Annotated in this window: 58 protein-coding genes and 1 other RNA gene (2 of these 59 running past the window's edge); 48 read left to right on the top strand and 11 right to left on the bottom strand. The window is 35.2% G+C overall.

Annotated elements, in window-relative coordinates; genetic code table 11:
• Positions 1 to 576 carry the 5' portion of a Holliday junction resolvase RecU gene (gene recU / locus ACVWNY_RS06800; RefSeq protein ID WP_218325233.1) on the bottom strand. It extends 36 nt beyond the left edge of the window, so only the first 576 of its 612 coding nucleotides appear in the window; the start codon lies at positions 574 to 576; its stop codon lies beyond the left edge, outside the window.
• A 68-nt stretch (positions 577 to 644) separates the two neighbouring features.
• On the opposite strand from recU, the gene ACVWNY_RS06795 reads away from it, so the two are divergent.
• From ACVWNY_RS06795 to ACVWNY_RS06775, 5 genes are all read left to right on the top strand, one after another.
• Positions 645 to 1,202: an SLOG family protein gene (locus tag ACVWNY_RS06795; RefSeq protein WP_218325234.1), complete on the top strand. Its 558-nt coding sequence runs from the start codon at positions 645 to 647 to the stop codon at positions 1,200 to 1,202.
• Between the two features lie 70 nt (positions 1,203 to 1,272).
• Complete coding sequence (gpsB, locus tag ACVWNY_RS06790; protein ID WP_218325235.1) at positions 1,273 to 1,713, top strand: cell division regulator GpsB; 441 nt, start codon at positions 1,273 to 1,275, stop codon at positions 1,711 to 1,713.
• A gap of 18 nt (positions 1,714 to 1,731) precedes the next feature.
• Positions 1,732 to 2,101, top strand: an RNA gene (gene rnpB / locus ACVWNY_RS06785) — RNase P RNA component class B.
• Positions 2,102 to 2,186: 85 nt separating this feature from the next.
• Positions 2,187 to 3,347, top strand: coding sequence for a THUMP domain-containing class I SAM-dependent RNA methyltransferase (locus tag ACVWNY_RS06780; RefSeq protein WP_454071183.1), 1,161 nt, complete (start codon positions 2,187 to 2,189; stop codon positions 3,345 to 3,347).
• Positions 3,340 to 3,987, top strand: coding sequence for an HD domain-containing protein (locus tag ACVWNY_RS06775; RefSeq protein WP_454071182.1), 648 nt, complete (start codon positions 3,340 to 3,342; stop codon positions 3,985 to 3,987). The genes ACVWNY_RS06780 and ACVWNY_RS06775 overlap by 8 nt, the downstream gene beginning before the upstream one ends.
• A 12-nt stretch (positions 3,988 to 3,999) precedes the next feature.
• On the opposite strand, the gene ACVWNY_RS06770 is transcribed toward ACVWNY_RS06775, so the two are convergent.
• Positions 4,000 to 4,314 carry a hypothetical protein gene (locus ACVWNY_RS06770; RefSeq protein ID WP_438720008.1) on the bottom strand — a complete coding sequence of 105 codons (315 nt, stop codon included), beginning with the start codon at positions 4,312 to 4,314 and terminating at the stop codon, positions 4,000 to 4,002.
• Between the two features lie 74 nt (positions 4,315 to 4,388).
• Here ACVWNY_RS06770 and ACVWNY_RS06765 point away from each other — a divergent pair, with 74 nt between their 5' ends.
• Positions 4,389 to 5,564, top strand: coding sequence for a VanZ family protein (locus ACVWNY_RS06765; RefSeq protein ID WP_454071181.1), 1,176 nt, complete (start codon positions 4,389 to 4,391; stop codon positions 5,562 to 5,564).
• Complete coding sequence (locus ACVWNY_RS06760; RefSeq protein ID WP_218325240.1) at positions 5,551 to 6,900, top strand: DEAD/DEAH box helicase; 1,350 nt, start codon at positions 5,551 to 5,553, stop codon at positions 6,898 to 6,900. The genes ACVWNY_RS06765 and ACVWNY_RS06760 overlap by 14 nt, the downstream gene beginning before the upstream one ends.
• A gap of 18 nt (positions 6,901 to 6,918) precedes the next feature.
• On the opposite strand, the gene ACVWNY_RS06755 is transcribed toward ACVWNY_RS06760, so the two are convergent.
• Entirely contained in the window at positions 6,919 to 7,350 is a 432-nt protein-coding gene (locus ACVWNY_RS06755; protein WP_454071852.1) for a GNAT family N-acetyltransferase, read from the bottom strand.
• A 72-nt stretch (positions 7,351 to 7,422) separates the two neighbouring features.
• Here ACVWNY_RS06755 and ACVWNY_RS06750 point away from each other — a divergent pair, with 72 nt between their 5' ends.
• From ACVWNY_RS06750 to cls, 3 genes are all read left to right on the top strand, one after another.
• On the top strand, positions 7,423 to 8,475 hold the full coding sequence (locus ACVWNY_RS06750; RefSeq protein ID WP_218325241.1) for a DUF7278 family profilin-like fold-containing protein: 1,053 nt from the start codon (positions 7,423 to 7,425) through the stop codon (positions 8,473 to 8,475).
• A 271-nt stretch (positions 8,476 to 8,746) separates the two neighbouring features.
• Complete coding sequence (alaS, locus tag ACVWNY_RS06745; RefSeq protein WP_454071180.1) at positions 8,747 to 11,380, top strand: alanine--tRNA ligase; 2,634 nt, start codon at positions 8,747 to 8,749, stop codon at positions 11,378 to 11,380.
• Between the two features lie 95 nt (positions 11,381 to 11,475).
• Positions 11,476 to 12,939, top strand: a complete 1,464-nt coding sequence (gene cls, locus ACVWNY_RS06740) for a cardiolipin synthase (RefSeq protein ID WP_454071179.1) — start codon at positions 11,476 to 11,478, stop codon at positions 12,937 to 12,939.
• On the opposite strand, the gene ACVWNY_RS06735 is transcribed toward cls, so the two are convergent.
• Positions 12,925 to 13,329: a reverse transcriptase-like protein gene (locus tag ACVWNY_RS06735; RefSeq protein ID WP_218325244.1), complete on the bottom strand. Its 405-nt coding sequence runs from the start codon at positions 13,327 to 13,329 to the stop codon at positions 12,925 to 12,927. The genes cls and ACVWNY_RS06735 overlap by 15 nt on opposite strands.
• Positions 13,330 to 13,359: 30 nt before the next feature.
• On the opposite strand from ACVWNY_RS06735, the gene ACVWNY_RS06730 reads away from it, so the two are divergent.
• Positions 13,360 to 13,794, top strand: a complete 435-nt coding sequence (locus tag ACVWNY_RS06730; protein ID WP_218325245.1) for an EbsA family protein — start codon at positions 13,360 to 13,362, stop codon at positions 13,792 to 13,794.
• Here ACVWNY_RS06730 and ACVWNY_RS06725 read toward each other — a convergent pair.
• The gene (locus ACVWNY_RS06725; protein ID WP_218325246.1) at positions 13,781 to 13,990 is read right to left on the bottom strand and encodes a cold-shock protein; all 210 of its coding nucleotides are present in this window, start codon (positions 13,988 to 13,990) and stop codon (positions 13,781 to 13,783) included. The genes ACVWNY_RS06730 and ACVWNY_RS06725 overlap by 14 nt on opposite strands.
• Positions 13,991 to 14,144: 154 nt before the next feature.
• On the opposite strand from ACVWNY_RS06725, the gene ACVWNY_RS06720 reads away from it, so the two are divergent.
• The 20 genes from ACVWNY_RS06720 to ACVWNY_RS06625 all read left to right on the top strand — a co-directional run bounded on the left by ACVWNY_RS06720 (position 14,145) and on the right by ACVWNY_RS06625 (position 35,929).
• Complete coding sequence (locus tag ACVWNY_RS06720; RefSeq protein WP_454071178.1) at positions 14,145 to 15,818, top strand: formate--tetrahydrofolate ligase; 1,674 nt, start codon at positions 14,145 to 14,147, stop codon at positions 15,816 to 15,818.
• A 98-nt stretch (positions 15,819 to 15,916) separates the two neighbouring features.
• A complete protein-coding gene (aroD, locus tag ACVWNY_RS06715) occupies positions 15,917 to 16,663 on the top strand; it encodes a type I 3-dehydroquinate dehydratase (RefSeq protein WP_218325248.1) in 747 nt (248 codons plus the stop codon).
• 174 nt (positions 16,664 to 16,837) lie between these two features.
• Entirely contained in the window at positions 16,838 to 17,869 is a 1,032-nt protein-coding gene (gene argC, locus ACVWNY_RS06710) for an N-acetyl-gamma-glutamyl-phosphate reductase (protein WP_218325249.1), read from the top strand.
• 11 nt (positions 17,870 to 17,880) lie between these two features.
• Positions 17,881 to 19,074, top strand: coding sequence for a bifunctional glutamate N-acetyltransferase/amino-acid acetyltransferase ArgJ (gene argJ / locus ACVWNY_RS06705; RefSeq protein WP_218325250.1), 1,194 nt, complete (start codon positions 17,881 to 17,883; stop codon positions 19,072 to 19,074).
• Between the two features lie 35 nt (positions 19,075 to 19,109).
• Positions 19,110 to 19,859, top strand: coding sequence for an acetylglutamate kinase (gene argB / locus ACVWNY_RS06700; protein WP_218325251.1), 750 nt, complete (start codon positions 19,110 to 19,112; stop codon positions 19,857 to 19,859).
• Positions 19,856 to 21,007 carry an acetylornithine transaminase gene (gene argD, locus ACVWNY_RS06695; protein ID WP_218325252.1) on the top strand — a complete coding sequence of 384 codons (1,152 nt, stop codon included), beginning with the start codon at positions 19,856 to 19,858 and terminating at the stop codon, positions 21,005 to 21,007. Before argB ends, argD begins: the two co-directional genes overlap by 4 nt.
• Positions 21,008 to 21,105: 98 nt before the next feature.
• Positions 21,106 to 21,792 carry a CBS domain-containing protein gene (locus ACVWNY_RS06690; protein ID WP_218325253.1) on the top strand — a complete coding sequence of 229 codons (687 nt, stop codon included), beginning with the start codon at positions 21,106 to 21,108 and terminating at the stop codon, positions 21,790 to 21,792.
• Between the two features lie 14 nt (positions 21,793 to 21,806).
• Positions 21,807 to 22,271, top strand: a complete 465-nt coding sequence (lspA, locus tag ACVWNY_RS06685; protein ID WP_218325254.1) for a signal peptidase II — start codon at positions 21,807 to 21,809, stop codon at positions 22,269 to 22,271.
• Positions 22,261 to 23,169, top strand: coding sequence for an RluA family pseudouridine synthase (locus ACVWNY_RS06680; protein ID WP_454071851.1), 909 nt, complete (start codon positions 22,261 to 22,263; stop codon positions 23,167 to 23,169). The genes lspA and ACVWNY_RS06680 overlap by 11 nt, the downstream gene beginning before the upstream one ends.
• Before the next feature lie 208 nt (positions 23,170 to 23,377).
• Complete coding sequence (pyrR, locus tag ACVWNY_RS06675; RefSeq protein ID WP_218325256.1) at positions 23,378 to 23,917, top strand: bifunctional pyr operon transcriptional regulator/uracil phosphoribosyltransferase PyrR; 540 nt, start codon at positions 23,378 to 23,380, stop codon at positions 23,915 to 23,917.
• Between the two features lie 6 nt (positions 23,918 to 23,923).
• Positions 23,924 to 25,195 carry a solute carrier family 23 protein gene (locus ACVWNY_RS06670; RefSeq protein WP_218325257.1) on the top strand — a complete coding sequence of 424 codons (1,272 nt, stop codon included), beginning with the start codon at positions 23,924 to 23,926 and terminating at the stop codon, positions 25,193 to 25,195.
• Positions 25,196 to 25,210: 15 nt separating this feature from the next.
• Positions 25,211 to 26,137, top strand: coding sequence for an aspartate carbamoyltransferase catalytic subunit (locus tag ACVWNY_RS06665; RefSeq protein WP_218325258.1), 927 nt, complete (start codon positions 25,211 to 25,213; stop codon positions 26,135 to 26,137).
• A gap of 12 nt (positions 26,138 to 26,149) precedes the next feature.
• Positions 26,150 to 27,430, top strand: coding sequence for a dihydroorotase (gene pyrC / locus ACVWNY_RS06660; protein ID WP_218325259.1), 1,281 nt, complete (start codon positions 26,150 to 26,152; stop codon positions 27,428 to 27,430).
• A gap of 2 nt (positions 27,431 to 27,432) precedes the next feature.
• Positions 27,433 to 28,512, top strand: a complete 1,080-nt coding sequence (locus ACVWNY_RS06655; protein ID WP_218325260.1) for a carbamoyl phosphate synthase small subunit — start codon at positions 27,433 to 27,435, stop codon at positions 28,510 to 28,512.
• A complete protein-coding gene (gene carB, locus ACVWNY_RS06650) occupies positions 28,512 to 31,694 on the top strand; it encodes a carbamoyl-phosphate synthase large subunit (RefSeq protein ID WP_218325261.1) in 3,183 nt (1,060 codons plus the stop codon). Before ACVWNY_RS06655 ends, carB begins: the two co-directional genes overlap by 1 nt.
• Positions 31,695 to 31,767: 73 nt before the next feature.
• Entirely contained in the window at positions 31,768 to 32,538 is a 771-nt protein-coding gene (locus ACVWNY_RS06645; protein WP_218325262.1) for a dihydroorotate dehydrogenase electron transfer subunit, read from the top strand.
• Positions 32,538 to 33,461: a dihydroorotate dehydrogenase gene (locus tag ACVWNY_RS06640; protein WP_218325263.1), complete on the top strand. Its 924-nt coding sequence runs from the start codon at positions 32,538 to 32,540 to the stop codon at positions 33,459 to 33,461. The genes ACVWNY_RS06645 and ACVWNY_RS06640 overlap by 1 nt, the downstream gene beginning before the upstream one ends.
• Positions 33,462 to 34,178: an orotidine-5'-phosphate decarboxylase gene (pyrF, locus tag ACVWNY_RS06635; RefSeq protein WP_218325264.1), complete on the top strand. Its 717-nt coding sequence runs from the start codon at positions 33,462 to 33,464 to the stop codon at positions 34,176 to 34,178.
• Entirely contained in the window at positions 34,179 to 34,811 is a 633-nt protein-coding gene (gene pyrE, locus ACVWNY_RS06630) for an orotate phosphoribosyltransferase (protein ID WP_218325265.1), read from the top strand.
• A gap of 92 nt (positions 34,812 to 34,903) precedes the next feature.
• A complete protein-coding gene (locus ACVWNY_RS06625; RefSeq protein WP_218325266.1) occupies positions 34,904 to 35,929 on the top strand; it encodes an AI-2E family transporter in 1,026 nt (341 codons plus the stop codon).
• A gap of 17 nt (positions 35,930 to 35,946) precedes the next feature.
• On the opposite strand, the gene efbA is transcribed toward ACVWNY_RS06625, so the two are convergent.
• Positions 35,947 to 37,644 carry a fibronectin-binding protein EfbA gene (gene efbA, locus ACVWNY_RS06620; protein ID WP_454071177.1) on the bottom strand — a complete coding sequence of 566 codons (1,698 nt, stop codon included), beginning with the start codon at positions 37,642 to 37,644 and terminating at the stop codon, positions 35,947 to 35,949.
• A gap of 58 nt (positions 37,645 to 37,702) precedes the next feature.
• Entirely contained in the window at positions 37,703 to 39,334 is a 1,632-nt protein-coding gene (locus ACVWNY_RS06615; protein WP_218325268.1) for a phosphoenolpyruvate carboxykinase (ATP), read from the bottom strand.
• A 136-nt stretch (positions 39,335 to 39,470) separates the two neighbouring features.
• Here ACVWNY_RS06615 and ACVWNY_RS06610 point away from each other — a divergent pair, with 136 nt between their 5' ends.
• From ACVWNY_RS06610 to ACVWNY_RS06550, 13 genes are all read left to right on the top strand, one after another.
• Positions 39,471 to 40,028 (top strand): hypothetical protein, encoded by a 558-nt coding sequence (locus ACVWNY_RS06610; RefSeq protein ID WP_218325269.1) that lies wholly within the window; start codon positions 39,471 to 39,473, stop codon positions 40,026 to 40,028.
• Between the two features lie 348 nt (positions 40,029 to 40,376).
• On the top strand, positions 40,377 to 41,390 hold the full coding sequence (gene trpX, locus ACVWNY_RS06605) for a tryptophan ABC transporter substrate-binding protein (protein ID WP_218325270.1): 1,014 nt from the start codon (positions 40,377 to 40,379) through the stop codon (positions 41,388 to 41,390).
• A gap of 2 nt (positions 41,391 to 41,392) precedes the next feature.
• Positions 41,393 to 42,277 (top strand): ABC transporter permease, encoded by an 885-nt coding sequence (locus ACVWNY_RS06600; RefSeq protein WP_218325271.1) that lies wholly within the window; start codon positions 41,393 to 41,395, stop codon positions 42,275 to 42,277.
• A complete protein-coding gene (locus ACVWNY_RS06595; RefSeq protein ID WP_218325272.1) occupies positions 42,277 to 43,050 on the top strand; it encodes an ABC transporter ATP-binding protein in 774 nt (257 codons plus the stop codon). Before ACVWNY_RS06600 ends, ACVWNY_RS06595 begins: the two co-directional genes overlap by 1 nt.
• A gap of 348 nt (positions 43,051 to 43,398) precedes the next feature.
• Positions 43,399 to 44,562, top strand: coding sequence for a chorismate synthase (gene aroC, locus ACVWNY_RS06590; RefSeq protein ID WP_218325273.1), 1,164 nt, complete (start codon positions 43,399 to 43,401; stop codon positions 44,560 to 44,562).
• Between the two features lie 13 nt (positions 44,563 to 44,575).
• The gene (locus ACVWNY_RS06585) at positions 44,576 to 45,640 is read left to right on the top strand and encodes a prephenate dehydrogenase (RefSeq protein WP_218325274.1); all 1,065 of its coding nucleotides are present in this window, start codon (positions 44,576 to 44,578) and stop codon (positions 45,638 to 45,640) included.
• A 3-nt stretch (positions 45,641 to 45,643) separates the two neighbouring features.
• The gene (gene aroA, locus ACVWNY_RS06580; RefSeq protein WP_218325275.1) at positions 45,644 to 46,924 is read left to right on the top strand and encodes a 3-phosphoshikimate 1-carboxyvinyltransferase; all 1,281 of its coding nucleotides are present in this window, start codon (positions 45,644 to 45,646) and stop codon (positions 46,922 to 46,924) included.
• Positions 46,921 to 47,424: a shikimate kinase gene (locus tag ACVWNY_RS06575; protein ID WP_218325276.1), complete on the top strand. Its 504-nt coding sequence runs from the start codon at positions 46,921 to 46,923 to the stop codon at positions 47,422 to 47,424. Before aroA ends, ACVWNY_RS06575 begins: the two co-directional genes overlap by 4 nt.
• On the top strand, positions 47,424 to 48,266 hold the full coding sequence (gene pheA / locus ACVWNY_RS06570) for a prephenate dehydratase (protein WP_218325277.1): 843 nt from the start codon (positions 47,424 to 47,426) through the stop codon (positions 48,264 to 48,266). Before ACVWNY_RS06575 ends, pheA begins: the two co-directional genes overlap by 1 nt.
• A 97-nt stretch (positions 48,267 to 48,363) precedes the next feature.
• Positions 48,364 to 49,590, top strand: coding sequence for an LCP family protein (locus ACVWNY_RS06565; protein WP_218325278.1), 1,227 nt, complete (start codon positions 48,364 to 48,366; stop codon positions 49,588 to 49,590).
• A gap of 79 nt (positions 49,591 to 49,669) precedes the next feature.
• On the top strand, positions 49,670 to 50,518 hold the full coding sequence (locus tag ACVWNY_RS06560) for a DegV family protein (protein ID WP_218325279.1): 849 nt from the start codon (positions 49,670 to 49,672) through the stop codon (positions 50,516 to 50,518).
• Between the two features lie 100 nt (positions 50,519 to 50,618).
• Positions 50,619 to 51,098 (top strand): DUF6530 family protein, encoded by a 480-nt coding sequence (locus ACVWNY_RS06555; protein WP_218325280.1) that lies wholly within the window; start codon positions 50,619 to 50,621, stop codon positions 51,096 to 51,098.
• Between the two features lie 16 nt (positions 51,099 to 51,114).
• Positions 51,115 to 53,346: an AAA family ATPase gene (locus ACVWNY_RS06550; protein WP_454071176.1), complete on the top strand. Its 2,232-nt coding sequence runs from the start codon at positions 51,115 to 51,117 to the stop codon at positions 53,344 to 53,346.
• A gap of 50 nt (positions 53,347 to 53,396) precedes the next feature.
• Here ACVWNY_RS06550 and ACVWNY_RS06545 read toward each other — a convergent pair whose 3' ends face one another.
• The 3 genes from ACVWNY_RS06545 to ACVWNY_RS06535 are packed head-to-tail and all read right to left on the bottom strand — an operon-like array spanning position 53,397 to position 55,239.
• On the bottom strand, positions 53,397 to 53,936 hold the full coding sequence (locus tag ACVWNY_RS06545) for a TIGR01440 family protein (protein WP_218325282.1): 540 nt from the start codon (positions 53,934 to 53,936) through the stop codon (positions 53,397 to 53,399).
• A gap of 15 nt (positions 53,937 to 53,951) precedes the next feature.
• Positions 53,952 to 54,446, bottom strand: a complete 495-nt coding sequence (locus ACVWNY_RS06540) for an ECF transporter S component (RefSeq protein WP_218325283.1) — start codon at positions 54,444 to 54,446, stop codon at positions 53,952 to 53,954.
• Position 54,447: 1 nt separating this feature from the next.
• Positions 54,448 to 55,239 carry a bifunctional hydroxymethylpyrimidine kinase/phosphomethylpyrimidine kinase gene (locus ACVWNY_RS06535; protein WP_218325284.1) on the bottom strand — a complete coding sequence of 264 codons (792 nt, stop codon included), beginning with the start codon at positions 55,237 to 55,239 and terminating at the stop codon, positions 54,448 to 54,450.
• 159 nt (positions 55,240 to 55,398) lie between these two features.
• Here ACVWNY_RS06535 and ACVWNY_RS06530 point away from each other — a divergent pair, with 159 nt between their 5' ends.
• Both ACVWNY_RS06530 and ACVWNY_RS06525 read left to right on the top strand, forming a co-directional pair.
• Positions 55,399 to 56,025, top strand: a complete 627-nt coding sequence (locus ACVWNY_RS06530) for an NAD(P)H-binding protein (RefSeq protein WP_218325285.1) — start codon at positions 55,399 to 55,401, stop codon at positions 56,023 to 56,025.
• 117 nt (positions 56,026 to 56,142) lie between these two features.
• On the top strand, positions 56,143 to 56,691 hold the full coding sequence (locus ACVWNY_RS06525; protein WP_218325286.1) for a hypothetical protein: 549 nt from the start codon (positions 56,143 to 56,145) through the stop codon (positions 56,689 to 56,691).
• 81 nt (positions 56,692 to 56,772) lie between these two features.
• Here ACVWNY_RS06525 and ACVWNY_RS06520 read toward each other — a convergent pair whose 3' ends face one another.
• Positions 56,773 to 56,997: a hypothetical protein gene (locus tag ACVWNY_RS06520; RefSeq protein WP_218325287.1), complete on the bottom strand. Its 225-nt coding sequence runs from the start codon at positions 56,995 to 56,997 to the stop codon at positions 56,773 to 56,775.
• A 34-nt stretch (positions 56,998 to 57,031) separates the two neighbouring features.
• On the opposite strand from ACVWNY_RS06520, the gene ACVWNY_RS06515 reads away from it, so the two are divergent.
• Positions 57,032 to 57,592: a GNAT family N-acetyltransferase gene (locus ACVWNY_RS06515; RefSeq protein WP_218325288.1), complete on the top strand. Its 561-nt coding sequence runs from the start codon at positions 57,032 to 57,034 to the stop codon at positions 57,590 to 57,592.
• Positions 57,593 to 57,668: 76 nt separating this feature from the next.
• Positions 57,669 to 57,671, top strand: the 5' portion of a protein-coding gene (locus tag ACVWNY_RS06510; RefSeq protein WP_218325289.1) for a DUF3923 family protein. The gene runs 234 nt beyond the window's last position; 3 of the gene's 237 nt are visible here — the first part of the coding sequence; its start codon is at positions 57,669 to 57,671; its stop codon lies off the right edge, out of view.

Below are 57,671 nucleotides of genomic sequence, written 5' to 3'. Positions count from 1 at the left end.
ATCCAAATAAGGAATTCTAGGTGCAATCTTAGTTGGAACTTCAATCCCTTTTTTTTCGATGATTGATAGTGGAAGAGATTTTTTTCCATCTTTTTGTTGATGCCAATAATAAATTAAATCTTCGCTAGCAAAAAAGAAGCAGCGTTTTAGACTAGAAAACCACAAAAGGACAAAGCATATGCCATTTTGCTTAAGACATCTTTCCATATGAATAATCTGATGTTCATGAAAATTCTTAAAAGGAAAAGAAGTTTTGTTTTTGGTTTCCTTTGCTTCGAAATCCAAATAATGCCCGTTGTAAACACCATTATAATCGGTTGTTGAAGGTTGTCTGAAATAGGCCTCTTTAATGACGGCGGCACTTCTCTTAGGGTAATCAACCTTAACAATTTGTAAAGGGGTTGGCTTTTTATGGATAACAGCTATATCATAGTTTAAGTAATACTCATTACTCAAATTGATTGCTTCTTCAAAGCGCATTCCGCGGTTAGCAAAATTTGGTTTCTTTTTTTCATTTTTTTCAGAAGTAGTCTTATGATTACTGAAAAGTTGACCGTTGGGATAATGAAAAGGCATTCCCATCACACTCCTAGGCTACATTATAACAAATTTTTGTCTTTTGTACTGAAAGTAGAGGAAAATTTATGAATCAAATCATTAAAAAAATTTATATTACTGGATATCAAAGCTATGAATTAGGAATTTTTACTGAAAAAGACCCTAAAGTTGCAGTCATTAAGAATGTTTTAAAAAATCAAATTATTCAATTAATCGAGAATGGATTGGAGTGGATAATGATTTCTGGTGCTTTAGGCTGTGAACTATGGGCAGGACAAATTATAAATGATCTGAAGCAACAATACCCAGAAATAAAACTGGCTGTCATTTTTCCCTTTAAAGATTTTGGTTCTAATTGGAACGAAGCCAATCAGTTGTTATTGCAAACAGTTGTTGGTCAGGCCGACTTTGTAGATTCAGTCAGTCATAAACCATATGAGAATCCTAGTCAATTTAAGAATCATATAAATTTTTTATTACAACATACTGATGCAAGTTTAATTGTTTACGATCAAGAATATCCGGGTAAAACACGCTATTTTCTAAGGGATGTAGAAAATTTTCAAAAGAATAAAACCTATCAAATTTTTCCAATCACAATGGACGATCTTGAAAATTCAGTATATTTGGGGGATAGTGTTTGATTTACGAACGTTTATCAGCTAGAATATATTGGAGAACAAATGAAGTTAATGATATTAATGAGGTGGAAAAATGGCGAAATTAACGTACACTCCAAATGATATTTTGGAACAAGATTTCAAAACAAAAATGCGTGGTTACGACCCAATTGAAGTGGATGAATTTTTAGACAATATTATCAAGGATTACGAAGAGTACAATAAAGAAATTTTAGCTTTAAAAGAAGAAAACGACCGTTTAAAAGCGCGAGTTGAGCAATTGTCAAAAACACAGTCGACTGCTGGATCAGCTGCGACTGCTCCAACTACTCCGCAACCAAGAACAAAAGAAGCAGCTCCTAAGGGATCTGCTGTAACAAACTTTGACATTTTAAAACGCTTGTCAAATCTTGAAAGAGAAGTTTTCGGAAAAAAATTAGATCAACAAGCAAAGGTTACAGGTAATACGCGGACTGATTTAAGAAAAAACTACACTCAAGCAGATGATGACAATGAAAAAACGCGCCAATTTTAATTTAGTATAATAATTGCAATTTTTGGGTAATCGCGGTGTATTTTTAATATGCTGAGGAAAGTCCATGCTCGCACAGTCTGAGATGCCTGTAGTGTTCGTGCTTAGCGAAACCATAAGCTAAGGTACCAATTATTTTGGTAACGGCAGAAAAACAAGCTAAGGAGAAATCTATGCTTTAGTATTCTTGAAAGTGCCACAGTGACGAAGCATTTTGAGAAATCAAAATGGTGGAACGCGGTAAACCCCTCGAGCGAGCAACCCAAACGATGGTAGGGGCGCTTTTTCTAAGGAAATGAACGATGAAAGAGCCGAATAATTTCGGAGATAGATGATTACCACTGAACTTGTTTACCTGAAACAAGGAATGTACAAAACATGGCTTACAGAAAATTGCAAGATTCAGGAAACCTTCCAACTTTGCTTGTGAAGGTTTTTTTTACGAAAAGAATAAGATGGAATAAATAGGAGATATTATGACTAAACAATATAATTTAATTGCCACAGCAGCAGCGGGAATCGAAGCGCTAGTTGGTAAGGAATTGCGAAATTTAGGAATTGATTGCGAAGTAGAAAATGGTCGCGCTCGTTTCAGTGGAGATTTAGAGACCATTGCTACAACAAATCTATGGCTCAGAACGGCAGACCGGGTAAAAATTATCGCTGGAGAATTTGATGCTTATACTTTTGACGAATTATTTGAGCAAGTAAAGGCTATTCCATGGGAAGACTATTTACCTTACGATGCAGAATTTCCGGTGGCTGGGCGTAGTATCAAATCCAAATTATATAGCGTTCCAGATTGCCAAGCGATTACAAAAAAAGCCATTGTGGAACGCTTAAAAGAGGTCTATCATCGTCCTGCGCGAGTACCATTGCCAGAAACTGGCGCATTTTTTCAATTGGAAGTGGCTTTACTAAAAGATCACGTAGTGTTGACGATAGACACAACTGGACCGTCGTTGTTTAAACGCGGTTACCGTTTAGAAAAAGGTGGCGCGCCATTAAAAGAAAACATGGCAGCTGCTTTAATTGAATTAACTAATTGGCGTAAGGATCGTCCTTTCTATGATCCAGTTTGTGGTTCCGGAACGCTTTGTATTGAAGCGGCTTTAATTGGTCATAATATTGCTCCGGGCTTTAATCGTTCTTTTGCCTGTGAAAAATGGGATTGGGTCGACAGTGATATTTTTGAGAAAGTCCGTGCAAAAGCAGACGAGCAAGCGGATTATGAGATTGAATTAGATATTACTGGTTCTGATATTAATGGAAGAATGATTGAGATTGCTAAAGCAAATGCGGAAGAGATTGGTTTAGGAGATTCGATTATCTTCAAACAACAAGCAGTCAAAGATTTCAAAACTGATAAAGAATATGGGGTAATTGTTGCCAATCCGCCTTATGGTGAGAGGTTAGGTGAAGAAGCGAGTGTGCGCCAGCTTTATAAAGAAATGGGTGAGGTCTTTCGTCCTCTTGAAACATGGAGTAAGTATATTCTAACTAGCGACTTAACTTTTGAAGAGTTTTATGGTGCAAAAGCTACTAAGAAAAGAAAACTATACAATGGTGCGATCAGAACTGACTTGTTCCAATACTGGGGAAAACGTCCACCTCGTAAGGAAAAAAAAGATGAATAAAGAATTAACAGCTATAAAAGATTATAGCTTTCAAAAATTAAGTAATGAAAAAAGTGGACATGATTTTTTTCATAGTCAAAGAGTAGCTAAAATCGCTAAAAAACTAGCAGTTAAAGAATCAGCCAATCAAGAATTAGTTGTTGCGGCAGGTTATTTACATGATGTAATTGATGATAAGGTTGCTTTAGATCCGGTAGCTGAAAAGAAAGCAATTGAACAACTATTACACTCATTAGGTTGGAACAAGGAAAAAATTAATGAACTCTTTATGATTATTGAAAATATATCTTTTTCAAAAGAGCTGGAGTCAGGTAAAAGAACATTAACTTTAGAAGGTGAAATCGTCCAAGATGCTGACCGTATCGATGCTTTAGGTGCAATCGGTATTATGCGAACAGCATATTATGGAGGAGCTCATCAAAATATTCTTTATGATCCAGCAATAAAACCAAGAGATTTAACAAGTAAAAAAATGTATCGCGATGAAAATACGGTCATTAATCATTTTTACGAAAAATTATTAAAATTGCCAGCATTGATGAATACTGATGCCGGAAAAAAGGAAGCAAGGCGCAGAAAAGAGTTCATGGAGAATTTTTTAATGGAATTTTACCATGAATGGGAGAACGAAAAAGAATAACAGGCGAGCCTGTTATTCTTTTTTTCTGAATTGAGTAAATAAAAAGATGAGATTTATCAATGTTAAAATAAGTCCTAAGATGAAGGGAAGTAACAGTAAATTTGCAGAATAACCAAAATTATTTTGAAATTCACTGGTTGAGTTGGTGCTAATAATACTACGGCTGTAATGATAAACTTGATAACTAAAAGTTGCTAGAAAAACTGATATCAAAGTCAAAACAAAGCGACGATAATCAGCAAACTTTTCTTTTTTGATTAAAGTGAATATGATGTAACCAGCAAGTAAAAAAATGGGTACACCAAAAGCAAAATATGGATTTAACATGATGAGGCCTCCTTATGAATAGTTTTCCTCATTGTTTTTAAATAGTCAAGCAAAAATTTTAAGGATGTGTGATTATGTTCTCAGCTTATACCGGACCAATCAAAACTGCAATTTTACTTTTTCCTTTTTTAGCATTACTAGTTAGCGCACCAATTTTAATTTTCTATTATCGTAAATATGGCGAATTAGGTAAATTTCGTAGTTTAGTTATTTATTCTTTTGTCTTTTATCTATTGACAGCTTATTTTTTAGTCATATTACCTTTGCCGTCTGTTGAAACGGTAAGCCAAATGACTGGACCACGTATGCAACTGCATTTATTTCAATCAGAAATTGATTTTTTCCATCAAACGGTCTTTCGTATAAATGACACTAGCACGTATCTTCCTGCTATAAAACAAAGTGTATTCTTAGAGCCTATTTTTAATTTAGCTTTATTTTTTCCGTTAGGAGTCTATTGTCGTTATTATTTCAAATTTTCATGGAAAAAAACCATCTTGATAAGTTTTTGTTTGTCCTTATTTTTTGAGTTGACTCAGTTAAGTGGCTTGTATTTTATTTATCCTAGACCTTACCGTCTATTTGATGTAGATGATTTATTACACAACACACTTGGTGGTGGAATAGGCTACCTAATTGCACCATTGATTACATTTTTCTTACCAAGCCGTGAAGAGCTAGATTTAGAATCATTGGAGGATGGAAAAAAAGTTTCTTTAATTCGGCGAACGGTTGCTTTTTTGATTGATTGGTTTATTATAGGAATCATTTTTGATTTAGTCCCTATTCTAATCAATTTAATTGCACCAAATCCGCTAACGAATTATCTTGCATCGGACACTAATAGCTTTATCTTTACCCTAAAAGTAATTTTATATTTTATTTTGTTTACTTATTTCTGGCGGGGCAAGACATTTGGTAAAAAAATTGTTAAAATACAAGTTATGGAAGAAAATCGTTCCCGGATATCTTTATGGGGATTAATTAAGCGTTATGGATTATTTTATTTATTGATACGTTATGATTTGGATATTTTTAATTATTCAATCAATCAGTTGACTACGGCTGATAGTACCGGTTTAATTATCCATATCGGTTTAGCTTTCATCAGTTTATGCATTTTATTATTATTTGTCTTTAATCTTTTATATGCTTTTATTAGAGGAAAACATCGTTTATTCCATGAAAAAGCCAGTCGTACGTATACAATTAGCACAATCAGAGAAGAGGGAACAAATGGCGAACTTTAAAGCCTTTAACTTTCAGCCTTTTATTTTAGAAGCTTTAGCTGAAATTCATTTTAACGAACCAACTGTAGTACAAGAAAAATTAATTCCTTTAATTAAAAAAGGGAAAAACGTTGTAGGACAATCGCAAACGGGTTCTGGTAAAACCCACACTTTCTTATTGCCTTTATTTGATAAAATCAAACCAGATGTCGATCAAGTCCAAGTATTGATTACGGCACCTAGTCGTGAATTAGCCAATCAAATCTATCAAGCTGCAATTCAAATTGCCAAACATGCACCAACTGAAATTCGGGTAACTAATTTTGTTGGTGGAACTGATAAGAAAAGACAAATTGAAAAATTACAGCATCATCAACCACATGTTGTAATCGGCACTCCTGGAAGAATTTTAGATATGATGAATGAGCAAGCGTTAAAAGTTCATACGGCAGAATATTTTGTTGTTGATGAGGCAGATATGACTTTAGATATGGGATTTTTAAAAGAAGTCGATCAAATTGCAGGTCGTTTGCCTAAAAATCTTCAAATGCTCGTCTTTTCAGCAACTATTCCAGAAAGCTTGCGACCATTCTTATTAAAATACATGGAGAATCCAGTCATTGAAGAAATCAAAGCAAAAGCTGTAATTTCTGATACAGTCGATAATTGGTTGATTTCAACCAAAGGAAAAGATAAGAACAAAATTATCTATGATTTACTGACTGTTGGACATCCTTATTTAGCAATTGTTTTTGCCAACACCAAACAGCGTGTGGATGAAATTAGTGACTATTTGAAGAGTCAAGGACTAAAAATTGCAAAAATCCATGGTGATATTTCTCCTCGCGAACGGAAAAGAGTCATGCGTCAAGTTCAGAATATGGACTATCAATATGTAGTAGCAACTGATTTAGCTGCACGAGGAATTGATATTGAAGGGGTTTCTCACGTGATTAATGCAGAAATTCCTAATGACTTAACATTTTTCATTCATCGTGTTGGACGAACAGGACGTAATGGTTTGTCTGGTACCGCAATTACTTTATATGATCCAAGTGATGATTTGGCAATAACCGAACTTGAAAAAATGGGTGTTAGTTTTACACCAAAAGAAATTAAGAACGGTACAATCGTTGAGAGTTATGATCGAAATCGTCGACTTAAACGTGAAAAAAGTAAAGACGAACTAGATCCAACTTTAATCGGTTTAGTTAAAAAGAAAAAGAAAAAAATTAAACCTGGCTATAAGAAAAAAATTGATTGGGCGATTGCTGAATCGAACAAACAAAAACGACGTCAAGCAAAACGTCAAGAAATTAGAAACGTCAAAAAGAACAAAAAGAAATCGAATAATTAGTACTAGAGCTGTGAATCCTCACAGCTCTTTTTTCATAGTTACACATAAGATGCCATCTTCTTTATAGGGCTCTGAGATCACTTGATAACCTTGCTTTTGATAAAAATCAATTGCAGTCATTTCAGCAGATAGCTCAGACGAAATTAAATTATTCTTTTTACCTTCTGTTTCTAAACAAGTTAATAGCTGTTGACCTAGTCCTCTTAATCGATATTTTTTTGCCACACAAAGGCGATCAGGTTGTAAAATCTTACTAGTTTTTGTTTGAAATCTTGCTGTTGCAACAGGCAGCTCGTGATCAAAGAAGACCAGATATTTCCGATCGCTTGTATCCAAACCATCAAATTCAAGCGCTGCCGGTATCTTTTGCTCTAAAACAAAAACTTGATATCTTAAATAAAAACTAGCAGCTTGCACAGCTTTTTGATTTCCAAAAATAATCTCCATAATAATCATTTCTCCTAATAGTAATATGAGTTATAATGGAATTGTAGCATAGCAAAAAGGGAGGAACCATTTTTTATGAATCTCGTTGATCAGTTAGATTGGGCGTATTGGAAACGTCTAAATCCAAAAGAAAAAAGAACGTTGCTTAGTCAAGTTTTACTTTATTACGTGAATCCCCTCTTAAAAATTTCTGATATTGAATTAAAGGAATTCGAATTATATGGTATCAAATGTGAGACCTTTGAATTATTGATTGACGAAGAAAAATTTGTTTTTGTACCTGGGAATAAAGAAGCCATTTTAGGCTGGAATTTGGGTGCAAAAGGTTTGTCTTTACTTGAAACCGCTCAAGATAGTCCCAATATATCAATTCCAGAAGAAATTTTAAATCAATATAATTTGTTAGAAACAGAATCTTTAGCAAATTACATAAATGATAAAACAACTCGTTTACGGAAATCCGCTATTCCTGCAATGTTTGTACAACGTTATGCGTTACCAGCAGGAACTGAGTTTTTAGGCAGATTTGATGCTGTCACTGGAAGCTTTGAGGGCCGTGTCGATTTATTTGCTAAAATTGAAAAAGAAATAAAAGAAATTCTAACACCAAAATTGAATTCTCAAGAAAGTTTAATTTGGACCTTTCCGGAAAGCTTTTTAATGGAGGATAGTTGGTATATTGAGTTAGAACCAGAAAGTGATTTGTATCGTGTCTATACGCATACTACTCATAACTACACTAGTTTAAGAAAAGAGATTCGTAAGAAAAACTTTGACTTGTTAACTGAAGATCAATGGGAATATTGTAACGGTGCTGGTAGTCGAAGATTATTCCGCTGGGGAAATGACTTAAATATGTCAGATCCATATCGTGGTAAGGCTATCAAAAAAATGATTCAGGGATTAAATATGTTTGGCTTATCTTTTGATACTAAGATGACTCGTTTTGAGATTACTGAAGATCCGGGTGTCTTAAAGTTAACCGATCATCAAGAGAAGATTGGCATTCCAGCAGTTGAGTATTTACCGTTATCTTCTTATTATAGTAATAGTAAGATGCTTCATTCAGAAGTGATTCTATTTCCGCAAAAATATTTGTATCGCAAAGCGATTGTTTTGAAAGTCTAATTTGACTTTTCAGTAGAAATTTTCTATACTTCATTTTAGGATATGATTTAGTTATTTACTTCTAAAGAAAGTAAGACCTTGGCTGAGAGTCTTGCGCTGTAATAATTAAGTTGCTCCCTAAAACATTTGATTGAAAAATCAACGTGACTCAGCGTTAACGAGCTTAAGAGGTAATGATCAAAAACTATCATTGCAATCAAGGTGGTACCGCGAACTTTCGTCCTTGAATGCAGTGGTGGTTTTTTTATTTTTTTTAAAAGGAGAAAACAAGATGAAAAAATTAAGTAGTACAGAAGTAAGACAAATGTTTTTAGACTTCTTTAAATCAAAAGGACATATGATTGAGCCAAGTGCACCGCTAGTACCAGTTAACGATCCAACATTATTATGGATTAATTCCGGTGTTGCAACCTTGAAGAAATATTTTGATGGTTCAGTGACACCAGAAAATCCCCGGATTGCTAATGCACAAAAATCAATTCGAACGAATGATATTGAAAATGTAGGAAAAACTGCTCGCCACCATACCATGTTTGAAATGTTAGGGAACTTTTCAATCGGTGATTATTTCAAAGAAGATGCGATTGCTTGGGCTTGGGAATTTTTAACTTCACCTGATTGGATGGCTTTCGATCCTGAACTTTTATACGCAACTGTTTATCCAGAAGATAAAGAAGCTAAAAGAATCTGGTTAGAAGAAATTGGATTGCCGGAAGATCATGTTGTTGAAATTGCTGATAATTTTTGGGATTTAGGCGCGGGGCCAAGTGGACCGGATTCAGAAATTTTTTATGATCGCGGAGAAGCGTTTAATGATTTAACAGAAGATGATCCAGAAAATTATCCTGGTGGAGAAAATGAACGCTATTTAGAAATTTGGAATTTGGTATTTTCTGAATTTAATCATACTCCTCAAGGTACTTATGAACCATTACCCCATAAAAATATTGATACGGGAATGGGTCTTGAAAGAATGGTCTCAATTATTCAAGATGCACCAACCAACTTTGAAACAGATTTATTTTTACCAATCATTGCTAAAGTAGAAGAATTAAGCGGTAAAAAGTACGGTGTAGATAAACAGTTGGATATCTCTTTTAAAGTTATTGCTGATCATATTCGTTCTTTGGCTTTTGCGATTGGAGATGGCGCTCTACCTTCAAATGAAGGCCGTGGGTATGTATTGCGCCGTTTGTTAAGACGAGCAGTGATGCATGGACAAAAGTTAGGCATTCAATCTGCCTTTTTGTATCAACTAGTACCAGTTGTTGGTGAAATTATGGTGGGTTACTATCCTGAAGTGCAACAACAAAAAGAATTCATTGAAAAAGTAGTTAAAAATGAGGAAGAACGCTTCCACGAAACTATCAATGAAGGCTTAAGCATGTTAAATAATGTGTTAGCGGAACTAAAAGAAAATAATCAAACTATTTTAGATGGCCAAACAATTTTCAAATTATATGATACTTTTGGATTCCCAGTGGAGCTGACTGAAGAAGTTGCTGAAGATAATGGTTTAAAAGTTGATCATGCGGGCTTTGAAACTGAAATGCAAGCACAAAAAGAACGAGCAAGAGCAGCACGAACAACTGAAAAATCAATGGGTGTGCAAACTGCTTTATTAGGAGATATTAAAGTGGATAGTCAATTTGTTGGTTACGATCAACTAAATGTTGAAGGAAAATTAGAAGTGATTATCGCAACAGATGCTATTGTTTCTTCGATTGATACAGGAAGTGCGCAAATGATTTTTAATCAAACACCATTTTACGCTGAAATGGGTGGACAAGTAGCTGATCACGGAACAATTACTGATTCTGAAGGAAATTTGGTTGCCAATGTAACGGATGTTCAAAAGGCACCTAATGGTCAACCACTACACACAGTAGAAGTTGTCTCTCCGTTAGTAGAAGGAAATACTTATTTCTTAAACGTTAACCAAAAAATGCGAAATAAAATCATTAAAAATCATACTGCGACTCATTTACTTCATAAAGCTTTAAAAGAAGTCTTAGGTGATCATGCCAATCAAGCTGGATCATTAGTAGCACCAAAACATTTACGTTTTGATTTTAGCCATTTTGGTCAAGTTACCACTGATGAACTAAAAGAAATGGAAAAAATTGTTAATCAAAAAATTTGGGAAGCTATTCCTGTCGTGACAATCGAAACTGATATTGATTCAGCAAAAAATATGGGTGCAATGGCATTGTTTGGCGAAAAATATGGTCACGATGTCCGCGTAGTGAATATTGGTGACTGGTCAATTGAATTATGTGGTGGAACCCATGTGAGCAATACAGAAGATATTGGACTTTTCAAAATCGTTTCAGAATCGGGAATTGGTGCTGGTGTTCGCCGGATTGAAGCCTTGACCGGTCAAGAAGCTTACGAAGCATTCCGTCAAGAAGAAGAACAACTGATTTCTGTGGCTCAAATTGTAAAATCGCCTCAATTAAAAGAAGTTGTAAACAAAACAGAACAATTACAACAACAATTAAAAGAAATCCAAAAAGAAAATGAACAGCTGGCGACAAAATTAGCCAATCAACAAGCTGGTGATGTCTTCAAAGATGTCAAAGAAATTAATGGCACATCAGTGATTACAGCCAAAGTCAATGTGAAAGATATGAATCAACTGAGACAATTGGCCGACCAATGGAAGCAAAAAGAATTATCGGATGTTTTAGTTTTAGGAACAATTCAGGGAGAAAAAGTGAATTTGTTAGCTGCTATGACCCCAAGTGCAATTGAAAAAGGCTACAAGGCCGGAGATTTGATCAAGCTGATTGCACCAAAAGTTGGCGGAGGTGGAGGCGGCCGCCCGGATATGGCCCAAGCAGGCGGAAAAAATCCATCTGGCTTAGCAGAAGCATTGGCAGAAGTAACAAATTATTTAGCGTAAAAAAATGTAACAAGAAGGGGAGGTCTTTCTTGTTACTTTTTTCTTTTCTAGGTATAATTTTCTGAAGATAGATGAAAATCAGGAGAGTGAAAAAAGTGGGGTTATTAGAACAAGCAATTCTTATTTTATATATTGTCAACTGTATCATTGCAGCCATTACTATTTTTAGAAAGCCACGTAGTATTACAACTATTTTAGCTTGGTTGTTAACGTTATTCTTCTTACCAGTCGTGGGTTTTTTATTATACGCCTTTTGTGGCCGCGGACTGGATCGGACAGTAGCTAGAAGATTTAATTATGAAAAAGAAAATCAACCGCGAGAAATCTATCAAATGGTTCAGGTTGATAATTTAACAGTTCCAAATTACAATACACCGGATCAATTGTTACCGGCAGCAAGATCATTAATTCGTTTTTTTGATAACTTAGATAAGGCACCCGTTTCTTATCGTAATAATATTCAATTTTTTTATGATGGCACCGAAAAATTTGAACATTTATTTGAGGATTTAAGAGCAGCAAAAAATAATATTCACGTTGAATACTATGCATTTTTTAACGATAAAATTGGTAATCGCTTTTTGCGAATACTAGAGGAAAAAGCAGACCAAGGCGTAGAAGTTCGTCTGATTTATGATCCATGGGGCTCACCTAAAACAAATAAGGCCTTTTTTGCTAAATTAAGAGAAAAAGGTGGTAAAGTCACTCCTTTTATTACTTCGAAAGATATTATTGCCAAAACGCGTTTAAACTATCACTTGCATCGAAAATTAGTCATTATAGATGGTTCGATTGGTTGGACCGGTGGTTTTAATGTTGGTGATCAATATTTAGAAACAACGAAACGTTTTGGCTACTGGCGTGACACACACGGACGAATTGTCGGCACGGGTAGTTTTACCTTACAAGAAATTTTTATCCGTGATTGGAATGTTTCTGTTTCTAATGATGCAGATCGTTTAGATTACCTTCCACAATATTTTGTTTTGCCAGAAGAACCAATTGAAACGGGTGTAGCGATGCAAGTTGTCGCAGATGGCCCCGACTCTGAAGCACAAATTATCAAAGATGGTTTTGTCCGCTTAATTCTATCTGCCGAAAAAAGTGTATGGATTCAGAGTCCGTATTTAGTACCAGATGAAACAATGATATCCGCAATACTAATTGCAGTACGTTCAGGAATTGATGTCCGTATTATGGTGCCAGATAAACCAGATCATCCTTTTATTTATCGGGCAACACAATACTATGCTAATTATTTGCATCAGCGAGGCGTTAAAATTTATCATTACAGCAAAGGATTCGTTCATGCTAAAACGATGGTGATTGATGATGAATTAGCAACCTTTGGATCAACTAACCAAGATATTCGCAGTTATGAACTAAATTTTGAAGTAAGTAGTTTTATTTATGATCCAAAAATTGCAGAAGAATTTAAAGCAGTCTTTGAAGCAGATATACAAGATTCCGTATTATTAACTGATGAGATGATTGCCAATCAATCTTTCTGGCTGAACTTTAAGCAGAAATTTTCTCGTTTATTATCACCGATTCTTTAAAGCTTTTTGTAATCCTTGGCGGGCCAAATGGTCTGCCCCTTTATTTTTACTCTCAGGAATCCATTGCAAAACTAATAATGAAAAAAGTGGGCTTTTTTGGTTAAACTCCTTTAAATAAGACAAGAAAAGATTGTTTTTTGTTGAATTTTGGTCTAAAATTTTTATTGCAGTCTTGCTGTCTGAATATAAAAGAATGGAATCATTCCGCCAGTCTTTTTCAATTAAATAATCTAGAGCCCTTAAAATAATTTCCAGTTCGGCTTCGTGATTGGATCCGGCAGTCAAAATATAATTTAATTGAATCTGTTCTTGATCTTTTATAATGACAATCCCACCGCCACTTTTTTTTAATTGTGGATTGGTAGCGGCATCAGTAAATATTTTAATCATTTTATCACCTTTGAAAAGTTAGGAGTCTACATGAAGAAAAAGCGCTACTTTTGGCAACCTGAATTATCAATTTCCATCATTTTATGGTCCTTAACTTTTATATTTTTATTTTATGGACTTATCATATCATTAGAGAGTAATAAAATATATTGGAAGGGCAATCTCTTTATCGGCTTGTTTCTAATTATGTTTGTTTTAAGTTGTCATCGTTTCTTTATTTTGACTGAAAAAAGATTGGTCATTCGTTATGCTTTGTTGTGGCGAAAAAAAGAAATATTTTATGATGATATTGATCAAGTAGTTGTCAGAAAAGATGGTTTGATGATTAAACAAAAAGGTTTAAATGGACATACTCGTCACATGATGAGTAAAAAACAAAAAGACCGCTTTTTAGCGGACTTAATAAAAAATCATTCAGATATGGTAATAACAAGTGAACAAGATCAAAAGCTCAGTCATGACTGAGCTTTTTTACGTTGGTTGCTTGCGGTCCCCTAGCACCTTCAACAATATCAAAAGAGACGACTTCATCCGCTTTTAATGACTTAAATCCTGAATCCAAAATACCGGTAAAATGTACAAATATTTCTTGGTCATCCTGGTAAACAATAAAACCATACCCTTTGTGATCATCAAACCACTTAACGATTCCCTGATTCATGGTACCCACCCCTTATTAAGTCTACACCTATTATAATGTAAGGGTTTTAAAATTGCGAATGAAATTGTCAATTTTGAATAGTGTTTTTCCCGGCTAAATTTGCTAGAATATGAATGAACAAAAAATAATTTTAGATTCTTGGAAGGGGCGTACTATGAAGACTGATATTGAGATTTCTCAAGATGCAACTTTACTACCTATTAATGAAATTGCTGAAAAACTTGGCTTAAAAGATGATGATTTAGAATTACATGGCAAATATAAAGCAAAGATCGAGTTTTCAGCTTTAAATCGTTTAAAAGAAAATCCCAAAGGAAAGTTAATTTTAGTTACTTCGATTAATCCAACGCCAGCAGGCGAAGGAAAATCAACAGTAACGATTGGTTTAGGAGATGCCTTAAATAAAATTGGAAAAAATACTGTGATTGCTTTACGTGAACCATCCCTTGGTCCAGTTATGGGAATTAAAGGCGGTGCCACTGGTGGCGGTTACGCACAAGTATTACCAATGGAAGATATAAATTTACACTTTACTGGTGACATGCACGCAATTACAACAGCTAATAATGCATTGTCAGCTCTACTAGACAATCATATTCATCAAGGAAATGAATTAAATATTGATCCTCGTCGTGTCATCTGGAAACGAGTAGTGGATTTAAATGACCGTGAGTTACGTTTTATTACGGTCGGTTTAGGTGGACCAATCAATGGTGTACCAAGAGAAGATGGTTTTGATATTACAGTCGCTTCAGAAATTATGGCTATCTTATGTTTATCGACTGATATTGAAGATTTAAAAAATCGTTTGGCAAATATTGTCGTTGCTTATACTTACGATAAAGAACCTGTGACAGTTGGTGATTTAAAAATTCAAGGTGCTTTAGCCTTAGTCTTAAAGGATGCTATCAAACCCAATCTAGTTCAAACAATTTATCATACGCCAGCATTTGTTCACGGTGGCCCTTTTGCTAATATTGCCCATGGCTGTAATAGTATTTTAGCAACGCAAACTGCCCTGCATTGTGGAGATTATGTTGTCACTGAAGCCGGTTTTGGGGCTGATTTGGGTGGCGAGAAATTTTTAGACATTAAAGTTCCAAGTTTAGGTAAAGCACCAGACGCAGTTGTGATTGTTGCAACGATTCGTGCCCTTAAAATGCACGGTGGTGTAACCAAAAATGATTTGTCAGCAGAAAATCTTGAAGCTTTAAAAACTGGTTTTGCTAATTTAGCGAAACATATTGAAAATATGCAAAAGTATAATTTGCCAGTTGTTGTGGCGATTAATGAATTTATTAGTGACACAGAAAAGGAAATTGAATTATTAAGAGAGTTATGCGCAGCTTTTGGTGTGAAAGTCGAACGGACAGCTGTATGGGAAAAAGGTGCTGAAGGTGGCATTGATTTAGCCCAGACGGTAGTTGAAACGATTGCTACTAATGAACAAACTTTCCGATCAATCTTTAAACATGATGATGACAATATTGAAGAAAAAGTTGAAGCAATTGTGGAAGAAATTTATGATGGAAATGAAGTAAATTATTCTAAAAAAGCGATGCAGCAATTGGCAACTTTTAAAAAATATGGTTGGGATCGTTTGCCAGTTTGTATGGCTAAAACCCAATATTCATTATCAGATGATCCAACTAAACTTGGTGCGCCTAGTGACTTTAGTGTAACTATACGTGAATTTGTTCCTAAAATTGGTGCTGGATTTATTGTTGCTTTAACGGGTGATGTGATGACAATGCCTGGCTTGCCCAAGAAACCAGCTGCTTTAAACATGGATATAGATTCTAATGGTGACGCTATCGGATTGTTTTAAAGAATTAACTGACTTAGAAAACTAAGTCAGTTTTTTTATGTTGTAAGCAAATAGTTTGTGGTAAAATAAAAAAATGCAAAAAACAAGGAGGAACTAATTTGAATACTGTATCTGTCGGAAGCACTGTTATTGGAGCGGGCAAACCAAAAGTAATCGTGCCAATCGTTGGTAAAACGCGAGAGGAAATCTTATCTGAAGCAAAAATTGCAAAGGATAGTCAGTGTGATATTGTTGAATGGCGGATAGATCATTTTTCAGAAATTTTAGATTTTGAAGCTGCTGCTGATTTTTGTCAAGAGGTAAAGGCTGCGGTCGACCTACCATTGTTAGTAACTTTTCGAACGTTAAAAGAAGGTGGCGTTCGTCCTATGGCAGATGATGATTATTTTGAAATGTACCATGCCTTTATTAAAGCAGGTCATTTTGATTTAATGGATGTAGAATTATTTATGCCAGCAGAAAGTGTAAATATTTTAGTAGAAACATTGCATAAAAATAATAAATATGTCGTGATGTGCAATCATGATTTTGATCAGACACCAGCTAAAATAGAAATCATTAATCGTTTAAAAATGATGCAAGAAAAAAATGCTGACATCTGTAAAATTGCTGTTATGCCAAAATCAATTGCGGATGTTATTACTTTATTAGATGCAACCCAAGAAATGTATACGGAGTACGCAGATCGTCCATTAATTACGATGTCTATGGGTAAATTGGGAGTGGTTTCTCGCATATCAGGTGAGACTTTTGGCTCTGCAGCAACCTTTGGTGCAGCAAAAGAAGCTTCGGCACCTGGTCAATTAGCGGTGAAAGAATTAAAAGAAATTTTAGCAACTTTATAAAATTTTAGCTTAGGAAAATTCCTAAGCTCTTTTTTTGTTTTTTTTTGAATAAATTCTCAAAAAAAATTAATAAAAAATCATTGACTTATTCGTTTTGTCACTCTATAATCTAAAATTATAAATTGATTAAAATGAATTTTTATACATTATTGATTTTTGAGAGAGGTGTCTTATTTGAAAGTAGCAATTATCGGTGTAACTGGCTATAGTGGCTTGGAATTAGTCCGACTATTAAAAAATCACCCAAAAGTAGAAATTGTTTCACTGCATAGTCATTCACAAAATAACCAAGATATCTCCAATGTTTATCCACATTTAAAAAGAATAATTGATTTAACATTAGAAGAAATTAATCCTAAAAAAATCATGGCAACAGCTGATTTAGTTTTTTTTGCAACACCTTCAGGAATCTCAAAAGACTTAGCAGCTGATTTTTCGGAAAATAATTTTCCGATGATTGATTTGTCAGGAGATTTTCGCTTAAAAGAAATTGGCGCATATGAAAAATGGTATCAAAAAGAACCAGCAAGTCCAGCTATCCTGTCGAAAGCAGAATATGGCTTAGCAGATTTAAATAGTGAATATTCTAGTAATTTTATTGCAAATCCAGGTTGTTATGCCACTTGTGCCTTATTATCACTAGCGCCATTAGTTCAAGAAAAATGGATTGATCCTGATAGTATTATTATTGATGGCAAATCCGGCCTATCAGGTGCTGGAAAAAATCTTAGTGTTGCAGCTCATTTTGAAGAAGCCCATGACAATATGAGTTTATATAAAATGAACAGTCATCAACATATCCCAGAAATTGTTCAACAATTAAAAAGTTGGGATAAAAGTATTCCAGCTATTCAGTTTTCAACGTCACTTATTCCAGTTTCGAGAGGCATTTTTATGACAAGTTATCTAAAAGCCAAAAGAAAATTAACAACAAGTCAAGTTCATCAACTTTATCAAAGTTTTTATCAAGATAAACCATTTATTCGTGTACAAGCTGAGAACCAGTTTCCTTCAATCAAACAAGTTGTTGGCTCTAATTATTGTGATATTGGTGTTGCTTTTAATGAGGCTACTAATGTGATCACTGTTGTTTCAGTCTTAGATAACTTAGTTAAAGGAGCGGCTGGACAAGCTATTCAAAATTTGAATCATTTAATGAAAATACCTGAGATAACTGGTCTAGATTTTGTACCAGTTTATCCATAAGGAGAAAGCCAATGAAAATTATCGATGGAAAAATAGATGCCCCTAAGGGATTCTTCGCAACCGGATTACATGCCGGATTAAAACATACGAAAAAAGATTTAGGAATCGTTCTGTCGGAAGTTCCTGCTCAAGCAGCTGGGGTTTTCACGACAAACCAAGTTAAAGCAGCCCCAATTTATGTAACAAAGGAAGCATTGAGCGATGGAATTCTGCAAGCAATTATTGTCAATTCAGGTTTTGCTAATGCCTGTACTGGTGCTATTGGTTTAGAAGATGCAAAAACAACACAACAATATTTAGCTGAAAAGTTAGGTATTGCTGCCGACAAAATTGCTGTAGCATCTACTGGTGTAATCGGAAAAGTGTTACCAATGAAAAAAATCAAAGCTGGAATAGATGTTTTTAATTTAAATCAGTCAGAACCGCAAGCATTTCATGAAGCCATTTTGACTACGGATAAAGCAACCAAAGAAGTAGCAGTGACAGACGTGATTAATGGCGTTGAGGTTACTATGGCAGGAGTTGCTAAAGGATCTGGCATGATTCATCCCAATATGGCTACGATGTTGTCTTTTATTACAACAGATGCTTTTATTTCAAATGATTTGGTGCAAGAAATTTTATCAGAAAAAACAGAAGTGACCTATAACCAAATTACCGTTGATGGTGATACTTCTACTAATGACATGGTCTTAGTTCTGGCCAACGGTTTGGCTGAGAATCCGGAAATTGAGAAAGGTACTGAAGCCTATCAGAAATTTGCAGCGATGCTTGATTATGTGTCAGCGGAATTAGCCAAGAAGATTGCTAAGGATGGAGAAGGTGCAACAAAATTAATTGAAGTGGAAGTTACTGGTGCGTCAGATTCATTAGCGGCACGTCTGATTGCAAAAAAAGTAGTTGGTTCGTCTTTAGTTAAAACAGCAATGTTTGGTGAAGATCCTAATTGGGGCAGAATTATTTGCGCAGTTGGATATGCAGAGACCTTAATTGATCCTAATAAGATTGATATGTGGATTGGACAGCAGCAATTGTTAAAACAAAGTCAACCGCAGGAATTTGATCAAACGATTATGAAAGAAATTTTAGCTAATGAAACTATTAAGATTTTGATTGATTTAAATGTAGGAACGGAATCAGGAAAAGCTTGGGGTTGCGATTTAACTTATAAATATGTCGAAATTAATGCTTTATACCATACTTAAAATATTTTAGCGGGGAAGCTAAGGGAGCGGATATCATGGAAACAATCGTAGTAAAAATTGGCGGCGTCGCTAGTGATAATTTAACCAAAGACTTTTTTAAACAAGTAAAAAAATGGAAAGATACCGGAAAACAAGTGGTGATTGTTCATGGTGGGGGATATTACATTACTGAAATGATGAATCGTTTAAATATTCCAGTCACTATTGATAATGGTTTACGGGTGACGACTAAACAAGCCTTAAAAGTTACTCAGATGGTTTTAATTGGTCAAGTACAGCCAGCAATCACTTCTGTCTTTCAACAATATGGTTTTTCTGCGATTGGATTGCATGCCTCTTGTAATGATTTAATTCAAGGAGAATTTATTGATCAAGAAAAACTTGGTTATGTTGGAGAAGTGACTAAAATTAATAGCCAAGTGATCGAAGATGTTCTGGCGAGTAATTATATTCCGATTATTACGCCCTTAGGGATGACTATTGAAGGCGACTGGCTAAATATTAATGCTGATGCGGCTGCTAGTAAAATTGCCGAAGCTTTAAATGCTGAAGAGCTTTATTTATTAACAGATGTGCCCGGGGTAAAAAAAGATGATCAATGGTTACCCAAAGTCAGTCCAAAAGAAATCAAAGTATTGAAGGAAGAAGAAATTATTATTGGTGGCATGATTCCAAAAATTGAAAGTGCTATGACAGCTATCTTTGGTGGTGTGGGGAAAGTCCACATTACTAATGGTATTCAAAGAGCCGGTACTGTGATTACAAAGGAGGAAATTTTAGTATGACCCATTTATTTCCTAATTATGGCCGAGATACAATTGATCTAGTTAAGGGTGAAGCTAGTTATGTCTATGATCAAACAGGAAAGCAATACTTAGATTTAACTAGTGGTATTGGTGTAACTAGTTTAGGTCACCAACACCCAAAAGTTACAGCGGCAGTTACTGAACAAATAAATCAAATCTGGCACACTTCAAATTTATATTTTAGCCAGTTACAAGAAGAGGTGGCTGAAAAATTAGCACAAGATAAGGATTATGTGAGTTTCTTTTGTAACAGCGGAGCAGAAGCAAATGAAGCAGCTTTAAAATTAGCTCGTAAAGCTACTGGTCGTTCGAAAATTATCAGTTTTAATCAAGGCTTTCATGGGCGAACATATGGATCTATGAGTGCGACCGCTCAAGAAAAAATCCAAGCAGGTTTTGGACCAATGGTACCTGATTTTATTTACTTACCTTATAATGATTTAGAAAATTTTGAAGCTGCTTTAGATGATGATGTAGCTGCAGTAATTTTGGAATTGATTCAAGGCGAAGGTGGCGTATTACCGGCGGATGAAAAATTTGTCAAAGGGCTAGTAGAAAAAGCCCACGCAAACGGTACCTTAGTAATTATCGATGAGGTACAAACAGGTATTGGACGAACAGGGACATTTTATTGTCATCAAGGTTATGGAATTGAACCAGATATCTTTACTTTAGCCAAAGCATTAGGAAATGGACTACCAATTGGTGCAATGCTTGGGAAAGCTGAATTTGCGACAACATTTGGCCCAGGAAGTCACGGAACAACTTTTGGCGGTAATAAATTAGCCTTGAGCGCGGCAAATATTGTGATTGATACGATTAGTGAGCCAGACTTTTTAGCTGAAATAAATAAAAAGAGCCAGCAATTTTTTGAACAACTTAACGATTTAACGGAATTATCGATGATTAAAAAAATTCGAGGGCAAGGTTTAATGATTGGTATTCAGTTTGATAATGATAAACCGCTCAACTTCGTTTTAAATGAACTAAAAGAACAAGGAGTTTTAGCTTTAAAAGCTGGTAATCATGTCTTGCGATTATTACCACCGCTCACAATTTCCACAGCAGAAATAACTCAAGCAGCTACGGCAATTAAGACTGCTTGTAAAAAAATAATAGAAAAATAATTAGAGCTTGCGTCTTTCAAGCTCTTTTTTGTGTCTCAGACTATCATTGTGGTACCATTTCACTTATACTAGTTTTAGCACAAAAAGGGAGATTATCAATGGGTGAACGAGCAGATGATTTTTTAACCACTTTTAATCGAATTGAAAAAGAAATCAAAAGTTTATTAGGTAATCCAGTTAATTTAGGCTTTAGCGAAGCAGTAAGACGTCTAGCTAAAAAACAGCATGATTTAATTGGAAAAAATGAAAATGATCTATTACAATTGGCGCAACTAAGAAATGCTATTGTTCATGATCAGATTGCAGATGATTTTGTTATTGCTGAACCAAATGAGTGGGCAGTTCAACGGATTAAAGAGATTGAAAAAGGTTTATTGAGTCCAGAAAAAGTTTTGCCGCGTTTTGCGAAGAAAGTCACTGGATTTGAACAAACAGTGCCGATGAGAGAAATATTAGAGACGGTTAAAGAAAAGCGCTATTCGCAATTTCCTGTTTACGATCATGGCAAGTTTTTAGGATTAATCACTTTAAGAACAATTGGATTATATCTTTCTGAATTGGTGTTACAGCGTTCTTTTGATATTTTCAATAAAAAAGTAGGCGATTTTTTAATTCAAAATGGCAAAAATACCAATTTTGAATTTGTTTCGGCTGATACAAATATTGCTGAAGTCGAAGAAAAATTCCAACAAATAGCAACTTTAGAAGCCATTTTAATTACTAAAGATGGCAATCGCGACGGTAATTTATTAGGAATTATTCGTCCCCGCGATATCTTAAATTAGAAAGAGGATTTATTTTGCTGATTATTTATTTATTATTTAGTGGTGTCATTATCGGATTAGATCAATTAATGAAATTTTGGACGGTGGAGAATTTTTTCATTGGACAAGAACAAAGCTTGATACCAAATGTTTTTTCATTGACTTACTTACAAAATACTGGCGGGGCTTTTAGTCTATTAGAAGGTCAACGAATCTTTTTTATTATCATTAGTATTGTGGCAGTAATAGTAGTCGTTTATTTCTTACACAAGTATTTGAAAGAAAGTAAATGGCTAACGATTGGTTTAAGTTTATTTTTAGCCGGGGCAATTGGAAATTTTATTGATCGCTTTCGTTTAGGTTATGTGGTAGATATGTTCCAGTTGGATTTTGTTAGATTTCCAATTTTTAATATTGCCGATATGGCCTTAACAATCGGTGTAGCTTTGATAATTATTTATTTATTTTTAGATGAGAGAGAGAAAAAACATGCAAGCTGAAATTGAAGTCATAATAAAAGAAGAAACTGGGCGAGTGGACAAAGTTTTAAATGACCGTTTAAAAGACTATTCCCGTAGCCAAATCCAACAATGGATTAAAGAACAACATGTGTTTATTGATGGTCAAGCGATTAAAGCAAATTATAAAGTGAGTGCTGGTGATGTGATTTTGATTCAATTGCCAGAGCCAGAAGAATTGGAATTAATTCCTGAAGATTTAGATTTAGAAATTATCTATGAAGATCAAGATGTTGCAGTGGTAAATAAACCACAAGGAATGGTGGTTCATCCATCAGCTGGTCACCCAACAGGTACTTTAGTTAATGGATTACTTTATCAAATCAAAGATTTATCAACAATTAATGATGTGATCCGTCCAGGCATTGTTCATCGCATTGACAAAGATACCTCAGGACTGTTAATGATTGCTAAAAATGATCAGGCCCATGAAAGTCTTGCGAAACAATTAAAAGATAAAAGCTCTTTACGAAAATATGTTGCTTTAGTTCATGGTGAAATTCCTTATGATAAAGGGCGAATTGAAGCTCCAATCGGTCGCTCAAAAGTGAATCGTAAAATGCAGGATATAATCGAAGATGGTAAACCAGCAGTTACGCACTTTGAAGTTTTAGAGCGATTTAATAATTTTACATTGATAGAATTACAATTAGAAACTGGGAGAACCCATCAAATCCGGGTACACATGAAATATATTGGCTATCCAGTTGCAGGTGATCCCTTATACGGACCAAAAAAAACATTGAAAGGTAATGGACAATTTCTTCATGCCAAACTTTTAGGCTTTGTTCATCCCACTACTGGTGAAAATATGGTCTTTGAAGCTCCTTTACCAAAAATTTTCCAAGAAACTTTACAACAATTACGAGAAACTAATTGATTTTAACCTGAAAGAAGGTTATATTATTTATAGCAAAAAAACAACTGCATAAGATCCTTTAAGAATAGTCCCGTGAGGCTAAGAAGGAAATGAGATAGAATGAATCTAGGTGCGCCTAGGCGCAGACTATTTATTGGATAGACAATCATTCCTCCTACCTAACTACGGGTAGGAGTTTTTTTATGCTTAATTTTAAGGAGGAGACAGGATGTACAAAAAAGAAGTTGTTGATGAGGTTACTATGAAGCGAGCATTGACTCGAATTACTTATGAAATTATTGAGCGTAACAAAGGTGTACAAGATATTGTTTTAATCGGAATTAAAACTCGAGGGATTTTCATCGCTCAAAGAATTGCCGAGCGCCTAAAACAATTAGAACAAATTGACGTCCCAGTTGGTGAATTAGATATTACTTTATATCGTGATGATGTTAAAAGTAATACAGATGAGCCAGAATTACATTCCTCAGATATTCCTTTTCCAATTGAAGGTAAGCAAGTAATTTTAGTCGATGATGTATTGTTTACTGGCCGGACAATTCGTGCTGCTTTAGATGCAGTAATGGATTATGGTCGTCCGCAAAAAATTTCTTTAGCTGTCTTAGTCGATCGCGGTCATCGTGAATTGCCGATTCGTGCAGATTATGTTGGAAAAAATATCCCAACAGCTTTAACAGAAGAAATTATAGTAGAAATGGAAGAAAATGATGGTCAAGACCGGATTTTGATCCAAAAGGAAGAGGAGTAGTCCCCAATGAGCGAGTTCCACAATGACGATGTCGTTTTAGATATTCACGATCGTCCCAAACCAGTTCACTGGGTCGGACTAAGTATTCAACATCTATTCACTATGTTTGGTTCAACAGTCCTAGTTCCAATTTTGGTCGGTATTAATCCAAGTATTGCCTTAGTCAGTTCAGGTTTAGGAACATTGGTTTATCTTACTGTAACAAAAGGAAAAATTCCAGCTTATCTTGGCAGTAGTTTTGCTTTTATTGCAGCCATGACGATGCTAATGAAATCAGATGGTTATCCAGCAGTCGCCCAAGGAGCAATCACATGCGGAATTGTCTACTTGATTGTTTCAATCATCATCAGAAAAATTGGTTCAGCTTGGCTGGATAAAATTTTACCGCCGATTGTGGTCGGACCAGTGATCATGGTTATTGGTTTAGGTCTAGCAGCAAATGCGGCGAATAACGCTATGTATCACAACGACAAATATGATTTCAAATATGTAGCTGTTGCTTTGATTACTTTAGCCTTAACAATTATTTTCAATATGTTCTTAAAAGGTTTTATCGGATTAATTCCAATTTTATTAGGAATTGTAGGTGGCTATATTACGGCGATGTTGTTTGGCATTATTGATTATCAACCAATTATTGATGCCAACTGGTTTGCATTACCAGCTTTCGAAATACCCTTTGTAAACTATCAACCAAGTCTGCATTTAAATGCCATTACGATTATGGCACCAATTGCTTTTGTTACTATGACGGAACATATCGGACATTTGATGGTTTTAAACAAATTAACCAAACGAAATTTCTTTGATGATCCTGGTTTAGATCGAACCTTGTTAGGTGATGGCTTAGCACAAATCGTGGCTGGTTTGGTGGGCGGTCCGCCAGTAACTAGTTATGGCGAAAACATTGGAGTATTGGCTATAACCAAAGTGCACAGTGTGTTTGTTATTGGAGGAGCTGCTGTTTTTGCAGTAGGACTAGGATTTGTCGGCAAGTTAAGTGCTTTAATATTAAGTATCCCAAATCCAGTGATTTCTGGTATCAGTTTCATCTTGTTCGGTGTAATTGCTGCCAGTGGATTGAAGCTTTTAATTGAAAACAAGGTTGATTTTGATCGAAAAAAGAATTTATTAATTGCTTCAACCATTTTAGTAATTGGTATTGGCGGATTAGTCTTTCAAGCAGGAACATTTACATTATCAGCGATGGCATTAGCAACAGTCTTAGGTATTTTTCTAAATCTTGTTTTACCAGAAAAAGCCCTTAGTGAAAAATAAGGAGGCACTCATTGCATGATTATTCAATCGGAGATCATTAGTTTAAAACATTTATTGACGGTGGAAGCATTATCAGATCAAGAGGTTATGGGTTTAATTAGACGGGGTCAGCAATTTAAGTTAGGAGCACCATGGGCACCGCAGAAAAATCAGTATTTTGTGTCAAATCTATTTTTTGAAAATAGCACTCGAACTCATAAAAGTTTTGAAGTGGCTGAGAAAAAACTTGGCTTAGAAACAATCGAATTTGACGCACGGTCAAGTTCGGTCCAAAAGGGTGAAACTTTATATGATACTGTTTTGACCATGTCAGCAATCGGCGTAGACGTTTGTGTGATTCGCCATGGAGATGAAAATTATTATGACCAACTTATTCAAAGTAAGACCATCAATTGTTCAATCGTTAACGGCGGTGATGGTAGTGGTCAACATCCAACACAATGTTTACTGGATTTAATGACTATCTATGAAGAATTTGGTCACTTTAATGATTTAAAAGTTGCGATCGTTGGTGATATCACCCACTCAAGAGTAGCTAAATCAAATATGCAAATGTTAAAACGATTAGGTTCAGAAGTGTTCTTCTCCGGTCCAGAAGAATGGTATGACAAGAGTTTTGATGTCTACGGAACTTATAAACCATTAGATGAATTAGTGGATAATGTGGATGTCATTATGCTTTTACGTGTGCAGCATGAGCGTCATGACGATAAAGAAAGTTTTTCAAAACAAGAATATCACGAGAAGTATGGTTTAACAGTAGGGCGATCAAAAAGATTAAAGAAAAAAGCAATTATCATGCATCCAGCACCAGTAAATCGTGATGTAGAAATTGCAGATAGTTTAGTAGAAAGCCTGCAATCACGAATTATCGAGCAAATGTCAAATGGTGTCTTTGTGAGAATGGCAATTTTAGAAGCAATTTTAAACGGTATTTCTTAAAGGAGCGAAACGATGAAAACATTAATTAAAAACGGGTATATTGTAACAAAAGATAACGAAATGACAAAAGTCGATCTCTGGTTAGAGAATGGCATTATCAAAGGTATCGGACAAGATTTTTCAGAACTAAATTTTGATCAAGTTTATGATGCAAAAAATCAGTTGATTTCCCCGGGATTGGTTGATGTCCATGTACATTTAAGAGAACCGGGATTTACCTATAAAGAAACCATTAGTACAGGAACAAAATCGGCAGCTCGCGGTGGATATACAACTATTTGTGCGATGCCAAATTTAAATCCAGTCCCAGACACAGTTGAAAAATTTAATGAAGTTGTAAAAATAATTAATGAAGATGCAGTGGTAAAGGTTTTACAGTACGCACCAATTACTGAAGAGTTACGTAGTGAAATTTTAACAGATCAGGCCGGGTTAAAGGCAGCGGGTGCATTCGCTTTCACAAATGATGGAGTAGGTGTTCAGACTGCTGGTACTATGTTTTTAGCTATGGAAGAAGCAGCTAAAAATAATATGGCAATTGTAGCCCATACAGAAGATGAATCTTTATTATTTGATGGTGTCATGCATAAGGGAGAAATTAGTGAGAAGCTCGGATTACCTGGAATTATGAGTGCAACCGAATCTTCACAAATTGCTCGTGATTTAATTTTAGCTGAAGAAACGGGCGTTCATTATCACGTTTGTCATGTTTCAACTAAAGAAAGTGTACGCATCATTCGCGATGCAAAAAAAGCTGGTATTCATGTGACAGCTGAAGTTGCGCCTCATCATTTAATTTTAGCCGATCAACAGATTCCTGAAGATCATGGATATTGGAAAATGAATCCTCCTTTACGAGGAACTGACGATCGAGAAGCTTTAATTGAAGGATTATTAGATGGAACGATCGATTGCATCGCAACTGATCATGCACCACATGGACATGAAGAAAAAAATCAAAGTTTCTTAAAAGCACCTTTTGGGATTGTAGGTAGTGAAACAGCATTTCCACTCATTTATACTCATTTTGTAGAAACAGGACGCTTTACCTTAGAACAAGTGATTGACTGGATGGCTATTAAACCTGCTGAAATTTTTGGTTTGAAAGTTGGGACATTGAATATCGGTGAGCCAGCAGATGTGGTCGTCTTTGATTTAGAAACAACAGAAGAAATTGATGATAAAAAATTCGCATCGATGGGTGTGAATACACCATTCAGCGGTTGGCCAGTGAAAGGAAATACCTTGCTGACTTTTGTAGACGGCAAATTAGTTTATCGTAAGGAGGATTAATTTTGAAACGATTATTGATTTTAGAAGATGGTACTGTCTTTGAAGGAGAAGCTTTTGGAGCAGAGGCCAATGTATTTGGAGAAATCGTCTTTACGACTAGTATGACCGGCTATCAAGAAACTATTACCGATCAAAGCTTTAACGGACAAATTATTACTTTTACTTATCCAATGGTGGGAAACTATGGCGTGAATCGCGATGATTACGAAAGTATTTCACCAACTTGTAAAGGTGTCGTGGTGAAAGAACATGCGCGACTTGCCAGCAATTGGCGCAATCAAATGACTTTAGATGAATTTTTAAAAAGGAAAAATATACCTGGAATTGCCGGGATTGATACCAGAGCACTAACAAAAAAATTACGTAATCACGGTACAATGAAAGCCAGTATTATTGAACCAGGTGATAAATTTGAACATGCATTTGATCAGTTAAAAGCAACTGTTTTACCAACAAATCAAGTGGCACAAGTTTCAACATCAACGCCTTATCCAAGCCCTGGAATTGGTCGTAATGTGGTAGTGATTGATTTTGGCTTAAAACATAGTATTTTGCGGGAGCTTTCTAGAAGAGAATGTAATCTAACAGTGATGCCTTATGATACTGACGCGCAAACAATCTTAGATTTGCAACCAGATGGTGTGATGTTAACCAATGGACCGGGAGACCCCAAAGATGTTCCTGAAGCAATTGAAATGATTCGTCAAATTCAAGGGAAAGTACCAATTTTCGGAATTTGTTTGGGCCATCAGTTATTTGCTTTGGCTAATGGAGCGGATACGTATAAAATGCGTTTTGGTCATCGCGGTTTAAATCATCCAGTTAGAGAAGTTGCTACTGGAAAAATTGATTTTACCTCTCAAAATCATGGGTTTGCAGTAAATCCTAAAACAATTGACCCTGAGAAATTACTAGTGACGCATGTAGAAGTAAATGATGGCACTGTTGAAGGAATTCGGCATCGTGATTATCCTGCTTTTAGTGTGCAATATCACCCTGATGCAGCACCGGGTCCCCATGATGGGATTCATTTATTTGATGAATTCATGGAAATGATGGATGCAGGAAAGGAGCAAGCTTAATGCCAAAGAGAACAGATATTAAAAAAATCATGGTCATCGGTTCTGGTCCAATTGTAATTGGTCAGGCCGCAGAATTTGATTATGCCGGCACGCAAGCTTGCTTGGCTTTAAAAGAAGAAGGCTATGAAGTTGTTTTAGTAAATTCAAATCCAGCAACAATCATGACGGATCGTGAGATTGCTGACAAAGTATACATTGAACCAATTACATTAGAGTTTGTCTCTAGGATATTACGCAAAGAATTACCAGATGCAATCTTACCAACCTTAGGTGGTCAAACTGGATTGAACATGGCGATGGAATTAGCTGATTCTGGTATTTTAGATGAGCTGACGATAGAATTATTAGGAACCAAGCTTTCAGCCATTGACCAAGCAGAAGACCGTGATTTATTTAAACAATTAATGGAAGAATTAGACCAACCGATACCTGAATCTGAAATTGTGACAACAGTTGAAGAAGCAGTTGATTTTGCTAAAATTATCGGTTATCCGGTGATTGTTCGCCCCGCATTTACTTTAGGTGGAACAGGCGGTGGAATGTGCGATAATGAAGACGAGTTACGAGTAATTACAGAAAATGGTCTGAAATTATCACCGGCTACTCAATGTTTAATTGAAAAATCAATTGCTGGTTACAAAGAGATTGAATACGAAGTTATGCGAGATTCTGCCGACAATGCAATCGTAGTGTGTAATATGGAGAACTTTGATCCAGTTGGAATCCACACTGGAGATTCGATTGTTTTTGCGCCAAGTCAAACTTTGTCTGATTATGAGTATCAAATGCTACGGGATGCCTCTTTAAAAATTATCCGTGCTTTAAAAATTGAAGGTGGCTGTAATGTTCAATTGGCTTTGGATCCAAATAGTTTTAACTATTATGTAATTGAAGTAAATCCTCGTGTTTCTCGTTCCTCAGCGTTAGCTAGTAAAGCGACTGGTTATCCGATTGCCAAGTTGGCGGCAAAAATCGCTGTTGGTTTAACGTTAGATGAAATGAAAAATCCGGTAACTGAAACTACTTATGCAGAATTTGAACCAGCTTTAGACTATGTTGTAGCAAAAATTCCCCGTTGGCCTTTTGATAAATTTGAAACGGGTGAACGTATTTTAGGTACACAAATGAAAGCAACTGGTGAAGTCATGGCAATCGGACGGAACATCGAAGAAAGTCTGTTAAAAGCTGTTCGTTCACTGGAAATCGGTGTTCACCATGTAGAATTGCCAGAGCTTGCAGAGGTATCTGATGATAAATTAACTGAAAAAATGGTTAAAGCTCAAGATGATCGTATTTTTTATCTGGCTGAAGCTTTACGTCGTAGTTATTCGATTGAAGAATTACATGAATTAACTAAAGTAGATTTGTTCTTTTTAGATAAACTATTACACATTGTTGAATTAGAAACTGAGTTGGCACAAAACCAAAATGATTTATCTACTTTGAAAAAAGCTAAACAAAATGGTTTCAATGATCGAAAAATTGCACAACTTTGGGAACAAACAGAAAAAGAAATTCGTGATTTACGTAAACAAGAAAATATCTGGCCGGTCTACAAAATGGTAGATACTTGTGCAGCCGAGTTTGAATCACAAACACCTTACTTTTATAGTACGTACGAATTTGAAAATGAAAGTGAAGTCTCAAAGAAAGAGTCAGTTTTAGTACTGGGATCTGGACCGATTCGGATTGGCCAAGGAGTTGAATTTGACTATGCAACAGTTCACTCAGTAAAAGCGATTCAATCCGCTGGCTATGAAGCAATTATTATGAATAGCAATCCAGAAACTGTTTCAACTGACTTCTCTACTTCTGACAAATTATATTTTGAACCACTGACTTTTGAAGATGTGATGAATGTAATTGATTTGGAACAGCCTTTAGGTGTCATCGTGCAATTTGGTGGACAAACAGCAATCAATTTAGCTGAACCTTTGCATCATGCTGGTGTGAATATTTTAGGAACAACTATCGAAGATTTAGATCGGGCGGAAGATCGTGATCAGTTTGAGCAAGTATTACAAGCTTTAAATATTCCGCAACCACCAGGCGAAACGGCAACTAGCGCTGCAGAAGCGGTAAAAGTTGCAGAGAGAATCGGTTATCCTGTATTAGTGCGTCCAAGTTATGTACTTGGCGGTCGAGCAATGGAAATTGTTGAAAATCAAGCGGACTTAGAAGATTATATGGCCCACGCGGTAAAAGCTTCACCAGAACATCCTGTTTTAGTTGACCGTTACATGGTTGGTCAAGAATGCGAAGTCGATGCGATTTGTGATGGTACGACAGTATTAATTCCTGGAATAATGGAACATATTGAAAGAGCTGGGGTTCACTCGGGTGATTCAATGGCTGTTTATCCGCCGCAAACTTTCTCACAAGAAATTAAAAATACAATTGAAGATTATACACGACGGTTAGCTATAGGAATGAATTGTATTGGTATGATGAACATTCAATTTGTTATTCATGATCAGACAGTCTATGTAATCGAAGTGAATCCAAGAGCCAGCCGAACAGTGCCATTTTTAAGTAAAATTACTGATATTCCGATGGCGCAAGTTGCTACGAAAGCAATTTTAGGTGAAAGTTTAACTGATTTAGGATATCAAGATGGATTATATCCTGAAAGTCAGTTGGTTCACATTAAAGCACCAGTCTTTAGCTTTACAAAATTACAAAAAGTAGACACTTACTTAGGGCCAGAAATGAAATCGACTGGTGAAGTAATGGGTAGTGATCGCAATTTGGAAAAAGCACTTTACAAAGCTTTTGAAGCTAGTGGATTACATTTACCAGACTTTGGCTCAGTATTATTCACCATTGCAGATGAGACGAAAGAAGAAGCTTTAGATTTAGCGAAACGTTTTAAAGAAGTTGGTTATAGTTTACTGGCTACTAAAGGAACTGCTGAATACTTGAAAGAGCATGGTGTCGAAGCCAAAACGATCGCAAAAATATCTGAATCTGCTGAGGATAACGTGGTAGAATTAATCAGACAAGGTGATGCACAAGTTGTAATCAATACAATGGACAAAAATCGTCAAAATACTTCTGATGACGGCTTCATTATCCGCCGAGAAGCGGTTGAACATGGTGTACCATTATTTACTTCACTTGATACAGCAAATGCTATCTTAAAAGTGATGGAATCTCGAGCATTTTCGATTCAAGAAATTTAATACGTAGAATTATCAGCAGGAGTAAAAAAATTCTGCTGATAATTTGGAAACAAATGATATACGGGAGGCTAATATGAAGCAGGAAATGATGAGAATCGTCAGTCAAATTGAAATTGCGCCACGCATTTTTGAATTGGTTTTACAAGGACAATTAGTTAAGCAAATGAAACAGCCAGGACAATTTATCCATATCCGCGTGCCTCGCTCAGATTTATTGCTACGCCGTCCGATTAGTATTAACCAATTTAATTTGACTGATCAGACTTGTACAGTGATCTATCGAATCGAAGGGGCTGGGACACAAGCTTTTTCTGAGATGACAGCTGGAGAAATGTTAGATGTTATGGGGCCTTTAGGCCATGGATTTGAATTGACAGATTTAAAAGCTGGCGATACTGCATATATTGTTGGCGGCGGTATTGGCATCCCTCCATTGTATCAACTTTCAAGAGATTTAACTGCTAAAGGAGTGAAGGTTGTTCACTTTTTAGGTTTCACGACTAAAAAAGATATTTATTACTTGGATGAATTCAATCAATTAAGTGAGACAAAAATTTCAACTGATGATGGTACCTTTGGTAAAAAAGGACATGTTGGTCATCTTTTAGCGGAAACTACTGAAAAACCCGATGCTGTTTTTGCTTGTGGTCCGAACGCATTGTTAAAAACTGTTGAAGGCTTTTTCGATGAAGTTGAAAATGTTCAGCTTTCTTTGGAATCACGTATGGCCTGTGGAATGGGTGCTTGTTACGCTTGCGTCTGTCATGTGCCAGAAGATCCAAACCAAAGTCTAAAAGTTTGTGAAGATGGGCCAGTTTTTAAAGCCGGGGAGGTAATCATTTAATGAATCGTTTAGCTGTTAATTTACCAGGGCTGAATTTAAAAAATCCAATTATGCCAGCCAGCGGATGTTTTGGTTTTGGTAAGGAGTATGCGGATTATTATGATTTAAATCAATTAGGATCGATTATGATTAAAGCAACTACACCACTCGTTCGTTATGGAAACGAGACACCACGAGTTGCTGAAACTGCCAGTGGAATGCTAAATGCTATTGGACTACAAAATCCTGGATTAGAGGTCGTAATGAATGAAATACTGCCAAGTTTGGAAAAATTTCAAGATTTGCCTTTAATTGCCAATGTAGCAGGTGCTTGCGAAGAAGATTATGTAGAAGTTGCCAAAAGAATTGGTGATGCACCGAATGTCCATGCGATTGAATTGAATATTTCTTGTCCCAATGTAAAACACGGGGGCTTATTATTTGGAACCGATCCAGATGCTGCTGGAAGTTTGACAAAAGCGGTTAAAGAAGTTGCGAAAGTACCAGTTTATGTAAAATTATCTCCTAATGTGACCGATATTGTTCCGATTGCAAAAGCAGTTGAACAAGGAGGCGCAGATGGTTTTACGATGATTAATACTTTAATGGGAATGCGGATTGATTTAAAAACGCGACGACCAATTTTAGCAAATATGACTGGAGGTTTGTCTGGACCGGCCATTAAACCAGTTGCCATCCGTTTGATTCATCAAGTTGCTGGAATTACCGACTTGCCCATCATTGGCATGGGTGGCGTACAAAATGTTGATGACGTGATTGAAATGTTTTTAGCAGGAGCCAGTGCGGTCGCCGTGGGAACGGCAAACTTTACTGATCCATATATTTGTCCCAAATTAATTGATTCCTTACCACAAAAATTGGATGAATTAGGTATTGAATCTTTGGAACAATTAAGAAAAGAAGTTAGAGAGGCGCGAGGTTAGATGGAAAGAAGACCAATTATTGCTTTGGATTTTGCTTCAAAAGAAGAGATTATCCAGTTTTTAAAAAAGTTTCCTAAAGAAGAGGCGTTATTTGTAAAAATTGGCATGGAACTTTTTTATCAAACAGGACCTGAGATTGTTTCCTTTTTAAAATCGTCTGGACACGATGTTTTTTTGGATTTGAAATTACATGATATCCCAAATACAGTAAAAAAAGCTATGTCTGGCTTAGCAAAACTCGGAGTAAAAATTACCAATGTTCATGCTGCTGGTGGCATTGAAATGATGGAAGCGGCTAAAGCAGGGTTGATCGAAGGAACGCCAACTGGTGAAGCTGTACCAGAATTAATCGCTGTGACTCAACTTACTTCAACTTCTGAAAAACAAATGCATGAAGATCAATTAATTCCAGTTAGCTTGCAGGAAAGTGTCTTACATTATGCCAAGTGTGCGGACAAAGCTGGCTTGGATGGAGTAGTTTGTTCAGCTCTAGAAGTTGCGGCTATTCATCAAGCAACAAATCCTGACTTCGTCTGTCTTACACCAGGAATTAGACCACAAGGAGCCAGTGTTGGTGATCAAAAAAGAGTCATGACACCAGCCGATGCTAAAAAAATTGGCTCTACTTACATTGTAGTAGGTCGCCCGATTACTCAAGCAGAAAATCCTTACGAAAGCTATTTACAAATAAAAAATGAATGGAACGGTGAAAAATAAATGACTACCATTGCAGCAGAAATTGCCAAAGATTTATTATCCATTGAAGCAGTCTCATTAAGTCCAGATGAACCCTTTACTTGGGCTAGTGGTATAAAATCTCCTATTTATTGTGATAATCGAATTACCATGAGCTATCCTAAAGTTCGCCGTGCAATCGCCAAAGGTTTAGCGGAAGAAATCAAAAAAAATTTTCCTGATGTAGAAGTGATTGCCGGAACAGCAACTGCTGGTATACCCCATGCTGCTTGGGTAGCTGAAATTTTAGATTTACCGATGGTCTATATTCGTTCTAAAGCAAAAGACCATGGTAAAGGAAATCAAATTGAAGGCCGCATCAAAGAAGGTCAAAAGATGGTTGTTATTGAAGATTTAATTTCAACTGGAGGCAGTGTTTTAGAAGCTGCCACTGCAGCAACTAAAGAAGGTGCTAATGTTTTGGGCGTTGCAGCAATCTTTACTTATGAGTTAGCCAAAGGTGTTGATAATTTTAAGGAAGCAGATATAAAATTGGTAACATTAACCAATTATTCAGCTTTGATTGAAATTGCTTTAGAAGAAAAATACATCAATGAAGATCAATTAACTCTATTGAAAAAATGGCGGGAAAATCCTGAAAATTGGTTAGCTTAATAAAACAAAGCATTATTTACTCTGAGAAAAGAGTGAATAATGCTTTTTTCTTTTAATAAATGATAGAATGATTAAGAAGTGGAGGGGTGTCCATGTATCAAAAATTTATCGAAAATACTACTTTAAGACGTTTGACTGTTTTAGTTAGTGTAATTATTGTCCTATTCTGCGTCCGTGAATTTATGACGACGATTTTACTGACCTTTATTTTTACTTTGTTGGCTGTAAAATCGGTAGATCTTATTCAACGCTGGCTTAAATTACCGACTTTTTTACTAACTATGCTTTTGTATTTTATTGCAGTATTTGTAGTTTATTTATTGGTTACAAAATATGCTAATTTTTTAATTAATCAAGTGATTCATACCTATAATACGTTATTTGCTTTTTACCAGAATCAATCGAAAGAAGCAGAAGGTGTAGTTAAGTTCGTTGCTAATTATCTTGAAACCCACAATTGGCAAGATAAATTGGAGAGCGGAGCATCGATTGTGTTTACCCAGTTACAAAATGCGGGTCGCTTAACAATAGCTTTCATCATGTCGTTTTTATTAAGTTTTTTCTTTATGGTGGAAAAGAAAAAGACAGTCCGTTTTTCTGGTAGCTTTTTGACTAGTCATTTTGCTTGGTATTTTAAAGATCTTGCTTATTTTGGGAGTATTTTTATAGAAACATTTGGTGTGGTTATCGAAGTTCAAATATTGATTGCGGTGGTTAATACTATTGTTACAACAATTGGATTAGGAATTATCGGTTTCTCACAATTACCAACTTTAGCAATTATGATCTTCTTTTTGAGTTTAATTCCTGTTGCTGGTGTGATTTTTTCTTGTGTGCCGCTAACATTGATTGCTTATTCAACCGGTGGCATTCAAACAGTGATTTATGTATTAGTTTTAATAATCGTTGTACATTGCGTAGAAGCTTATGTTTTAAATCCACAATTCATGTCTAGTCGAACCAATTTACCAATTTTTTTTACGTTTGTCATCTTATTAATAAGCGAACATTTCCTAGGTCTGTGGGGATTATTAGTAGGGATTCCAATCTTCAATTTCTTTTTAGAGATATTGGATGTCCAAGTTCCTAGTTTTAAAAAGAAAACCGCCCAAAAATAAAACTTTGGGCGGTTTTTCTAATTTTCAGTATTGTTTTTCAATTGTTGGATAGTTGTTTCTTCAGGTGTTACAAATAACGTTTTTTGATTTTCATAAATAACAAATCCTGGGTTTGCACCATTGGGTTTATGAACGAATTTTACTTGCACATAATCCACGGGAACTTGAGCTGATTGACGATATTTTGAAAAGTATGCAGCTAGTTCGGCCGCCTCCAATAAAGTTTTTTCACTAGGATTGTCTGATCTAATAATCACGTGAGAGCCTGGGATATTTTTAGCATGGAGCCAAATATCGGTCTTCCGGGCTTTTTTCAAGGTCAATTGATCGTTTTGTAAATTATTTTTGCCGACTAAAATCGTCGTGCCATCACTAGCAATAAATTTTTCTGGCTGTGAAGGTTTGTGTTGACGGTTTTTCTTTTGACTACGTTTCTTTAAGTAGCCACTAGCAATTAACTCTTCACGAATAACATCGATATCCATTGGACCGGCAATCTCTAATTGTGCCAAAATAGATTCTAAATAATTGATTTCTTCTTGGGCTTCTTTAATTTGCGCATCAATTAATTTGACCGCATTTTTGAGCTTTTGGTAACGGTGAAAATATTTTTGAGCATTTTGATTAGTAGTCAATGCTGGATTTAACTTTATTTCAATCGGTTGATTCTCTTCATAATAGTTTTCTAAAGTGACTGAGTCAACACCTCTAGGAACTTGTGCCATAAAAGTTGTTAAAAGCTCACCATCACGTCGAAAGTCTTCTGCATTTTCTGAATCCTTCAAGGTTTGTTGACGCTTTGCGAGTTTTGATTGATTGCGGCTGATTTCATTTTCAACTTTTTTGATCAGCTGGTTACCGAGCTGTTTTACACGGTCTTTCTCTGCTTTTTCTCCATAAAACGCGTCTAATAATTGACTTAAATTATCGTAAGACTGCTTTTCTTCAAAAGTTAGAAAGGAGATCGGCGCAAACAATTCTTTATTTTTGATTTTCCCTAATGTCGGAGTTGGTTGTTGTACTTCTTGCCAAAAGTTATCCCAAACAGCCATTTTTTGATTGCTGATTTCCTCTAAGCGGTAGACAAGTTCATCCGCCGTATCGCGACCAAGTCCTTGGAAATTTTGTTGTAAATATTTACCAGTTAATTTTTCAGCCGTTGATACTATTTCAAATACTTGTTCCTTATTTGCCTTAAAAGGATTTATTTGCTCCTGTGAAGGGGGAGTAACATAGGTTGAACCTGGTAAAATACTTCGATAAGAATTTTGTGAAGGTCCGATATGCTTGATTGCATCCAAAATCTTGCCACTGGTTTGATTAACTAAAACAATTGTTGAATGACGTCCCATTAATTCAACAATCAGAACTAATTTTTGCTGATCACCTAACTCATCTCTTTTATTGATCGTAAAGTGGACCACACGATCATTTTCAATTTGTTCGATATTTTCTAAAATACCCCCTTCTAAATGTTTTCGTAACATCATGGCAAAAGTGGGTGGGGTACCAGGATTACTATAAGCAATATTGGTTAATTGGATTCGCGCATAGCTGGGATGCGCCGATAACAATAAACGTTGATTTTTTCCGTTGGCGCGTATGACTAAAACCACTTCATTTTCATAAGGTTGGTGGATTTTTGAAATACGACCGCTAATTAGTTGGTCCAATTCCTGAACCATTACATGGGTAAAAACACCATCAAACGACATCTGTATTCCTCGATTCTTTCCTAGATAAATCTATTATAAACAACTTCTTAAAAAAAACCTATTTTTCCAATTTTAGAATCATTTCTGTTAGCAGATCAGTCACTTCTGTTGGCAATTCAGTAAAAGGATTTAAGGCTTTTTCTTCGACAAAAACCAAACGGGTTTTCAAACTCGTTTTAAGTGCTTGTCGATATTTTTGATTATTAAAATCTGGTTCGTAGCCATCAATTTTTAAATACTCGATTTGCGGATATGGACCGAAAGTTTCAAATTCACCAGTTTTTGTTACAATATCTTCAATCCCTTTTAAAGTTACTTCTGGAGAAATATTTCGTTCGTTGAAACTGGCAGTGTTTAAAATATAACAGGTTGTTCCGTTAGTAAATAACGTTCTGAAATTTTGATAGTCTTCTGCCAAGGGATAGGTTCTAAATGGATTAGCAAAAGGTTCAATTATTAATTGATCGCTGACTTGAATATTTTCAGCGGTTGACCGTTTTGTCGCCAAAGTTACACCAAAAATAGCAGCCAAAGTCGGATCATTCAATTTTAAAATAGGTGGTAGAGTTTCGTCCTTCATGATCCAAAAAACACCATCAATTTTTTCGTTAATATGATCCTTTCGATCTTTTGTAGCAAAACGGCTTTTTATGCAGCGGCCGTTTACATTTCTGATATCTCCTGTTACTAAAACTTTTTGACCATTCTTATCTAAAGTTATACCAACATTTTCAGCAGTTAAAAAATATTTAATTGCAGCATGATCCATGGCATAGTCTTCAGTCTTATCAAAATAGGATGGTTCTAATGCTGTCGTCCCACCATCTTTTTGATTAATTACAAAAGCATCATCATGTAAAACAGTAATTGGGAATTTATTTCCATGATGAGACAAGGTGATTGTAGATTTTCCAGTTCCAGATAAACCAAATGCTGCCATGGTGTATTTACTATTAGGCAACTGAAATTGTTTCATTCCGCCATGACAAGCAATAAAGCCATTTCGGTGAGCAATTTGCCATGCTAAAGATAGGGTAGCTTTTTTAAGTTCACCAAAATATCGTAGGCCTAGAATAGCTCCACAATTATGTGCTGGATCTAAAATAACTAGGCCGTCAGGATAATCTGGATGTTGCCAATCAGGATCAGCATAAAAATATAAATCATTTTCATTAGGAAACTCTTGAGACTGCTCGTAGATATTTGTTAGATTTTGAGAAAATTCAAAATTCATCAAGTATTGAAATAGTTGCATCGGAAAATTTGCAGGAATCATTAAATGAGATTTAACCATAAAATCATTATGTAAACCTACGACCACAGATGACTTTAAAAAAATTTTCTCTTGTCCGTGATAAACAACTTCTCTCATCAAAGCAGAAAAATCCTTGTCTTCTTTAGTAGTTAAAATTAATTTTCGCGCGATGGCAGAGCGACCAACGATTTTACCATCATTAGTAATTAATACTTTGGCATCAGTTGGCAAACCTAATTTTTCCGGCTGATCAATAGGTAAATCGGTCACGATGGTCTGAGAATTTTCAAAAGCCAGCTGATAAGCAGCCGCTACATCTTTTATTTCCGTTACATTATTACCATAGAAAGCTGTCTCAATAGTTGTTTTAAAGCCACTTAAGCGAGGATTGTTTGAATGAATCTCTTTCCGATCAAATAAATGGTTACTACTCATAATAATCCCTCCAAGTCTAATTAATTTATTATTATCATATCATTTTTAGAATTTTCAGACAAAAATTTTTTATGTTTTCGTTTTATCAGAGTAGCAGTTTATTTTTTTTTCGTTATAATATAACTAGGGTGATAGAATGAAAAAGTTCTTCTTAAATTTTGGAGAGATACTCCAAAGGCTTTGGAAAGTTTTTTATTTAAAAGCAGAAGCCAACCAAAAAAAGACGATTGCTATTTTGATTATTTCAATTATGACAATTACTATAGGCATATTTTCTTTACAATATGTGAGAGAGGTTTCTCGCGCAACTGAAATTGAAACGACAGTTTACAATAAGATTGATACTAAATATATATTGCCTATGGATTACCAAAACTCTGACCAACAAATTAAAGATTCTAAAACGATAGCTGTCATGTTTTGTCAGCCTCATGGAGAGACCTATAAAAAAGTACTTGCTATTTTAAATGATCCTTCTCAGGAAGAAACATTGAATCGAAAATTTTATTTTTATCCAATTGTTTACCATAGTGACCAAATGGCTAAAGACTATCAAATTAATCCAAATCAAGTTACCTTTGTTTATTTTAAAAAAGGTGAAGAGAAAAATCGGTTTGTAGTAGAAGAAATGACTCACTTAAATAGTGAGTTTGTTCCAAAACTAAATCGATTATCCCAACGTTATTTAGATTAGTTAAAATATTTTTAATTTTATTTTAATAAATATGTTGACAATCTCATTTTCATTGGGTAAACTAATTTCAACATCAAAGAAGGAGTGAGCCACATGAAAAAAGCAAACTTATCTCAACAAAAGAATCGTTGGCAAAACTGGCGTAGATAAGTTGCGTTTATGGACTCATTTCATAGATGCAGCGTTTAGAACTATTCTAAATCTTGTATCTATGTTGGATGTATTTATTATGTACTTTCCCCGCATAGAGACCGATCTATGCGGTTTTTGTTTTTCGAGAGACAACTACCGTTATATTTAGGGTAGTTGTCTCTTTTTGCTTACATTAAAATATTAGGAGGAAATATTATGAAAAACAAAGGGATTATTGGTTCAATTATCGCAATAGCAGTTATTTTAATCGGAGTATTCGCTTATCAAATGGGTAGCCGTCAAACCACATCAAGTGCCACAACAGATTCATCAGAATTACAAACAGTTGGAATTTTACAATTTATAAGTCATCCTTCTTTAGACCAAATTAAAGATGGCGTAGTAGATGGTCTGAAAGATGCTGGATATGTTGATGGTGAAAATATCAAAATTGAATACTTAAATGGTCAAGGCGATCAAAGTAAATTAGATACCATGAGCCAACAATTAATCTCTAAGAATTCTGATGTTTTAGTTGGGGTAGCAACTCCGGCGGCTAAGGCTTTAGCTAATGCTACAAGTGATATTCCAGTAGTAATGGGTGCAATCTCAGATCCAGTTGGTTCTGGTTTGGTGAAGAGCCTAGAAGAACCGGGCAATAACGTTACAGGATTGAATAATTTATCACCAGTCAACCAACAAATTGAATTAGCAAAAGAATTATTACCAGAAGCAAAAACGGTTGGGATGATTTATTCTTCGTCTGAAGAAAACTCTTTAGCTCAAATTGCGAGAGCTGAGAAAAAAGCAGCTGATGAAGGTTACACTGTAAATAAATATGCGATTTCTTCAAGTAATGAAATTTCCCAAATTACACAACAAGCGGCTGGAGAAAATGATTTCTTATATATTCCACAAGATAATATTATCGCTAACGCATTTGATACATTGGTACAAGAAGCTGACAAGGCAAAAATTCCAGTCTTTGTATCTGTAGATAATATGGTGAAACAAGGCGGAGTAGCTACAGTGGGACAAAATCAATATCAAATGGGTATCGAAACAGGAAAAATTGCGGCTGAAATGTTGGCTGGAGCAGATCCAGCTAAAACACCAGTGACGGTGATTGATACAGGCGATACAATTATTAATGAAACAAAAGCAGCAGAACTTGGCATTACTATTCCAGATAATTTAAAAAACAAAGCAGAATTAGTTGAAGGAGACTAGCTATGATAATTTCGTCAATTGGACAAGGATTTATTTGGGGGATTTTAGGATTAGGAATTTTTATGACTTATCGTATTCTAGGTTTTCCAGATATGACAACAGAGGGATCATTTCCACTAGGTGGCGCGATTTGCGTCACCGCCATTGTTAATGGTATTCATCCGTTTTTTGCAACAATCTTAGGAATCTTGGCTGGTATGTGTGCAGGATTTGTTACGGGGATGCTTTATACTAAAGGAAAAATTCCAGTAATTTTAGCAGGAATATTAGTTATGTCTGGTTTAAACTCAGTGATGTTGTTTGTCATGCAAACACCAAATTTATCTTTGTTAAATCAGCCCAAACTACAAGACTTTTTTACTCAATTGAATCTACCAGATCACTTTGATATCGTGTTGATGGGATTAATTGCAGTTGGAATTATTTTTACCTTATTATTACTATTCTTCTTCACTGATTTTGGTCAAGCATATATCGTCACAGGTGATAATGAGACAATGGCTCGTTCGATTGGTATTAATACAAACGGCATGAAAGTAATTGGTTTAACCTTATCAAATGGTGTGATTGCACTGTCTGGAGCATTAATTGCTCAAAATGATGGTTACGCCGATATTGGAAAAGGAACAGGTGTGATTGTCATTGGTTTAGCGTCAATTATTATTGGAGAAGTAATCTTCGGCGAAGTTACTTTTGCAGAAAGATTAATAACGGTTATCTTGGGCAGTGTCATTTATCAATTATTAATTCTAGCAATTATTAAAGTTGGCTTAGATACGACTTATTTAAAAATCTTTTCGTCAATCATTTTAGCGATTTGTTTAATGATTCCAAGATTGAAAGAAGCATTGAACTTGAAAACAGGATTTGAAAAGGAGGCTAAGTGATGGAGGCATTAGAATTAAGACAAGCGAGCAAAACAGTTAATAATGGATTAAATGAATCGCGCCCAATTTTACGTGGGGTTGACTTAACGATAAAAACAGGAGACTTCATCACTGTCTTAGGTGGTAACGGTGCTGGAAAAAGTACTTTATTTAATAGTATTTCCGGTAGCTTGCCTCTGGATTCGGGTACCGTAAAAATTATGGATCACGATATTACAAAATTACCTGAAGAAAAACGGGCAAAATATATTTCTCGTGTTTTTCAAGATCCTAAAATGGGAACTGCTCCGCGTCTAACGGTAACTGAGAATCTAGCATTGGCTGAAAAAAGAGGTCAAAAGCGACCACTAAAAACTCGTAAAATATCACAAAAGAAAGAATTTTATTATAATTTATGTGCACAAGTCGGTAATGGCTTAGAAAATCATTTGGATACACCTACTGGATTTTTATCAGGCGGTCAAAGACAAGCGTTAAGTTTAATTATGGCTACTATCACAAAACCAGATTTATTACTTTTAGATGAACATACAGCCGCTTTAGATCCTAAGACAGCTCGACAGTTGATGACTTTAACAGATAAAATCATTAAAGAACAAAATCTGACTTGTCTAATGATTACTCATAAGATGGAAGACGCTATAAATTATGGTAATCGCATGATTGTGATGGAAAAAGGACAAATCATCAAGGATTTAAATGCATCTGAAAAGAGTCAATTAAGCTTGTCTGATTTGTTTTTATTTTTTGAAGAAGATGAATTGGCGTTGTAAAAATGGAAATACAATGAGAACTTTTTCAGAAAACTATAAAAAAACAATTGACTTTTCTCATATCGACACCTATACTAAGTCTAATCTTAACCAATTGGGAGCGAAAAATATGATTAATACTACTTTATCCCAACTGAATAATTTATACTTTAGCTATTTTAGATAGTTTGTATTCATGTGATTCATGGGTACGGACGAAGCAATTGTTTGTATCTATGATGGCTAAGGAACTTGTGTATGAAGTCAAGCCACGTAGAGAATCTATCTACTGTGGCTTTTTTATTTATTCAAAAAGCTCATTGTAGATAGCTACAATGAGTTTTTTAATTTTAGAAAAGAGGAAAAAAGATGCGCTATTTAACAGCAGGAGAATCCCACGGACCAAAACTTACTACAATTATTGAAGGTATTCCAGCCGGATTAACGGTTTCAGTTGATCAAATTAACCAGGAATTGACACGTCGCCAAGGCGGTTATGGTCGAGGCGGTCGTATGAAAATAGAAACCGATCAAGTAGAAATTACTGCCGGTATTCGACATGGAAAAACATTAGGTTCACCAATTGCTATGACAATTGAAAACAAGGATTGGAAAAATTGGACAAAAGTCATGTCAGTAACGCCAGTTGAGGATAAAATCGCTAGTCAAAGAAGAGTTGCAAAACCGCGTCCTGGACATGCAGATTTAGTGGGTGGAATGAAATATCAACACCGTGACTTGCGAAATGTTTTAGAACGTTCCTCAGCAAGAGAAACAGCTGTACGGGTGGCAATTGGGGCATTAGCCAAACAACTTTTAGCCAGCTTAGAGATTGAAGTAGCGAGCCATGTTGCAGTCTTAGGAGGCATTAAAGCAACGGTTCCAGAAGTTATCAGTGTAGCAGAAATTAAAGCTAAAGCTGCAGCTTCTGAAGTTCGAACGGTTGATCCGACGGTCGATGAAGCAATGAAAAAATTAATTGATGAAACCAAAAAAGCGGGAGATACTCTAGGCGGTGTCGTCGAAGTACGAATCGAAAATGTTCCTGCTGGATTAGGTAGTTATGTGCAATGGGATAAAAAATTAGATGGTAAATTGGCACAAGCGATGTTAAGTATTAACGCCTTTAAAGGAGTAGAATTTGGTATTGGATTTGATGCTAGTATGAAACCGGGTTCCGAAGTAATGGATGAAATTACCTGGAATGATACTGGTTTTCATCGGACAACCAATCATTTGGGTGGTTTTGAAGGTGGTATGACTAATGGCGAACAAATTATCGTTCGAGGAGTAAAAAAACCGATTCCTACTTTATACAAACCATTGATGAGCGTTGATATTGATTCGAAAGAACCATTTAAAGCCAGCGTAGAACGTTCTGATAGTACAGCAGTTCCTGCTGCCGCAGTTGTAGCTGAAAATGTGATGGCAACGGTGATTGCAAATGAATTATTGGAAAAATTTTCTTCCGATACTATGGAGGAATTGCAAATAGCAGTGAAAGAATATCGGGAAAGACTGCTAAAATTTTAGTGAGGTAAAATAAATGAAGGTTTTAATTGTAGGTTTAGGATTAATTGGCGCCTCCTTAGCTAAAGCGATCAAAAGACCGAATATGACGATATACGGTTGGGATCATTTAGCTGAGAGTAGAGATTTTGCAAAAACTCACGGGATAGTTGATGACTTATCCGATGACTTTGGTGAGATGGATATAATTATTTTATCAGTACCGATTCAGACGACTTTAGAATATTTAAAAAAATTAGCTAAAATTGAATTAAAAGATTCAGTGATTGTGACTGATACAGGAAGTACGAAAGAAAAAATATTCCAGCTTGCAGAAGATTTGCCCTTCACATTTATAGGTGGACACCCTATGGCAGGATCACACAAATCGGGCGTCAAGGCAGTTAATCAAAATTTATTTGAAGAAGCTTATTATATCTTGACTCCTAAAGTTGAGGATCAATCAGTTAACGTATTGCAGGAAATTTTGACGCCAACGAGAGCAAAAATAATTATCACTGACCCAGCAAGTCATGATGAAATCGTGGCAGTACTAAGCCATTTGCCTCATATTGTAGCTGCAGGATTAGTTAAAATGAGCGATCAATTAGCTGAAGACTATCCTCGAGCATCACAATTGGCAGCTGGTGGGTTTCGTGATATCACTCGTATTGCCTCTTCTGATCCAAGAATGTGGACAGATATCTTATTAACAAATCGTCAAACATTGCTGACATTATTAAAAAAATGGCAAGATGAAATCGAGAAAATTCAGCAATATTTGGTTGAAGAAGATCAAAAAGCGATATATGATTTTTTTAATCAAGCAAAATATTCGAGAGACCGTTTACCACATAAGAAACAAGGAGCTATACCGGCTTTTTATGATTTATATGTCGATATTCCAGATATTGCTGGAGCAATTGCGCAAATTACAACCATTATTAGTACAGCAGGAATTTCGATTACCAATTTGAAAATCCAAGAAACTAGAGAAGATATTTATGGTGTCTTGGAATTATCATTTAAAAATCAAGTAGATTTACTTCAAGGACAAAAATTAATTGCAGCGGAAAACTTTTGCTGTCGGGTGAGGAGTTAACAAATGAAATTATTACAAGCGGATCGTTTAATAGGAGAGTTAATGGTACCACCAGATAAGTCAATTTCTCATCGCAGTATTATGTTTGGTGCCATTAGCCAAGGAACAACGACAGTTCATAATTTTTTAACAGCTGAAGATTGCTTAAGTACGATTGATGTTTTTAAAGCATTAGGGGTAACCATTCAGAGAAAAGGTAGTGTAGTGACAGTTATTGGTTCTGGAATTGATGGCTTAGAACAACCTCATCAGGAATTAAACGCTGGAAATTCAGGAACGACTCTCCGTCTAAGTTTGGGTATTTTAGCTGCTTGTGGTTTTACATCAAAGATTGCAGGAGATCATTCTTTAAATAAACGTCCTATGGAACGAGTGATGTCTCCTTTAAGACAAATGGGGGCAAATATTAATGGGGAAAATCAGACTGGTTTGCCACCTATTACCATAACAGGCGGTAAATTAAAACCGATTGAATATATTATGCCTGTAGCAAGTGCCCAAGTGAAGTCAGCAATCTTATTTGCTGCACTGCAAACTGATGGTGAAACAACTATTATAGAGAAAGAAAAATCACGAAATCATACAGAAGAAATGATTGAACAATTTGGTGGAACAATAAAAGTTCAAGATAAAGTAATCAAAATAACAGGGAAACAAAAATTAGTTGGTCAAGAAATAACGGTGCCTGGTGATATTTCATCGGCTGCATTTTTCATTGTGGCAGGTCTAATTTTAAACAATAGTCAAATTACTTTGAAACAAGTGGGAATTAATCCGACACGTACCGGAATCATCGATGTACTAAAACAAATGGGTGGATCTATCACTTTTAGTCAAATGGATAAAAAAAATCAAGCGGCAGATTTAAAAGTCTCTACTAGCAAATTAAAAGCAGTTCAAGTAAAAGGTGAAATTATACCCCGCTTAATTGACGAATTACCAATTATTGCTTTGGCAGCTACTCAAGCTGAAGGAACAACCGTTATTTCTGATGCTGCTGAACTAAAAGTGAAGGAAACCAATCGGATTGATGTTACTGCTTCTGAACTAAATAAACTCGGTGCCAATATTGAAACCACAGAAGATGGGTTAATTGTCTACGGTCCGACCAAACTACATGGCGGAAAAGTTAGTAGTCATGGCGACCATCGAATTGGCATGATGTTACAAATTGCAGCATTACTTACAGAAGAAGTAGTCGAACTTGAAAATCCTGAAGCAATAAATATTTCTTATCCAACATTTTTTGATGATTTAGCGGAACTAAAGGAGGAAGAACAATGAGCGCAATTATTTTAATCGGATTTATGGGTGCAGGTAAAACAACTATTAGTAAAGAATTGGGAAAAACAACAAACGCGCAAGTTGTTGATATGGACGATGTGTTAGTGGAAAGAATTGGTCAACCAATTGCTGATTTTTTTGAAGAACATGGCGAACCGGCCTTTAGAAATCATGAAACAGATTTATTAAAAGAAGCAATTACTAAAAATTCAATTATTGCCACTGGTGGCGGTGTTATTTTACAAAAAGAAAACCAAAAAGTTTTGGTAGATAAAAAGGTTATCTATTTAAAAGCAAATGCGGATGTGCTAGTTGAAAGAATCCGAAATGACAAAACGAATATTCGACCAAATGCCATGAATAAAAATGATGGTGAAATTAAAAAATTGTATTTCAGTCGGGAAAAGTTATATGAAAAATTGGCTAAATTTACTATTGATACATCTGAAAAAACACCACAAGAAATTGTGGCTGAAATTCTTAATCAGGTAACTGTCTGATGAAAGTCGCCTATCTTGGTCCTAAAGGATCTTTTACTTATCAAGCGGTTAAAATGTATTTTAGTGGACAAGAAATAGAATTTATAGCTGTTGAAACCATTAATGAACTACTGGAAGTAAAGCAGCAAAACCAAGTAGATTGGGCCATGGTACCGGTGGAAAATACGATAGAAGGTTCTGTTTTACAAACTATTGATCAAATTTATCGTCGTTTGCCACAAATTAAAGCAGAAATAATTTTGCCGATAAAACAACAATTTTTAGTTGCAAAAAATAATCAAAAAAACTGGCAGAACATACAATTGATTTGTTCTCATCCACAAGCGTTAGCGCAATCTCAAGAATTTATTACTCAGTTTTTTCCGAGAATTGAAATTGAGCAAATGGCCTCTACTACTCAAGGAGCAAAAAAAGTTGCTGAACATCCCGACCAATTATTGGCAGCTATTGCCTCAAAAGAAGCAGCAGAAGAATATGATTTAGCAATTGTACAAAAAGATATTCAATCAATTTCAAATAATCAGACTAGGTTTTGGTTATTAGGAGATCAAGCATCACCAACAGAGTTGAAATATTTCCAGCAAAAAGCTACTGTTTTGGTTGATTTAGCTTTAAACCAACCAGGTTCTTTACACGAAATATTGGTGGTATTTCATCAGTTAAATATTAATTTAAGTAAGATTGAGTCTCGCCCTCAAAAGACTAAGCTAGGAGAATATTTTTTTATTATTGATATTGATGTACCAACCGATCAAACCGTGCTTGAGGAAGCTTTAAAAGCTTTAAATCAGCAAAATAATCGTGTGACTTTATTAGGTAATTATCCGACTTATCAGCTCTAGTTGGATGATTTACCTAATTTTTTCTTATATTTTTAAAAATCTGACTGACAAAGGTACAATAATTTGTTATTTTTATTTTGCGAAGGATGGTGGACCCATGAGTCGAATGGACCGCAATAAAAAAATTCATGAGGAAAGCGAAAAAGTCCAGCGGAAAGAAGAACGTAAGAAAAAAGCTTTTCGCCGTGAGAAGACGACTGATGAATTTGAAAAAGAAACAACTCTCCACAACAAAACAGAAACTGAAGCAAAAAATGATAATTTTTTAGATACGGCTGATTTAAATTATTTAGAGAACTTAGATAATCCCTTTAAACAGAAAAATCAACAACGTGAATATCAAAAATCAACTTATCAAGAACCTATTCAAAAAAATAAAAAAAGATTTCCGTTAGCTTGGAAGAAAAAAACCAAAGACCCAAATCAACCACGCAAAAAAAGAAATTGGAAGAAAAATATTCTAAGGATTTTGATTTTTTTAATTGGCTATTCGTTGGTGACTTTTGCGATTGGGAATTTCCAAGCAAAACATGATGCTACAATGCCAGCCATCGAGACACAGGAATTTGCTGGTGCTAAGTCAGAAGATGGAACGAGTAATATCTTATTATTAGGTAGCGATACTCGGGATAATGTGAGCGGTCGTTCAGATTCTATGATGGTTTTGCAAGTAGATGGTAGCGGAAAACCGAAACTAGTATCATTTATGCGAGACATGTACGTAAGCATTCCTGGTGTTGGTGAGAATAAATTAAATGCTGCTTATGCTTATGGCGGAGCTGATTTGGTTCGCCAAACATTGTTAGAAAATTTCGGAATTAATTGTCGCTATTATGCCATGGTAGATTTTCAAACTTTTGAAAAAGGAATCGATGCACTCTTTAGTAATGGTGTGAAGATTGATGCTGAAAAAGATATGAGTTCTTATATTGATGAACCAATTTCTCAAGGAGAGCAACAAATGAATGGTCATACTTTACTGAACTATGCTCGTTTTAGAATGGATGAAGAAGGCGATTTTGGTCGTGTAAGAAGGCAGCAACAAGTAATGACAGCTGTTTCTAGCCAAATAAAGAATCCACTGGTCTTAATCAAAGCACCTTATGCAATGGGAAAAGTTTTTGGATATTTATCAACTGATATTAGTAACTTTTACATTTTTACCCATTTATTTGGTTTTGCAAAAATGGCAGGTGGAATTGATCGTTTAACCCTACCAGTTGATGGTTCTTGGAGCTATATTGATACTGATAATGCAGGGAGCGCTCTAGATGTTGACAATGCAACCAATAGTGCACAAGTTCAAGCCTTTTTGGCAAAGTAAGAAAAATCTTATTTCAATGAACTTTAGATTATGCTATATTTTATTTATTGCAAAATTTTAATTAAGTGAGGATATTTAGATGAAATTAGCGATCGTGACAGATAGCAGTGCCTATCTCAGTGAACGCATTAAAGACCATAAAAATTTATTTGTTATTCCAATTCCTGTGATTATTGATGGCAAACCCTATGATGAAGGGATTGATATTACTTATGAAGACTTTTATCGTCGATTGAATGAAACCAAAGAATTTCCAACAACTTCCCAGCCAGCTTTAGGAGAAGTAATCGAGATTTATAAAAAAATCAAAAATCTAGGATATGATACGATTATCAGTATTCATTTATCAGAAGGAATTTCTGGTTTTGTCCGTATTCTAGAATCAATTAAGGACGAAATAGATGGCTTGACTGTCATTCCTTACGATTCAACAATCACGAGTGTACCGATGGGTTATATGGTTGAAAAAGCACTAGAGCTTAACGACCAAAATAAAACTTTGCCGGAAATACTAGCAGGAGTAGACCATATTCGTGATACAACGAATGCTTATATTATTGTTGATGATTTGAATAATTTGGTTCGAGGTGGTCGTTTAACTAACGGAGCAGCGATAATTGGAGGATTACTGAAAATAAAACCAATCCTGACATTTACCAATGGTAAAATTGTCTTAGCCGAGAAGATTCGTTCTTTGAAAAAAGCTTTACAACGAACGGAAGAAATTATTGAGAACCATCGCCAAGCAAGTAATGAAGAGTTGCGAATTTATGTGATTCATGCCAATAATCCAGATCTTGCAAAACAAGAATTAGAAAAATTAAAAATCAAATATCCGGAAGCAACGATTGAAGTGGGCACTTTTGGACCAGTTATTGGGACACATTTAGGTGAAAAAGCAATTGCTTTAGGCGTTTCCAGCATGTAAACTACTAGATTTTTTAGTAGTTTTTTCTTTGCATAATTTTAGATTTATAGTACTATTTTAGTAATTTAGTAAATTACTAGTTTAGTAAGGGAGTAATAAGATGAAAATACCAACAAATTTAAAACACAAACCAGTTTTTTTAGTTGAGGATTACGATAAAATTGATGGTCATCATGCATGGGAAAGTGATGCAAAAGGCTTAACACTAGGCTTAGCTCAATGGAATGATCGGGGAAAAGTTGATATTTCAGGTAAAGTTTGGCGTCATACTGGAGAAAAATGGTCACGCCAATCAGAAGAATTACCGATTAGCAGAATTCTAGATTTGGCAATTTTAGTTGCTCGTTCTAGTTTATATTTACAAGATGCTTATCGTTTCGAAAAGTTTTATGATCCTGAAAATCCAGTAGTAGATATCATTGGACTACAAGGTGGCCGTATGACGGTAGAAGTTGATACAGAGAATCCCAAAATTGATGAAGATATTATTTTGTTCAATGACACAATGAATAAAGATGGCGAGTTAATCGGAGAACGATTTCGAACTTTGAGTCGCTTATTAGAAGAATTAGGTTATTAAAAAAGGAGTGACTCTTATGAATACAAGTTATTCTGTCACAAAAAATCGTTGGTTTTCTAAGATTGAGCAGCAAATGATTTGGCAAAAACCAAAAAGTCATCAGACAAGTGCTGAAGAAATTCGGATTGCCCAAGAAATTAAAACAAACTGGGATGATCCCGAAATGAAAATAAACAATATTCTATTGGAAGGAGATGCCGGATCGGGTAAGACGCAACTGGCACGTGCACTATCGGCCGATTTGCAATTACCTTATACTAAGGTCACTTGTTTTGCTGATATGGATAAAACCGATGTGTTTGGTGCTTTATTACCGGTGGTTAGTTCTGATGATGAATTAGATCATGAATTATTAGAGGCTGTTTATCAGACTGAAACTTTAAGTGAAGTTTTACGTTTAGTGGCGCAACATTACAGTATTAGTCAAGATCAAGCAAAGGTTCGTCTAGCTCAATTAATTGAGCGTTTAACTGACGATGAAAATATTCGACCGGTGCAATATAAATTTTATCCTTCTGAAATTGTTCGTGCAATGGAAAAAGGTTATCTGCTGGAGATTCAAGAGCCAACAGTGATTCGAGATGCTTCTGTCTTAGTAGCATTGAACTCTGCTTTGGAGAGTAATGGCCTGTTAAATTTACCAACTGGTATGATCAGCCGCCATGATGATTGCGTCGTAGTGATTACCACCAATAGAAATTATCAAGGTAATCGCCCATTAAATGAATCTTTAAGAGACCGCGTGCAGCATGCGGAAAAAATGGATTTACCTGCAATTGGGGTAATGATTGAACGGGCAAAAAGTAAGACCGGCTTTACCGATGAAGATTATTTAAAAGTTATGGCTGAAATCATCCGCTTATTAGATGAAACCGCAAAAGCAAATGCCGTTAAAGGTGTGGCGGGTATGCGTTCTTACTTTTATTGGATCAATAGTTTGAAACAAGGGCAAGATCCGTTAGAAAGTCTTTATCCGAAAGTTTTATATAAGTTGACTACTGATGAATTGGAACTAACTATCTTAACGGATACTCTAGAATCGAGCGGCTTGATTGCTCAATTACAACAAATTAAAAATCAACAAAAATTGAACCACGTTTCAGGGCGAAAAATAAGCCAAGCAGAGGCTGAGAAACGAAATATTACAGCTGAAAGTGAGGAAGCAAATCTTGTAGCGCCAACGGAGCTAGAAAATATAGATGCAAACGAATCTTCTGAAAAGGAAACAGTAGCAGAAAAAAAACCAGAACAAAATGACAAAATAAATTTTTCAGAAGACCAAAGAACGCAAAAAGCGGCAGAGAGTCAAGAAGCTTTTATTTCTGAGGAAGAAAAAATTGGCTCTGCAATGTCATTAGCAGATCAGGCCGAATTAGATAAAAACAAACGAAAAGAATTGAACAAAATCACTAGAGAAATTCTTAAAGAAACCATCCATGCTAAAGAAGGAACGATTACTCATCGACCTAAAATAACTACTGAATCAATTCAAGAAGGTAAAGAATTAACTCAAGCAGTATTGCCAGAAGTAGATAGCTTGAGTCGTGTGATTAATGATATTTTGAACAAAGAAGAAAGTAACGAATTTAGCAGTGGTAAATATTATGGATCTCGATTTAATGCTAGTCATGTTGCTTACGGTGACTTACGTAATTTTGATAAAAAAAATCCACCAAACGAAAACCCATCTTTGGCTTTAGCGGTAAGAGTTGATGAGTCTGGCTCAATGTTACGGGATGGTCGAATAGAACAGGCAAAATTAGCTGCCATTGCCGTTAGCTTATTTGCAGAAGCAGTCAAAATTCCTTATATGCTTTATGGTGATTCTGCAGATGTTAGTCAGAGAGAAAAAACATCTCTTTATTCTTATAAAGAATTTGACGATAGTTACGATTTTATCGCAGCAAAAGTTGCGACAATGAAGCCGCGACAAAATAATCGCGATGGTGTTGTCTTAAAAGTAATGGCTGAAAAGTTATCTCGACAAACAGCTGATACAAAAGTTTTACTTTCGATCAGTGATGGTCAGCCAAAAGCACTCCCTGATTACACTGGTGAAAAGGCTAAAAAAGATATTCAACAAGTCTTGGCAGACTATGAACGAAAAGGGATTCTTTTTCTAGCCTGTGCCATTGGTGAAGACAAAGAACAAATTAAAGAATTATATGGTGAAAGTAATTTTGTAGATATTAGTGATTTAAATCAGCTTTCTCAACAATTGCTGCATTTAATTGCTCGATTTATTTAAAAAAAACAGGAAGCTAAGAGATTTTTTTCTCTTAACTTCCTGTTTTTTTCTTAATAAGTTGCTCTAGGTCCACCAATATATTTTGGCCGGTTGCGTAGGGCTGTGACATGGGCGCCACCAAGTTCTTTAATACTTGGTCTTACAGGTACTTGGACATGTTTAACATGCATGCCAATAGAAGTATCACCAATATCAATCCCAGCATCAGCAACAATATGCTCAACCTCAACGGGATCTGTAAATTGTTCAAAAGCTGCTACTGAACACGCACCTCCAGCATGTAAAGCCGGTTTGACATTAACAATTTCCCAATCTTTTTTTTCAGCTAACTCTCTTTCAACAACCAATGCACGATTGATGTGCTCACATCCTTGGACTGCTAAAAAGATGCCTTTTGAATCCAGGATACCTTTTAAAGTTTCAATGACCCATTGACCAACTTTTTGACTGGAATTTTTTCCGATTGTACCGCCAACTATTTCACTAGTCGTACAACCTAAGACAAAAACTTGTCCAGCTTTTAAGTTGGCAACTGATAGAAGATCTTCTGTAATAGTGGTTAGTTGTGCTTGTAATTCTTTTTTCTCCATGATAAAAACTTCCTTCTAATGATATTGTAGTTTTGAAAATACTTTGTTGAGACTTTGGTAAAGTAACATAGTAACGGCAATCCCAAAAATGTTTTGAACCAAATTTGAGGGAATCGAAATAATTCCAGCCGGCCAAGTATAAAGTAAGGCTGTCGCTAAAGCATACCCTGTAATCATTACTAATGAAGCTAAGGTGAATCCAATCAGCATTCCTTTAAAGTTAGGCCATTTACGATAAATGAAGCCCAGGGTTAATCCTTGTAAGCCGTGGATAACAAATGAAAAAATCATCCACTGAGGATAACCAGATAATAAATCAATCATACCACCAGAAAAAGCGCCCACTAAAAATCCAGCCAAAGGTCCCAAAAATAAACTTGCAGAATAGATACCAACTTCACACAATGTTACAAAGCCATTGGTAGCGGGAATAGGGATGATTACAATTAATGATAATGCCACAGTTAAAGCTACTAGCATTGCGATTCTTGTCAAATTACGAATTTTCACATTAAATATCCTCCAAACTTAAGCCACGCCAAACATTGCCAGCACCATTTTTTAACGTGACGCCTCGTTTTATTGCTTGATATACGAAATCTTTACTATTTAATACAGCATCAAGTAGTGATTGATCTAAAGCTAAGTTAGCTGCAATCGCTGAAGCGAAAGTGCACCCAGCACCATTGACAGTCTTTTTATTAATTTTGGTTTTTTGTAAAACTTGACACTGCGTACCATCAAAAAATAGATCGCAGGCCAATTCTCCAGCTAATCGTTCACCACCTTTAATAATCACCGATTGCGGACCAAAAGAATAAATTTTTTGGGCGGCTTGCTGCATTTCAGCTAGATTACTAATTGATTGTTGGCTTAGAAGTTCAGCTTCCTTCAAGTTTGGTGTAACAATTGTTGCCAATGGAAATAGCTCATTAATTAGTTTTTCACGGTATTGATTATTGTGAATCTCATCAGTTTCTTTAAAAGCTAAAACAGGGTCTAAAACAATGGGCACTTGAGATTCTTGTAAAAATTTCTTGATTAGTGTCATTGTTTCTAAGTTATGAATAAGTCCAATTTTTATCGTATCCAAAACCACGTTATTTTTAAGTGTATTTAATTGTTTTGCAACTAAATCTGGTTCTACATCATAAATGTTGAATTCATTTTCTAACAGCACAGCGATGCAAGTAATTACCGTTAAACCAAAAGTATCAAAATCTTCAAATGTTTTTAAATCTGCTTGTAAACCACCACCAGCTAAAGTATCAGACCCGGCAATAGTTAAAATATTTTTTGTCATATTATTTACTCCTTGCATTTATTATAAGCGTCCTCAAAAAGATAGAAACAGCCAATTGGTTTATTTTCAACTCATCCAATTGTAAGGTAAATCTTTTTAATTGTGTATTTATTTAAAAAAAGTTATGCTTTTTTCATAACTCAAGGAGGCAGTATTAATATGAAGATATTTGTAGCAGGTGCAACAGGTCGTGTCGGACAAATTTTAATTAAACAATTAGCTGATAAAGGTCATACAGTTTATGCCGGTGCAAGAAGAGAAGAAGAAATTGAAAAAAATGAAAAAATTCATCCAGTACATATGAATTTACATTCAACAGTCGCTGAATTAACTAAACTACTATCTGATGTAGAAGTTGTTTATTTCGTAGCAGGATCAAGAGGAAATGATTTGCTTCAAACTGATTTAAACGGTGCGGTAAAATTGATGGAAGCAGCAAACCAAGCAGGAATAGCACGCTTTATTCACTTAAGTGCACTTCATTCGTTAGTACCAGAACAATGGCCAGAAAGCATTCCAGATTATTACGTGGCAAAATTCTTTTCTGATAAATGGTTAATCGATCAAACAGATTTAGATTACACAATCGTTCAACCTGGTAGTTTAGAAGAAACGGTTGGTAGTGGTAAGATTACAACAAATGTGACTGGTTTCAGTAAAAACTCAATCGAAAATGTTGCCAGTGTATTAGCAGAAGTATTGGACAAAACAAATACAATTAAAAAACTAATTTCGATGGGTGACGGTGACACTCCAATTGAAGAAGCAATCAAAAATATTAAATAATATCGAAATAAAGTAACGGACTATTATAGTTCGTTACTTTTTTCAATTTAGAATGCTCAAAAGACAAATTCATGATAAAATACATAAAGATAATTAAAGAAAAGGGGAGGGAATCGAATGATTAAGCTTAAGCATCTGAGTCGATATTATCGAAAAGAAAAAAATTATTCGAAATCCGAGGCAAGAAAACTTGCTGAAAAAACTCAACCTTCTCTTGAAGCAGCAGAAAATATATACCTATCAATATATGATGAGACGCAACCTAAATTCTATGAAAAGAGTTCAAAAGAAAAAAAATGGTATGCCTATCAATGGGTTAGCTTAATTATCTTCGCCATTTATTTTTTAATTGTTTTAAGAAATGGCTTTTTTACTAGAACAGCTAGTTTCAGTCATTTTTTTTTGTTGGTTTTAGCCGGGAATTTATATAATGCAATCCGTGTGAATTTAAAAATAAATCAAATGTTACATGAACAAAGGATAGCTGCAGTTTTAGAAAGTGATTTAATCGTAAATGAAAAATTAGCGGATGTCGAAAAGCTAAAAAAAAGGATCTTTCGTCAAGAACAAAAGGGAAATGAATTACGCTTAGCTCGAGAAAAACAAGCCAGAGACTTAGAAATAGTAAAAAAACAAAATAAAAAAGAAACGTCTAAGGATAAATAGGCGCTTCTTTTTTAACTATTAAAGATTAAAATAAAAATATCGCAAAAGAAATATAGAATTATAAAATCGAGTAGTAAAGGATTATTGATCTTTTATTTTATAAGAAAATGTTGCTTTTTCTTGAGGTACTTGGTCATCAAGATTAAATAATAAATGTTCATTGTTTTGTTCGTCATGAACTATAATTAATTTCCCTTTTAAATTTTTCCGACGATCTTCTTCGATTTGAGCTGTACGAATCAATTCTTTCTCATCTTTGCTAGAAGCTAATGCATTTCCTAAATTAAAAAAGATAGTTTCTTCCATAATAAATCCTCCATTCATTTTAAGGAGCCAAAACATGTATCTAACTGATAATCAGATTGAAATAAAGAGTATCACAAAAAAACAATTATTTGAACTATGGTCATTAGCATATAACAAATCAGCTGATTTGTCATGGCGTAAATATGATGATCCTTATATACCGAATCCACTTTTCTTGACTTGGGAAACTTTCCAAACTGATTTAGCAGAAAAAATGTTGGAAAATCCTCATTGTGGATTGATCTATTTTGATAAGAAGATCATTGGTTTAGTTACTGCTTATTGGAAAGATGGGCAATTACAGCGTTGGTTAGAAGTGGGCATTGTTGTCTATGACTTTGAATTTCGGAATCATGGTATCGGAGAAAAAAGTCTTCGCTTATGGATCACTTACTTATTTCAGTTACATCTACATATTCAACACATCGGATTGTCTACTTGGTCGGGAAACCATAGCATGACTCAATTAGCAAAAAAATTAAAATTAGTCGAAGAAGCTTGTATTCCTAAAGTCCGTTTTTACCGAAATAACTATTATGATGCTCTTCAATATGGCATTTTAAAAACCGATTGGCAAAAAATAAATAATCTATAAATTTTCTTAAGAAGATATGCTAAAATATAATTATGTAGATGCTTTGCCAATTAAATTTGAAAAGTAGGGTAGAAAGATG

The sequence above is a fragment of the Enterococcus sp. JNUCC 77 genome, from assembly GCF_054819945.1.
This window is presented reverse-complemented; position numbering and strand designations above follow the sequence as displayed.

Excerpts from the sequence above, each read along its gene's own strand:
- argJ (WP_218325250.1), top strand. The coding sequence starts at position 17,881 with ATGAAAATTATCGATGGAAAAATAGATGCCCCTAAGGGATTCTTCGCA.
- ACVWNY_RS06585 (WP_218325274.1), top strand. The coding sequence starts at position 44,576 with ATGAAGGTTTTAATTGTAGGTTTAGGATTAATTGGCGCCTCCTTAGCT.
- ACVWNY_RS06670 (WP_218325257.1), top strand. The coding sequence starts at position 23,924 with ATGAGCGAGTTCCACAATGACGATGTCGTTTTAGATATTCACGATCGT.
- ACVWNY_RS06615 (WP_218325268.1), bottom strand. The coding sequence starts at position 39,334 with ATGAGTAGTAACCATTTATTTGATCGGAAAGAGATTCATTCAAACAAT.
- ACVWNY_RS06525 (WP_218325286.1), top strand. The coding sequence starts at position 56,143 with ATGATTAAGCTTAAGCATCTGAGTCGATATTATCGAAAAGAAAAAAAT.
- gpsB (WP_218325235.1), top strand. The coding sequence starts at position 1,273 with ATGGCGAAATTAACGTACACTCCAAATGATATTTTGGAACAAGATTTC.
- trpX (WP_218325270.1), top strand. The coding sequence starts at position 40,377 with ATGAAAAACAAAGGGATTATTGGTTCAATTATCGCAATAGCAGTTATT.
- ACVWNY_RS06760 (WP_218325240.1), top strand. The coding sequence starts at position 5,551 with ATGGCGAACTTTAAAGCCTTTAACTTTCAGCCTTTTATTTTAGAAGCT.
- ACVWNY_RS06680 (WP_454071851.1), top strand. The coding sequence starts at position 22,261 with ATGCAAGCTGAAATTGAAGTCATAATAAAAGAAGAAACTGGGCGAGTG.
- ACVWNY_RS06780 (WP_454071183.1), top strand. The coding sequence starts at position 2,187 with ATGACTAAACAATATAATTTAATTGCCACAGCAGCAGCGGGAATCGAA.
- ACVWNY_RS06730 (WP_218325245.1), top strand. The coding sequence starts at position 13,360 with ATGAAGAAAAAGCGCTACTTTTGGCAACCTGAATTATCAATTTCCATC.
- ACVWNY_RS06735 (WP_218325244.1), bottom strand. The coding sequence starts at position 13,329 with ATGATTAAAATATTTACTGATGCCGCTACCAATCCACAATTAAAAAAA.
- argB (WP_218325251.1), top strand. The coding sequence starts at position 19,110 with ATGGAAACAATCGTAGTAAAAATTGGCGGCGTCGCTAGTGATAATTTA.
- ACVWNY_RS06720 (WP_454071178.1), top strand. The coding sequence starts at position 14,145 with ATGAAGACTGATATTGAGATTTCTCAAGATGCAACTTTACTACCTATT.
- ACVWNY_RS06560 (WP_218325279.1), top strand. The coding sequence starts at position 49,670 with ATGAAATTAGCGATCGTGACAGATAGCAGTGCCTATCTCAGTGAACGC.
- ACVWNY_RS06565 (WP_218325278.1), top strand. The coding sequence starts at position 48,364 with ATGAGTCGAATGGACCGCAATAAAAAAATTCATGAGGAAAGCGAAAAA.
- carB (WP_218325261.1), top strand. The coding sequence starts at position 28,512 with ATGCCAAAGAGAACAGATATTAAAAAAATCATGGTCATCGGTTCTGGT.
- ACVWNY_RS06750 (WP_218325241.1), top strand. The coding sequence starts at position 7,423 with ATGAATCTCGTTGATCAGTTAGATTGGGCGTATTGGAAACGTCTAAAT.
- pyrC (WP_218325259.1), top strand. The coding sequence starts at position 26,150 with ATGAAAACATTAATTAAAAACGGGTATATTGTAACAAAAGATAACGAA.
- ACVWNY_RS06545 (WP_218325282.1), bottom strand. The coding sequence starts at position 53,936 with ATGGAGAAAAAAGAATTACAAGCACAACTAACCACTATTACAGAAGAT.
- pyrR (WP_218325256.1), top strand. The coding sequence starts at position 23,378 with ATGTACAAAAAAGAAGTTGTTGATGAGGTTACTATGAAGCGAGCATTG.
- ACVWNY_RS06690 (WP_218325253.1), top strand. The coding sequence starts at position 21,106 with ATGGGTGAACGAGCAGATGATTTTTTAACCACTTTTAATCGAATTGAA.
- ACVWNY_RS06770 (WP_438720008.1), bottom strand. The coding sequence starts at position 4,314 with ATGTTAAATCCATATTTTGCTTTTGGTGTACCCATTTTTTTACTTGCT.
- pyrE (WP_218325265.1), top strand. The coding sequence starts at position 34,179 with ATGACTACCATTGCAGCAGAAATTGCCAAAGATTTATTATCCATTGAA.
- ACVWNY_RS06555 (WP_218325280.1), top strand. The coding sequence starts at position 50,619 with ATGAAAATACCAACAAATTTAAAACACAAACCAGTTTTTTTAGTTGAG.
- ACVWNY_RS06625 (WP_218325266.1), top strand. The coding sequence starts at position 34,904 with ATGTATCAAAAATTTATCGAAAATACTACTTTAAGACGTTTGACTGTT.
- aroA (WP_218325275.1), top strand. The coding sequence starts at position 45,644 with ATGAAATTATTACAAGCGGATCGTTTAATAGGAGAGTTAATGGTACCA.
- ACVWNY_RS06550 (WP_454071176.1), top strand. The coding sequence starts at position 51,115 with ATGAATACAAGTTATTCTGTCACAAAAAATCGTTGGTTTTCTAAGATT.
- argD (WP_218325252.1), top strand. The coding sequence starts at position 19,856 with ATGACCCATTTATTTCCTAATTATGGCCGAGATACAATTGATCTAGTT.
- ACVWNY_RS06645 (WP_218325262.1), top strand. The coding sequence starts at position 31,768 with ATGAAGCAGGAAATGATGAGAATCGTCAGTCAAATTGAAATTGCGCCA.
- ACVWNY_RS06515 (WP_218325288.1), top strand. The coding sequence starts at position 57,032 with ATGTATCTAACTGATAATCAGATTGAAATAAAGAGTATCACAAAAAAA.
- pyrF (WP_218325264.1), top strand. The coding sequence starts at position 33,462 with ATGGAAAGAAGACCAATTATTGCTTTGGATTTTGCTTCAAAAGAAGAG.
- ACVWNY_RS06775 (WP_454071182.1), top strand. The coding sequence starts at position 3,340 with ATGAATAAAGAATTAACAGCTATAAAAGATTATAGCTTTCAAAAATTA.
- ACVWNY_RS06600 (WP_218325271.1), top strand. The coding sequence starts at position 41,393 with ATGATAATTTCGTCAATTGGACAAGGATTTATTTGGGGGATTTTAGGA.
- ACVWNY_RS06665 (WP_218325258.1), top strand. The coding sequence starts at position 25,211 with ATGATTATTCAATCGGAGATCATTAGTTTAAAACATTTATTGACGGTG.
- ACVWNY_RS06530 (WP_218325285.1), top strand. The coding sequence starts at position 55,399 with ATGAAGATATTTGTAGCAGGTGCAACAGGTCGTGTCGGACAAATTTTA.
- efbA (WP_454071177.1), bottom strand. The coding sequence starts at position 37,644 with ATGTCGTTTGATGGTGTTTTTACCCATGTAATGGTTCAGGAATTGGAC.
- alaS (WP_454071180.1), top strand. The coding sequence starts at position 8,747 with ATGAAAAAATTAAGTAGTACAGAAGTAAGACAAATGTTTTTAGACTTC.
- ACVWNY_RS06725 (WP_218325246.1), bottom strand. The coding sequence starts at position 13,990 with ATGAATCAGGGAATCGTTAAGTGGTTTGATGATCACAAAGGGTATGGT.
- ACVWNY_RS06795 (WP_218325234.1), top strand. The coding sequence starts at position 645 with ATGAATCAAATCATTAAAAAAATTTATATTACTGGATATCAAAGCTAT.
- ACVWNY_RS06640 (WP_218325263.1), top strand. The coding sequence starts at position 32,538 with ATGAATCGTTTAGCTGTTAATTTACCAGGGCTGAATTTAAAAAATCCA.
- ACVWNY_RS06610 (WP_218325269.1), top strand. The coding sequence starts at position 39,471 with ATGAAAAAGTTCTTCTTAAATTTTGGAGAGATACTCCAAAGGCTTTGG.
- pheA (WP_218325277.1), top strand. The coding sequence starts at position 47,424 with ATGAAAGTCGCCTATCTTGGTCCTAAAGGATCTTTTACTTATCAAGCG.
- ACVWNY_RS06535 (WP_218325284.1), bottom strand. The coding sequence starts at position 55,239 with ATGACAAAAAATATTTTAACTATTGCCGGGTCTGATACTTTAGCTGGT.
- ACVWNY_RS06765 (WP_454071181.1), top strand. The coding sequence starts at position 4,389 with ATGTTCTCAGCTTATACCGGACCAATCAAAACTGCAATTTTACTTTTT.
- aroC (WP_218325273.1), top strand. The coding sequence starts at position 43,399 with ATGCGCTATTTAACAGCAGGAGAATCCCACGGACCAAAACTTACTACA.
- ACVWNY_RS06595 (WP_218325272.1), top strand. The coding sequence starts at position 42,277 with ATGGAGGCATTAGAATTAAGACAAGCGAGCAAAACAGTTAATAATGGA.
- ACVWNY_RS06575 (WP_218325276.1), top strand. The coding sequence starts at position 46,921 with ATGAGCGCAATTATTTTAATCGGATTTATGGGTGCAGGTAAAACAACT.
- ACVWNY_RS06520 (WP_218325287.1), bottom strand. The coding sequence starts at position 56,997 with ATGGAAGAAACTATCTTTTTTAATTTAGGAAATGCATTAGCTTCTAGC.